The following is a 57,671-nucleotide window of genomic DNA, read 5'->3' on the forward strand; positions in this document are numbered from 1 at the left end:
GAGTCCCCTGAAGGGCCGTCGAAGACTACGACGTTGATAGGTTGGGTGTGTAAGCGCTGTGAGGCGTTGAGCTAACCAATACTAATTGCCCGTGAGGCTTGACCATATAACACCCAAGCAATCTGCCGACTCGAAAGAGCATCAGATTGCGGTGTGTGAAGACGCAATGAACCGAAAGTTCGACGTTCACAAAACACCGAAAGCTGTCACATACCCAATTTGCTGAACCGTCGAAAGACGCTTCGGTACCCGAATTTCTTGACGACCATAGAGCATTGGAACCACCTGATCCCATCCCGAACTCAGCAGTGAAACGATGCATCGCCGATGGTAGTGTGGGGTTTCCCCATGTGAGAGTAGGTCATCGTCAAGATTAAATTCCAAAACCCCAATTGCGAAAGCAGTTGGGGTTTTGTTTTTTGGCCTCCGTCCCCCTCGAACGCTGTTCCCTGTAGGAGCGAGCTCGCTCGCGAAGAACGCCAGGACACCGCGCGGCCCCAGGCAGCCAGCGTCAGCGTTGACGACCATCGTCGGAACGCCGCCCGGAGCATGCCGCTCCTACAGATGTTAAAGTCGTCCTTTGATTTTGCATTTCCAAGGACGCCTCTATGCCGGACGCAACACCTCTCAGTGCTGGATTCATGGTGGTTCACGGTAACCGCCTGGATGAATTGCGCAGCTTGGTGGTCAGTTGGATGCGCCGCTACCCGCTGGCTCCCCTGGAAAACGAAATCGCCCTGGTGCAGAGCAATGGCATTGCCCAGTGGCTCAAGCTGGCCTTGGCTGAAGACGCTGAAGAAGACGACATGGGAGGCTGCGGTATCGCTGCCGCCATTGACGTGCAGTTGCCCGGCAGCTTCATGTGGCAGCTCTATCGCATGGTCCTTGGTCGCGATGAAATTCCGGTCAAGTCCCTGCTCGATAAAGCCCCGCTGACCTGGCGCCTGATGCGCCTGCTGCCGCAGTTGGTCAATCAGCCGCACTTCGAGCCGCTGCAGCGTTTCCTGACCCATGACACCGATCTGCGCAAACGCTATCAATTGGCCGAGCGTCTGGCGGATCTGTTCGACCAATACCAGGTCTATCGGGCTGACTGGCTGGAAGACTGGGCGGACGGTCGTCATCAAACAAGAAACGCCAGGGGCGAAGCCAAACCCATGACCCCGGCCAATTGCTGGCAGGCAGAGTTATGGCGCGCACTTTTGCTGGATGTGGGAGAAGAAGGCATGGCGCAAAGTCGTGCCGGTGTCCATCAGCGATTTGTCGAGCGCATCAATAACCTCGAAACAGCTCCCAAGGGATTACCCTCACGAGTGATCGTTTTCGGGATTTCTTCGTTGCCTGCGCAAGCCCTGGAGGCACTGGCGGGACTGGCACGATTCAGCCAGGTCCTGCTGTGCGTACATAACCCGTGTCGTCACCATTGGGCGGACATCGTCGCCGATAAAGACCTGTTGCGGCATCAATACAAGCGTCAGGCCCGCAAAAGCGGCATGCCGGTAGTGATCGATCCGCAAACCCTGCACCAGCATGCTCATCCGCTGCTGGCCGCATGGGGCAAGCAGGGGCGGGACTACATCAATCTGCTCGACAGTTATGACGATCCCAACAGCTATCGTTCGGCATTTCGCGACGGGCGCATCGACCTGTTCAGTGATAGTCAGCCGCTGAACGTGCTCAACCAATTGCAGGATGACATCCTCGAGTTGCGTCCCCTCAACGAGACTCGGGAGCGTTGGCCCGCTATCGACCTGAAGAAGGACGAATCGATCCGTTTTCACATCGCCCATAGCGCCCAGCGAGAAGTCGAGATTCTCCACGATCAACTGCTCTCGCGTTTCAGCGCCGACCCGCACTTGCGGCCCCGGGACATCATCGTGATGGTCCCGGATATCGACAGTTACGCACCGCACATTCGTGCCGTGTTTGGTCAGCTTGACCGCCAGGATCCGCGCTTCATTCCGTTTACCCTGGCTGACCAGGGCCAGCGCGGCCGCGATCCATTGCTGATTGCTGTCGAGCACCTGCTCAAGCTGCCTGACAGCCGATTCCCCGTCAGTGAGATTCTCGATCTGCTGGACGTCCCGGCACTGCGTGCTCGCTTTGGTGTCGAGGAGCGCGACTTGCCGACGCTGCACCGCTGGATCGAAGGTGCCGGCATTCGCTGGGGCATGAACGCCGAGCAGCGTGCCGGGCTCGGGTTGCCCAATGAACTGGAGCAAAACAGCTGGCGTTTCGGCTTGCGCCGGATGTTGCTCGGTTATGCCGTTGGCAGCGCCGATGCTTATGCGGGTATCGAGCCCTACGACGAAATCGGGGGCCTGGACGCCGCGCTAATCGGCCCGCTGGTTGCGCTGCTGGACGCGCTGGAAGTGGCTCACCACGAACTCTCTCAGTCTGCATCGCCGGGGCAATGGGGCTTGCGCTTGCAGGCGTTGGTGCAGTTGTTCTTCCTTGCCAGTAACGAACACGATGACTACTTGCTGGCTCAGCTCGAAGAGCTGCGCGAGACCTGGCTCGATACCTGCGAGTCGGTCGGGTTGCAGGACGAGTTGCCGCTGACCGTCGTTCGTGAAGCCTGGCTTGCGGGTCTGGATCAGGGCCGTTTGTCCCAACGCTTTCTGGCCGGTGCGGTCAACTTCTGCACCTTGATGCCCATGCGCGCCATCCCGTTCAAACTGGTGTGCCTGTTGGGCATGAATGATGGCGATTATCCGCGCGCGCAACCGCCACTGGATTTCGATCTCATGGGCAGTGATTACCGTCCAGGTGACCGCTCCCGGCGCGAAGATGACCGCTACCTGCTACTGGAAGCCCTGCTGTCGGCACGGGACCAGCTCTACATCAGTTGGGTAGGCCGCAGCATCCGCGATAACAGCGAGAGGCCTGCGTCGGTGCTGATCGGCCAGTTACGCGACCACCTGGCCAGCGGTTGGCGATTGTCACAAAGCGACAATGACCTGCTCCAGGCCATGACCCGGGAACACCCGTTGCAACCTTTCAGTGCCCGCTACTTTCACGAAGGGGATGAGTCGTTCAGCTACGCCACCGAATGGCAGGTCCTTCATCAAGCGACAGAGCAACAGGCAAGCGCCGAAGTGCTCGAGGCTCACGTTCAGGACGAACCACTGAGTCTCGGTCAATTGCAGGATTTCCTGCGCAATCCGGTACGGCACTTTTTCAGCCAGCGCCTGAAGGTCTTCTTCGAGGCGGCTGAAGCGCCCTTGGCTGATGAAGAGCCTTTTGTCCTGGATGCATTGCAGCGTTACAGCCTCAGTGACCGTTTGCTCGAAGCGGCGCTGGCAGATCCTGGACATACCGGACAAGCACTGGAGGATCAGGCGAAACGCCTGCAAAACAGCGGATTGCTGCCCATGGCCGGATTCGGTGAGTGCCTGCAACGCGAGTTGATCGAGCCCTTGCCTGACCTGCTGCAACGCCACCAACAGCTCCTGGCGTTGTGGCCAACGCCGCTCAGCAGCGCGTTGCCCGTCGATCTTGAACTGCAAGGCCTGCACATTGAGGGCTGGCTCAGCGGCCTGCATCAGCGCGCCGATGGCGGATTGCTGTCGATCACTACGATCCCCAACAGTATTGGCTCGATCAAGTCACGCAAATGGCATCGACTGACACGCCCGTGGCTCACCCATCTGGTGGCTTGTGCCAGTGGCATGGCGCTGACCACCGCACTGGTGGCCAGCGACGATAGTCTGTTGCTCGAACCGATGGAGAAGTCCACAGCGCGCAAAACCTTGGGTGACCTGTTGATGGCCTGGCAGTCGGGTATGCGCCAGCCTCTGCCGATCGCGGTCAAGACAGCCTTTGCGTGGCTGGGGCAAACCGACCCGATCAAGGCCGACTCCGCTGCGCGCAAGGCCTATGAAGGGGATGGGCAGACGACAGACGGAGAGCGTCGCGAAAGCCCGGCACTCGCCCGCCAATTCGCCGATTACGATGCCTTGGTCGCCGATGAGACGTTCAGCGACTGGTGCGATGCACTTTATCGTCCGCTTTTCGAAGCGCCCTGGCGTTCACTGTCCAGCGAGGAGTCGCGCTGATGAGCACAAAGACACCTCTGGCCCTGGCATTCCCGCTGCGTGGCAGCCAACTGATCGAAGCCAGCGCCGGGACCGGCAAGACGTTCACCATTTCCGCGTTGTACCTGCGTCTGGTGCTTGGCAATGGCGGGGAGGACAGTGGCTTCGGACGTGAACTGTTGCCGCCGCAGATCCTCGTCGTGACCTTCACCGACGCCGCGACCAAAGAGCTGCGCGAACGCATTCGCACGCGGCTCGCCGAGGCCGCACGCTATTTCCGCGATGAAACACCTGCCCCTGACAGCCTGATTGCCGAGTTGCGCGATCAGTACTTGCCCGAGCAATGGCCAGGATGCGCAAACCGCCTGGATATCGCCGCCCAGTGGATGGACGAGGCGGCGGTGTCGACCATCCACAGTTGGTGCCAGCGCATGTTGCGCGAGCACGCCTTCGACAGCGGCAGCCTGTTTACCCAGACCCTGGAAACCGACCACAGCGACTTGCTGGGGGAAGTCCTGCGCGATTACTGGCGGCTGTTCTGTTACCCGATGCAAGGTGACGCCTTGAATTGGGTACGCAGCAATTGGGGCGGACCGGCGGCGCTGCTGCCGCGGATTCGTGCGCTGTTCGCCAGCGAGCGGGATGCCCTTGAAGGGAAAGAGCCCGCCGAAGTGATTTCGCAATGCTTGCAAGAGCGACGGGCTGCCCTGATCGAACTCAAGAAGCCTTGGCTGCAGTGGGCGGACGAGTTGCTTGCGATCTGTCACCAGGGCGTTGCCAGCAAGGCTGTCGACGGTCGCAAGATGCAGGCACGTTATTTCGAGCCCTGGTTCGAAAAGATCAAAGCCTGGGCCGAAGACGAATCCCTTGAGCAACTGGACATCGGCACCGGCTTCACGCGCCTGACCCCTGATGGCATGGCCGAAGCCTGGAAGGGCGAAGCACCTCGACATCCGGGGCTCGATGCGATGGCCGGCCTCAAGGCCTGTCTCGATGGGTTGCCAACACCCGATGCCGCCGTACTGCAACACGCCGCTCGCTGGGTCGGAGCACGATTCGAGGAAGAGAAGCGCCGCCGCGCGGAAATGGGCTTTGACGACATGTTGCTGCGCCTCGATGCGGCCTTGCAGTCCGATGGCGGCGAACGACTGGCAACCCTGATTCGTGAGCAGTTTCCGGTCGCCCTGATCGATGAGTTCCAGGACACCGACCCGGTGCAATACCGGATCTTCGAGAGCATCTACCGGATTGAAGAGAACAGCCCCGAGTGCGGACTGTTCCTGATTGGCGACCCGAAACAGGCGATCTACGCTTTTCGCGGTGCCGACATCCATACCTACCTGCGCGCCCGACAGGCCACCACCGGCCGCCTGCACACCCTGGGCACCAACTTTCGCTCGAGCCACGGCATGGTCAATGCGGTGAACCATGTGTTCGAGCGCGCCGAAGCCCGGGAGTCAGGGCGCGGCGCTTTCCTCTTCCGGGAGACGAATGGCGACAACCCGGTGCCGTTCACGCCGGTGGCTTCTCAGGGCCGCAAAGAAGTCTTGCGCATCAATGACCAGGCAATCCCGGCCTTGAACATCTGGCACTTGCCGGCCGAGCAACCGTTGTCCGGTGCGGTGTACCGGCAACACCTGGCGGCAGCCTGCGCCAGTGAAATCACGGCATTGCTCAATGGCGGACAGCAGGGGCAAGCGGGGTTCACCCAGGACGGCAAAGCCTTCAGGGGCCTGTTGCCGGCGGACATCGCCATCCTGGTCCGCGATGGCAAGGAGGCGCAGGCGGTTCGTGCGCAATTGGCCGCCCGGGGCGTGCGCAGTGTTTACCTGTCGGACAAGGACTCGGTGTTCGCCGCCCAGGAGGCGCATGACGTGCTGACCTGGCTCAAGGCCTGCGCCGAGCCGGATGTCGAGCGCCCGCTGCGAGCGGCGTTGGCCAGCATCACGTTGAACCTGTCGTTGACCGAGCTGGAGCGGCTGAATCAGGACGAATTGGCCTGGGAATCCCGGGTCATGCAGTTCCGTGGCTATCGCGAAGTCTGGCGCAAGCAGGGCGTACTGCCGATGCTGCGACGCTTGCTGCACGACTTCCGCTTGCCCCAGGCGCTGATCGCCCGCAATGACGGCGAGCGCGTGTTGACCAACCTTCTGCACCTTTTCGAACTGCTGCAACAAGCCGCCGCCGAACTCGATGGCGAGCAAGCCCTGATCCGGCATTTGTCCGAGCACCTGGCGTTGTCCGGGCAGGCTGGCGAAGAGCAGATCCTGCGTCTGGAAAGTGATGAGCAATTGGTCAAGGTCGTGACCATTCACAAATCCAAGGGCCTTGAATATCCCTTGGTGTTCCTGCCGTTCATTTGCTCGGCGAAACCGGTGGATGGCAGCCGCCTGCCGTTGCACTACCACGATGAATCAGGCAATGCCCAGGTCTCATTGAAACCGACGGCAGAATTGATAGCCCTGGCTGACGATGAGCGTCTGGCCGAGGATCTGCGCTTGCTCTATGTCGCCCTGACCCGGGCGCAACACGCTTGCTGGCTGGGAGTGGCCGACCTCAAGCGCGGCAACAACAATGGCTCGGTGCTGCATCTGTCGGCATTGGGTTATCTGCTGGGTGGCGGTGGGCCATTGGCCGAGTCCTCGGCGCTACAGCTTTGGTTGCGGGATCTGCAACAGGACTGCCCGGCGCTGGCCTATGCCGAGATGCCTGAAGCAACAGCAGAGCACTACCAGCCACCGCAAAACGACGCGGCGCTGCTGGTGCCACTGGTTCCGAAACGCAAGGCCAGTGAAAACTGGTGGATCGCTTCTTATAGCGCGTTGCGCATTGGCGACACCCTGAGCATCGGCACGGACGAAGCACCGGAGAGCCCGCAGGCGCAAAAACTGTTCGATGACGAACGCCTCGACCCGCAGGCCCCCAGAGACGTGGTGGCCGGTGGCGCCGATATCCATCGCTTCCCACGCGGCCCGAACCCCGGCACCTTCCTCCATGGCTTGCTCGAATGGGCGGGGGGCGAAGGTTTTGGTGCACCACCACAAGAGGTGATCGACGCCATTGCCCGTCGCTGCAATCGTCGAGGCTGGGAGGGCTGGATCAGCACCTTGAGCGACTGGCTGCAGCATCTGCTCAAGTCGCCGTTGCAACTGGGCGACGGTCAGGCACCGGTGGTATTCGACCAGTTGACGCAGTACCAGGTCGAGATGGAGTTCTGGTTCGCCAGCCATAAGGTCGATGTGCTCAAGCTCGATGCGCTGGTGTGCCAATACACCCATAACGGCGTGGCTCGGGTGGCCGCCGAACCGGTGTTGCTTAATGGCATGTTCAAGGGCTTCATCGACCTGACGTTCGAACATGACGGCCGCTATTACGTTGCCGACTACAAGTCCAACTGGCTCGGCGTCGATGATGCGGCCTACACCGCACAGGCCATGGAACAATCGATTCTCGACAACCGCTATGACCTGCAATACGTGTTGTACCTGTTGGCCCTGCACCGCCAGCTCAAGGCGCGGCTCGCCGATTACGACTACGACCGGCATGTCGGCGGAGCGTTGTACCTGTTTTTGCGCGGTACGCGTGCGGCCAGCCAGGGTGTATTTTTCGCCCGGCCGCCAAGAGAACTGATCGAGCGTCTGGACAGGCTGTTCCAGGGCAAGCCAGAACCCAAGGCCGAGCCCGCCTGGGAACAGGGAGTACTGTTATGAGTCGCACATTCGCCGATTTGTTGCCCACATCGCTGGCAGCCGAAAGCCTGGCCGAACTGGCGCCGCTGAGTCGTGCCGATGACTTGCTGCTGTTGCTCACGCGTTGGGTCGAGCGTGGCTGGTTGCGCGCGCTGGACAAAGCCTTTGTCGTGTTTCTGCATGAACTGGCGCCGGAGGATGATCCGTTGGTATTGCTGGCAGCCGCGCTGATCAGCCACCAATTGGGTCACGGGCATGTCTGTCTCGACCTGTTCGAGACACTGAAAGAACCGGACTTCGCCCTGTCATTACCCCCCGAAGGTGATGTGCAAGGCGGTGCGATGCTATTGCCCTCGCAATTGCTGGGATCATTGGACGGGGCTCATTGGTGCAAGGTACTGGCCGCGAGCAACCTGGTCGCGCTGGCCGCTGACAGCCGTGACAACGTGCGCGACCGGCCTTTGGTTCTATCGGGCAAGCGCTTGTACCTGCGCCGCTATTGGGCCTACGAGCGGCGGATCGACCTCTCGTTGCGTGAACGTCTGGCGGAACACGAATCCACGCCGAACGACTTGCTTCAGCGCCTCACCGGTCTGTTTGGGCCTGCCCGCTCCGGTGAAGTGATCGACTGGCAGAAGCTCGCCTGCGCCCTGGCGACCCGCAGCGCTTTCAGTATCGTCACAGGGGGGCCGGGAACCGGCAAGACCACCACCGTTGTGCGCTTGCTGGCGTTGCTCCAGGCACCAGCGGTCGAGGCCGGCACGCCCCTGCGCATTCGCCTCGCTGCACCGACCGGCAAGGCCGCGGCGCGTCTGACGGAATCCATCAGCCAGCAAGTCCGGACCTTGAAGGTCACTGAAGAAATACGGGAAAAGATCCCCTCCGACGTCACCACCGTTCACCGCCTGCTCGGCAGCCGGCCCGGGACTCGTCACTTCCGCCACCACGCGGGCAATCGCCTGCCGCTGGATGTGTTGGTGGTGGACGAGGCTTCGATGATCGACCTGGAAATGATGGCCAATCTGCTCGACGCCTTGCCGGCCCATGCGCGCCTTGTGCTGTTGGGGGATAAGGATCAACTGGCTTCGGTAGAGGCCGGTGCGGTATTGGGGGATCTGTGTCGCGACGCGGAGGCTGGCTGGTACAGCCCGCAGACACGCCAGTGGCTGGAAACCGTCAGTGGCGAAAACCTGCAGGCCAGCGGCTTGCAGGAAGACGTGCAGGGCACTCATCCATTGGCCCAACAGGTCGTGATGCTGCGCCATTCCCGGCGATTCGGTGAAGGCAGCGGCATTGGCCAACTGGCTCGCTGGGTCAACCAGCAGCAACCCGAAGAAGCCCGCAAGTTGTTGTCGGCACGAAGCCATGACGATGTGTATTGCCTGGCCCTCAAGGGCGAGCAGGATCGGGCCCTGGAGCGCTTGCTTCTCGACGGCCACGGTGAGGGCCCGCAGGGTTATCGGCATTACCTGAGCGTGCTGCGCAATCAGCGGCCGCCACTGGACAGCCCGCTGGAAGATTCGCGTTGGATTGATTGGGCTCGACAAGTGCTGCAGGCCTTCGACGCATTCCAATTGTTATGTGCCGTGCGCAAGGGGCCGTGGGGTGTCGAGGGTTTGAACCAGCGAGTGACGGACGCGTTGCTGAGGGCGCGCCTGATCGACAGTGACCAGCAGTGGTACGAAGGTCGCCCTGTGCTGATGACCCGCAACGATTACGGGTTGGGATTGATGAACGGCGATATCGGCATCGCCCTCAAGCTCCCGGAACAGGACGGACATGAAAATGGAAAGCAGGTTCTGCGTGTGGCATTCCCACGCAATGATGGCCAGGGTGGCGTGCGGTTTGTCCTGCCCAGTCGCCTGAACGATGTCGAAACCGTGTACGCCATGACCGTGCATAAATCCCAGGGCTCGGAGTTCGCGCATACCGCGTTGATTCTTCCCGATGCCTTGAATCCGGTACTCACCAAGGAACTGATCTACACCGGAATTACCCGGGCCAAGGACTGGTTCACCTTGATCGAGTCGCGTGCAGGCGTGTTTGAAGAAGCGGTGAAACGCCGGGTCAAACGCTTGAGCGGACTGATGCTGGAGCTAAAGGAAGGCCGCGAGCCGACAGGCTGAAAGGTCAGTCATCGGCAAACAGCATCTCCCGGCTTTCGCCCATCAACAGGCCGTGATTCTGCTCGGTGACCTGACGGATGTAATCCCACAACAGGGTGATCCGCTTGAGCTTGCGCAGGTCTTCGCGGCAGTACATCCAGAACTGTCGAGTGATATTGATTTCCTGTGGCAACACCGGCAGCAGGCGCGGGTCCTGAGTGGCGAGGAAGCACGGCAGGATCGCCAGTGAGCGTCCTTGCTGCGCCGCCACGAACTGCGCGATCACGCTGGTGCTGCGCAGGTTGGCGCTGGCGCCGGGTAATACGTTGGCCAGGTACAACAGCTCCGAGCTGAACGCCAGGTCGTCGACGTAACTGATAAACGAATGTTTCGCCAAGTCTGCCGGCCGGCGGATCGGCGGGTGGTTGTCCAGATAATCCTGGGTCGCGTACAGCTGCAATCGGTAGTCGCACAGTTTGCAGCAGACGTACGGGCCATGCTCCGGACGCTCCAGGGCGATGACGATGTCGGCCTCGCGCTTGGACAGGCTGATGAAATGCGGCAGCGGCAGGATATCCACCGAGATCGCCGGGTAGGTGTCGACGAAGTGGCTCAGTTGCGGCGTGATGAAAAAGCTCCCGAAGCCTTCGGTGCAGCCCATGCGCACATGACCGGACAGCGCCACGCCGGACCCGGAAACCTGCTCGCACGCCATGTGCAGGGTACTTTCGATCGACTCGGCATACCCCATCAACCGCTGGCCTTCGGCGGTCAGGACAAAGCCGTTGGTCCGGGATTTTTCGAACAGCAATGTGCCCAGTGCCGTTTCCAGGGAACTGATGCGCCGCGACACCGTGGTGTAGTCCACCGCCAGGCGCTTGGCCGCGGTGCTGGCCTTTCGGGTGCGGGCGACTTCAAGGAAAAACTTGAGGTCATCCCAGTTCAACGAGCCGAGGGAGGTGATGTTTTTTTGCATGTTGGACCGGTTTTTATGTACGTTCTTATTAGAAGTTTGCACATCTATACTCCAAAAACAGCCGGTTAACCAATTCGCGGCACACGCCTCATCTCAAGGCGACTTTCTCGCCTTGGCTCCCCTGATAACAACAAAGTCCAGGAGACCCACATGAACGCATCGCTTACGCCCAACGAAACCACCGTGCAGAAGGTCAAGCTGTTGATCGACGGCGAGTGGGTCGAGTCCAAATCCACCGAGTGGCACGACATCGTCAACCCGGCTACCCAGCAAGTGCTGGCCAAAGTGCCGTTTGCCACCGCTGAAGAAGTCGACGCCGCCATCAGCGCCGCCCATCGTGCCTTCCAGACCTGGAAACTGACCCCGATCGGTGCGCGCATGCGCATCATGCTCAAGCTCCAGGCGCTGATCCGCGAACACTCCAAGCGCATCGCCGCGGTCCTGAGCGCCGAGCAGGGCAAGACCATTGCCGACGCCGAAGGCGACATTTTCCGTGGCCTGGAAGTGGTCGAGCACGCTTGCTCCATCGGCAGCCTGCAAATGGGTGAGTTCGCTGAAAACGTCGCCGGTGGCGTCGACACCTACACCCTGCGCCAGCCAATCGGCGTGTGCGCCGGCATTACCCCGTTCAACTTCCCGGCGATGATTCCGCTGTGGATGTTCCCGATGGCCATCGCCTGCGGCAACACCTTCGTGCTCAAGCCGTCCGAACAGGACCCGATGTCGACCATGCTCCTGGTGGAACTTGCCATCGAGGCCGGCATTCCGGCCGGCGTGCTCAACGTCGTGCATGGCGGCAAGGACGTGGTGGACGGGCTCTGCACCCATAAACACATCAAGGCGGTTTCCTTCGTCGGTTCGACCGCCGTCGGTACTCACGTCTACGACCTGGCCGGCAAGCACGGCAAGCGTGTGCAATCGATGATGGGCGCCAAGAACCACGCCGTGGTGCTGCCGGACGCCAATCGCGAACAAGCGCTGAATGCGCTGGTGGGTGCCGGCTTCGGCGCTGCCGGTCAACGCTGCATGGCCACCTCGGTGGTGGTGCTGGTGGGCGCGGCCAAGCAGTGGTTGCCGGATCTCAAGGCGCTGGCGCAGAAGCTCAAGGTCAATGCCGGCAGCGAGCCGGGCACCGATGTGGGCCCGGTGATCTCGAAAAAGGCCAAGGCGCGGATTCTCGAGCTGATCGAGAGCGGCATCAAGGAAGGCGCGAAACTGGAGCTGGACGGTCGCGAGATCACGGTTCCCGGTTACGAGAAGGGCAACTTTGTCGGCCCGACCCTGTTCTCCGGCGTGACCACCGACATGCAGATCTACACCCAGGAAATCTTCGGCCCGGTGCTGGTGGTGCTGGAAGTCAACACGCTCGACGAGGCCATCGCGCTGGTCAACGCCAACCCGTTCGGCAACGGCACGGGCCTGTTCACCCAGAGCGGCGCGGCGGCGCGTAAATTCCAGAGCGAAATCGACGTCGGCCAGGTCGGCATCAACATCCCGATTCCGGTGCCGGTCCCGTTCTTCAGCTTCACCGGTTCGCGCGGTTCCAAGCTTGGCGACCTGGGTCCGTACGGCAAGCAAGTGGTGCAGTTCTACACTCAGACCAAGACCGTCACCAGTCGCTGGTTCGACGACGACAGCGTCAACGACGGTGTGAATACCACCATCAACCTGCGTTAAGGAGCCGGACATGAAAATCGCTTTTATCGGTCTGGGCAACATGGGCGCGCCGATGGCGCGCAACCTGATCAAGGCTGGCCATGCACTGCGTCTGGTGGACCTGAACAAAGCCGTGCTGGCGGAGCTGGAACAACTGGGCGGCAGCATCAGCGCATCGGCCCGTGAAGCGGCAGAGGGTGCCGAGCTGGTCATCACCATGCTGCCTGCCGCGGTGCATGTGCGCAGTGTGTGGCTGGGTGAAGACGGTGTGCTCGCCGGTATCGGTAAAGGTGTACCGGCCGTGGATTGCAGCACCATCGATCCGCAGACCGCGCGGGACGTAGCCGCCGCCGCTGCCAAACAGGGCGTGGCCATGGCCGATGCGCCGGTCTCTGGCGGCACCGGTGGTGCAGCCGCCGGGACGCTGACCTTCATGGTCGGCGCCACGCCTGAACTGTTCGCCACCCTGCAACCGGTGCTGGCGCAGATGGGCCGCAACATCGTCCATTGTGGTGAGGTCGGCACCGGGCAAATCGCTAAAATCTGCAACAACCTGCTGTTGGGGATTTCCATGGTCGGCGTCAGCGAAGCCATGGCGCTGGGCGATGCCCTGGGCATCGACACCAAGGTGCTGGCGGGCATCATCAACAGTTCCACCGGGCGTTGCTGGAGTTCGGAGATGTACAACCCATGGCCGGGCATCGTTGAAACGGCGCCAGCATCGCGCGGCTACACCGGTGGTTTCGGTGCCGAACTGATGCTCAAGGATCTGGGGCTGGCCACTGAAGCGGCGCGTCAGGCGCATCAGCCAGTGGTACTCGGCGCGGTGGCCCAGCAGTTGTATCAGGCGATGAGCTTGCGTGGGGAGGGTGGGCAGGACTTCTCGGCGATCATCAATGGTTATCGCAAACCGCAATAGAAGATCGGTGGGAAACCTGTGGGAGCGAGCTTGCTCGCGATAGCGGACGGTCAGTCACTTCATTGTTGAAGCTACTGCCGTCATCGCGAGCAAGCTCGCTCCCACAGGGTATGGCGTTTACCTATGGACTGTTGACCGGGAGATCACGTCGGGTGATCCCCCGGTTTTTTGTATCAGGCAAACACGAAATATTTGCGCACGGTTTCCACCACTTCCCAGGTGCCTTTCATTCCTGGCTCGATGACGAAAATGTCGCCGGCGCGCAGGTGGATCGGCGCCATGCCTTCCGGGGTGATGATGCAGTAGCCTTCCTGGAAGTGGCAGTACTCCCACTTCACGTATTCCACGTACCACTTGCCCGGCGTGCAGATCCAGGTGCCCATGATCTTGCTGCCGTCTTCGCTGGTGTAGGCGTTGAGGTTGACGGTGTGCGGGTCACCTTCGAGTTTTTCCCATTTGCAGGCGTCGAGCACGGGCAGCGGGTGGGTGTCGCGAAGAACGGTAATCGGTGCGGTCATGATGACTCCGGGCAGTGGGCTCAAGAACTGAAGTCGCACCCTATAGCGCTTGCCCAATCATCAGTTGTCTGTGCTCGACATTGAGCTGTCCAGAAACGCACGGCCCTCAAAGGCGGGTCAGCGGGCAGTCGCGCCTGGATTGTTCGAGGCTGTTCTCGAACTCGACCAATTGCGAGTGCTGTTGCGACAACGCCGCTATCCGCTCGGCGATTTCCTGTTTTTTGCTGGCGATGACCTGATGTGCCTGTTCCCATGGCAACTGCGGGCCCTGATGTCCGGCGAAGACCGACTGCAATTCCTTGAGCCTGAACCCGAGTTGCTGGGCACATTTGATGAACATCAGCAGATCGACGCTGTGCTGGTCATAGATGCGGTACTTGCCCTGACGGCGAGCGGCAGGCAGCAGGCCAATCGACTCGTAGTGACGGATGCTTTTGACAGTGGTGCCGGAACGTTGCGCGGCTTGGCCGATGTACATGGGAAGGTCCTTTTCTCCGAGGATAAAGCTCGGCGCATTATCGACCGGCTCAACCGCTGGCGATAGCTTCGGCTTGCCGCAACCAGGCCGCATGCCGGTCTGCGCTGGCGCCGAGAATGGGCCCGAAGGTGAGGGTTCGGGTTGGCTTGATGCCACAGAATTCCAGCGTGGTTTTGCGGACCTGATGCAAACCGGGCATGCGGTAGATCCATCGGTAGTACCAGGGTGGTGTATCCATGGTCACCAGCAGATGGGCGGTTCGACCGCGCAGGAGTTTGTCGGGAAAGGCTTTGCCCTGGCGATATTTGAAGGCAAAACCGGGCAAGAACACCCGGTCGAAAAAGCCCTTGAGCAAGGCCGGTACGCCACCCCACCAGATCGGATAAACCAGCGTCAGTTGTTCAGCCCAGAGGATATCGGCCTGGGCGTTACGCAAGTCGGCTTCCAGCGGCTGGACCTGCTGATAACCTTCTCGCAGCACCGGGTCAAAATCCATGCTGCCCAGAAACAACCGCCGCACCTCATGCCCGGCGCTCACTGCCGACTGAATGTAACGCTCGGCAAGGGTGGCGCAGAAGCTGTTGCTGGACGGATGCCCGAGGATCACCAGTATTCGTCTGCCCATCATCACTGTCCTTGAATATCAAACCTCAAGGATAAAGTCTGCCCTTCAGGGGAGAGTCAAGGCGTCCAGCAGTGCCTTGGCATAGCCGGGTAATGCGGCGAAGTCCCGGGCACAGAGCAACAGTTTGCGTTGGCCCCAGGGCTCTTGCAGGGCGAGGCTTTTGAAGGACAGTCCGCCTGACCCGCGTTCGACTGCGGCCAGCGGTACGATTGCCAGGCCCGCCCCACGGGTGACCATGCGCATCACGCCATCGAAGCCATCGGCGCGGATGCGAATCTGCATGCGCAGGCCGGCGTGCAGTGCCTGCTCTTCCAGGTACACCGCCAACGCGCTGTTAGCGTTCAGGCCGACGTAGTCGTGATGCAGCGTGTCGGTGAAGTTCACTGAGGTCGCATGCGCCAAGGGGTGTTCGCGGGGCATGATCAGCACCAGCGGATCATCGCGGAACGGTCGTGTCTGCAAGTCATCGGTGTCCACCGCGTCGGAAACGATGCCCAGGTCCGCCGCGCCCTGGCGCAAGGCATGGGTGATGCGGGTGCTGGGCAGTTCCTGCAGGTCGATGTCGAGGTTGGGATGGCTGCGCAGGAAGTCTGCGAGCAATTCTGGCAGGTACTCGGTGATCGCCGTGGTATTGCACAGCAGCCGCACCTGACCTTTGACGCCTTGGGCGTACTCGGCCAGTTCCTGTTGCAGGCGTTCGGCCTGTTGCAACAGAACCCGGGCATGTCGGGCCAGGGCATTGCCGGCCGGCGTCGGGCTGACCCCACGGCGATTGCGCAGTAGAAACCCGACACCCAGCGACGCCTCCATGGCGCGAATTCGCGCGCTGGCCGCTGCCAGGGATAGATGACTGCGTGCGGCGCCGGCGGTGATGTTGCCGGTGTCGAGGATGTTCAGGTACAGGCGCAGGTCGGTCAGGTCGAAGTGCATTACAACAATTCCAAGTTGAATGTTGTCTGGAAGGGCGCCTTCGCGGGCAAGCCCGCTCCTACAGTGGATCGCGCCACCTGTAGGAGCGGGCTTGCCCGCGAAGAGGCCAGTCGCTTCAGCGAAATACTCAGCCTCTGTCAAAGCAATAGGCAGCCTCAGTATATGGCAGATTTTCAATCACCCCTTGCGGGCTCACCATAGCCCCATGAATACACTCTCGGCGTTTTATCAAAATCTCGGCTTGGCCCTTTCACTGTTGGTTATCGGCACATTTGTACTGGCCGGCATGATCAAGGGTGTGATCGGCCTCGGCCTGCCGACCGTTGCCATGGGCCTGCTCGGCCTGGCTATGGCGCCGACGCAGGCAGCGGCGCTGTTGATCATTCCGGCGACACTCACCAACGTCTGGCAACTGGCGTTCGGCGGGCATTTGCCCGGGTTGATCAAACGACTGTGGCCGATGCTGCTGGCGATCTTCATCGGCACCGGGGCGGGCACGCTGTGGATCGGCATGAGCGGTGGTCACTGGGTGGTGCGGGGGCTGGGGGCGGCGTTGTTGTTTTATGCGCTGAGCGGTTTGTGCCTGCCGACTCTGCGCGTGGGGCGGCGCAGCGAACGCTGGCTCGGTCCATTGTGCGGCGTGCTGACCGGCGTCATCACTTCGGCCACCGGCGTGTTCGTGATACCCGCGGTGCCGTACCTGCAAGCACTGGGCTTGAACAAGGACGAGCTGGTGCAGGCGCTGGGCCTGTCGTTCACCGTCTCGACCCTGGCCCTGGCCGGAGGATTGCTATGGCGTGGCGCACTCGGCGGGGGCGAGTTGAGCGCATCGCTGCTGGCGCTGATCCCGGCCATGCTTGGCATGTGGCTGGGGCAATCGCTGCGCCAGCGGATCAGCGCCCTGTGGTTCAAGCGCGTGTTCTTCGTTGGTCTGGGTGTGCTCGGCGGCCATTTGCTGATCAGCGGCTAGCGGACGACGGGCTGATCATCTCGATGGCGCGGATCTCGAAGTCCCGCTCCAGGTATTCATCGCGCTGCTCAAGGAACTGCTTCATGTGCGGCAGGTTCGAGTGCACGTCGAGGTGGGCCCGGGATTGCCAGATCTCGTAGAAGATGAACAGGGTCGGGTCCTGTTTGTCGCGCAGCATGTGGTATTCGATGCAGCCAGGCTCGGCGCGGCTGGCTTGCACGTAGCCGCTGAAAAATGCTTCGAAGGCGTCGGATTTTTCCGGGCGGGTCTTGGCGTGCAGAATGAAGCCCTGGATTTCACTCATCTACATCTCTCCTCAAGTCAGAACTGGCCTCAGTCTAAGGCAACAATCTCCTGTTGATTCGTGCTTGTAGGTCAAATGAATTTTGCCAAATCGACGCTTATTCCGCGCGAGGCTGATCGGTACTCTGCCGCCATCCGATTCCCGACCCTCCCGAGATCTCTCATGAAAAAAGTCCTGTTGCTCAATGGCGGCAAAAAATTCGCGCACTCCGACGGCCGCTACAACACCACCCTGCATGAAGTCGCGTTGAGCGTGCTGGATCGCGGCGGCGTGGATGTCAAAACCACCTTCATCGACGAGGGCTACGACGTTGCCGAAGAAGTGGCCAAGTTCCTCTGGGCCGACGTGATCATCTACCAGATGCCCGGTTGGTGGATGGGCGCGCCGTGGACCGTGAAGAAGTACATCGACGAGGTCTTTACCGAAGGGCATGGCAGCCTCTATGCCAGCGACGGTCGCACTCGCTCCGACGCCTCGCAGAAATACGGCAGCGGCGGTCTGATTCACGGCAAGCAATACATGCTGTCGCTGACCTGGAACGCCCCGCAGCAAGCCTTCGACGACCCGAGCGATTTCTTCGAGGCCAAAGGTGTGGACGCGGTGTACTTCCCGTTTCACAAGGCCAACGAGTTCCTGGGCATGACCGGCTTGCCGACGTTCCTGTGCGTGGACGTGATGAAGCGTCCGAACATCGAAGGCGATGTGGCGCGCTATGAGCAGCATTTGGCTGAGGTGTTTGGCCTCAAGGCATGACTGTCAGCTACTATCGAAAGCCTGAGTCTGTGTACACACTCTTGTGGCGAGGGAGCTTGCTCCCGCTGGTGCGCGAAGCGGACCCAAAACCTGCCTGCGCGGTGGTTCAAGTTGTCCGCGTTAAACCATTTACGACGGCTTCGCCGCCGAGCGGGAGCAAGCTCCCTCGCCACAATGGTTCCTCTCAGCTCGGAAGAACCGGTCAGGACTATCGATAAGGGACACCCGTGAAAGCCAGATCCGATGAATTGCAGGTTTTCGTCTGCGTGATTGAATGCGGGTCGATTTCTGCGGCGGCCGAGCAGGTCGGGCAAACGCCTTCGGCGGTCAGTCGCACGCTGTCGCGGCTTGAGGCCAAGCTCGACACCACGCTGATCAATCGCACCACGCGGCGTATGGACCTGACCGAAGAGGGCAAGTATTTCTTCGAGCACGCCAAGCGCATTCTCGATCAGATGGACGAGCTCGAAGAGCGCCTGTCCTCACGCCAGCAAACGCCGTCCGGGCGTTTGCGGATCAATGCCGCATCGCCTTTCATGCTGCACGCCATCGTGCCCTACCTCGATGAATTCCGCAGGCTTTACCCCGACATCCAGCTCGAACTCAACAGCAATGACTTGATCATCGACCTGCTGGAACAGAGCACCGACATCGCGATCCGCATTGGCACCCTGAGCGACTCAACATTGCATGCCCGCTCCCTGGGTTGCAGCCCGCTGCACATCGTCGCCAGCCCGGCCTATCTGGAAAAGCACGGCACGCCGCAAGTCGTGGCTGATCTGGCCCACCATAGTTTACTGGGGTTCACCCAGAACGAAGGCCTCAACCAATGGCCGCTGCGTTATGTGCATGGCGATCGCTGGCCGATCCAGGCGTCGATCAGCGCCTCCAGCGGCGAGACCATCCGCCATCTCGCCCTGGATGGCCAGGGCATCGCCAGCCTGTCGGATTTCATGACCATCGAAGACATTCGTGCCGGACGCTTGAAAGTGTTGTTGGCCGAATTCAACAGCGGCTATCGCCAGCCGATCAACGCGGTGTACTACCGCAATTCGCAGTTGGCCCTGCGGATTCAATGCTTCCTGGACTTTATCCAGAGCAAGTTGGCCAATTATGCGAGCGTAGATTTCAAGGGCTGACTCGTGATTCCTGCGCAAAAGTGAATTGGGTCGGCAGGGATTTTTCCACCGGGATCGCTGCCGGATACTCCTTGCATCACTTATCCACGCAGGGAGTTTGTCCATGAACGTATTCGTCACCGGCGCTGCCGGTTTTATCGGTGGCTCCATCGCCACGGGCCTGGTGCGCAGCGCCGAACAAGCCGATGAATTGCGTGCACTGGGCATCACCCCGGTGATCGGCACCCTCGACGACTCCGCCCTGTTGGCCGATCAGGCGCTGGCTGCGGACGCGGTGATCAACGCGGCCAGCAGCGAGCATCGTTGGCGATGCCTCGGGCGGTCAATCCAGTGATGACATCTACTTCGAAGGCAACCTCCCGAAGCCGGCCGTCGACAAGGCAGCACGCGTGGCCATCGATAATCTGATCCTGGCAGCGGCCATGGATGGGGTGCGCGGCAAGCATGCGCGGGAGTTGCTGGGCTGGGTGCCGAAGCGCACGTCGGTGGTTGAGTGGATTCGCGACGAGATGGTGTGAGTTCGCTTTAGACCGCGTCATCGTTCATCGCGGGCAAGCCACGCTCCCACAGGTTTTGTGTTGTTCACGAAATTGGCGAACAACACAGTACCTGTGGGAGCGAGCTTGCTCGCGATGGCGATTTCAAAGTCCCTGCAACTGGCCGCGCCGCCTTCGATTCCGTAACATCCGTACACTCATTTCTCGTCTCTCCCTGTGTGCGGTTCCTCCATGAAAGCAAAACGTCTACGCGCCGATGTTCTGGCCGGACTTACCACGTCCTTCGCCCTGTTGCCCGAATGCATCGCCTTCGCGCTGGTGGCTCATCTCAATCCGCTGATGGGGCTTTATGGCGCATTCATCATCTGCACCCTGACCGCGCTGTTCGGCGGGCGCCCCGGCATGGTGTCCGGCGCGGCGGGCTCGATGGCGGTGGTGATCGTTGCACTGGTGGTGCAACACGGCGTGCAATATCTGCTGGCCACGGTGTTGCTGGGCGGACTGATCATGATTGCGTTCGGGCTGCTCAAGCTCGGCAAACTGGTGCGCATGGTGCCGTATCCGGTGATGCTCGGCTTCGTCAACGGCCTGGCGATCGTCATTGCCCTGGCGCAATTGGAGCACTTCAAGAACGGTGAGGCCTGGCTGAGCGGTACACCGCTGTACATGATGCTCGGGCTGGTTGCGGTGACCATGGCCGTTGTCTATGTGATGCCGCGCCTGACCCGTACCGTGCCGCCGGCGCTGGTGGCGATTCTCGGTGTGGGCCTGGCGGTGTATCTGCTTGGCCTGCCGACCCGCACCCTGGGCGACATGGCGCACATTGCCGGTGGCTTGCCGACGCTGGCGCTGCCGGACATCGCGTGGAATCTGGACACCCTGCGCATCATCGCGCCCTACGCGATCCTGATGGCGCTGGTCGGGTTGCTGGAAACCCTGTTGACCCTGAACCTCACCGACGAAATCACCGAGAGCCGTGGTTACCCGGATCGCGAGTGCGTGGCGCTGGGGGCGGCGAATCTGGTGTCCGGTGCATTCGGCGGCATGGGCGGCTGCGCGATGATCGGCCAGACCGTGATCAACCTCAGTTCCGGCGGGCGCGGGCGCTTGTCCGGGTTGGTGGCCGGGGTGTCGATCCTGCTGTTCATTCTGTTTCTGTCGCCGCTGATCGAGCGCATTCCATTGGCTGCGCTGGTCGGGGTGATGTTCGTGGTGTCGCAACAGACCTTCGCCTGGGCCTCGTTGCGGGTGCTGAACAAAGTGCCGCTCAATGACGTGCTGGTGATCATCGCGGTGACGGTGGTTACCGTTTTCACCGATCTGGCCATTGCGGTGCTCTGCGGCATCATCATTGCGGCGCTGAACTTTGCCTGGCAGCAGGCCCGTCAGCTGTATGCCGACAGCCACCTGGAGAACGACGGCAGCAAGTTGTACCGGGTGCATGGCACGCTGTTCTTCGCCTCGACCACACCGTTTCTCAATCAGTTCGATGCAGCCAATGACCCGGTGCAAGTGACGCTGGATTGCCAGCACCTGAGTTTTGTCGACTACTCCGCCATCGCCGCGCTGGGCACCTTGCGCGAGCGCTACGCCAAGGCCGGCAAGCATCTGCGGGTGCTGCATTTGTCCGAGCGTTGCAAGAAATTGCTCAAGCGCGCCAGGATGCAACACGACTGAGGGTAATAAACTCGTCCTCGACGAATAACGTGGCGGCGACGATCACTTGCCGCCGGGAGACTGGCATGCAGTACGACACGCTGATTCGCAACGCTCTGATCATCGATGGCAGCAACAGCCCCGGATACTCCGCCGACGTGGCCATTCTCAACGGGCGCATCGAGCGTATCGGCGACTTGCGCGATGCCCGTGCCAACGAGGAAATCGACGCGCAGGGCCATGTGCTGGCGCCGGGTTTCATCGACGTGCACACCCATGACGACACCGTGGTGATTCGTCAGCCGCAGATGCTGCCCAAGCTCAGCCAGGGCGTGACCACGGTAATCGTCGGCAACTGCGGGATCAGCGCTTCGCCGGTGAGTTTGCGTGGCGATCCGCCGGACCCGATGAACCTGCTCGGTACGGCCGCGGCGTTCGTTTATCCGACCTTCCACGACTACCGCGCGGCGGTCGAAGCGGCGAACACCACGCTGAACGTCGCCGCGCTGGTCGGCCATACGGCGCTGCGCAGCAATCATCTGGACGACCTGTTTCGCACTGCCACGGCGGATGAAATCAGCGCGATGCGCGAGCAACTGCGCGAAAGCCTTGAGGCCGGCGCGCTGGGCCTGTCCACCGGCCTCGCCTATGCCAGCGCGTTCTCGGCATCCACCGATGAAGTGATGCAACTGACCGAAGAGTTGACTGCGTTCGGGGCGGTCTACACCACCCATTTGCGCAGCGAATTCGAACCGGTGCTGGAGGCCATGGACGAGGCCTTCCAGATCGGTCGCCATGCGCAAAGCCCGGTGATCATTTCCCATCTCAAGTGTGCCGGTGTCGGCAATTGGGGGCGCAGTCCGCAACTGTTGGCGTCACTCGAACAGGCCGCGCAAACCCACCCGGTGGGCTGCGATTGCTATCCGTATGCGGCGAGCTCGTCGACCCTGGACCTCAAGCAAGTCACCGATGCCCACCGTATCACCATCACCTGGTCGACCCCGCACCCGGAAATGGGCGGCCGCGACCTGATGGACATCGCCGCCGAATGGCATGTGCCGTTGCTGGAGGCCGCTCGCCAACTGCAACCGGCCGGTGCGGTGTACTACGGGATGGATGAGGCGGATGTGCGCAGAATCCTCGCGCATCCACTGTCGATGGTCGGCTCCGACGGCTTGCCGGAAGACCCGTTCCCACACCCACGCTTGTGGGGCGCATTCCCCCGGGTGCTCGGACATTTCAGTCGCGATGTCGGATTGTTCCCGTTGCACACCGCCGTGCACAAAATGACCGGGCTATCGGCGGCGCGCTTCGGTTTGAAGGAACGCGGCGAAATCCGCGAAGGTCATTGGGCGGACCTGGTGTTGTTCGATCCGGCGACCATCCGCGATGTCGCCGATTTCAACGATCCGCAGCGGGCGGCGCAAGGCATCGAGGGCGTATGGGTCAACGGTGCGTTGAGTTACCGCGATGGCCAGGCCAACGGGCGCAGGGAAGGGCGGTTCCTGGCTCGGGAAGGGGATTTGCGTTCGGGGTTTCAGTGAGTTTCGAGGACTGCGCCAGCACTTGCGCGCCCTCTAGAACTCGACGACATCCAGGTTCCATCAGCAATCATCATTAACAATTGCGCAGGGGCTCAAGGGTAGTCGGGGGCTGCTGAAGGTCATACAGTTATTCCCTTGTGGTTATATTCCGCGGGTGGAATGTTTATATGAACATTGAAGACAGAGGGCTATGACAATGGCTAAAAAATTTTCTGATTTGGTAGCAGGTCGCTCCCCCGAGTCTCAAGCGCGTGTCGATGCCTTGGTAAAAAAAATGAGAGCGGAAATGCCATTGCACGAGTTGCGTCGGGCGCAAGCGTTGAGCCAGGAAAAACTGGCCAAAACACTCCACATCAACCAGGCGGCGATCTCGAAAATGGAACGGCGCACAGACATGTACATCAGCACCTTGCGCAACTACATCCGCGCGATGGGTGGGGAGTTGGAAATCATCGCCACCTTTCCTGAAGGCCAGGTAAAGATCGAAAACTTCGCCAAATAGGCAGCTCGACTGCCTGAAACGAGAGAAGCCCTTTATTCAAAGGGCTTGCTGGCAACTCGCTGACGTGTTCGACCTAGACCCTGAAGTGACTCACCATCATCTGCAACTGATTCCCCAGCCGCGCCAGTTCAACACTCGACGCAGCCGTTTCATCACTCGCAGCAGCAGTCTGTTCGGACACGTCGCGCACGTTGATGATGCTGCGGCTGATCTCTTCGGCCACGGCGCTTTGCTGTTCGGCAGCGGCGGCGATCTGCTGGTTCATCGACTGGATGTTGGACACCGTGCGGGTGATGTTCTCCAGTGACTCGCCGGCCTTGCGGGTCAGGGCCACGCTGCTGTCGGTGAGGGTGCGGCTGTTGTTCATCACCGCCGACACTTGTTGCGTGCCGTTCTGCAAGCCGGCCACCAGGCCTTCAATTTCCTCGGTGGATTTCTGCGTGCGCTGAGCCAGGCCGCGGACCTCGTCGGCCACCACCGCAAAACCACGACCGGCTTCACCGGCACGGGCCGCTTCGATGGCGGCATTGAGCGCCAGCAGGTTGGTCTGCTCGGCCACGGCCTTTATCACGTCCATGACGCTGCCGATCTTGTCGCTTTCCCGTTGCAGCACGCTCATGGCCTCGGTGGAACGTACCACTTCGCTGGCCAGACGCTCGATCTGGGCGATGGCTTCGTTGACCACTTTGTCACCTTCACGGGCTTCGCCATCCGCCGCCGCGGCGGCTTGCGAGGCTTGTTCGGCGTTGCGCGCGACTTCCTGCACGGTGGCGGTCATCTCGTGCATGGCGGTGGCGACCTGATCGGTCTCGACCTTCTGGCTGTTGACCCCGGCACTGGTCTGTTCGGTCACAGCCGACAGCTCTTCGGCGGCGCTGGCGATCTGGGTCACGCCGTCGCGGATGCCGCTGATCAAGTCGCACAACGTCACGCCCATGCGCGCAATGCCTTGCTGCAACACGCCGAGTTCATCGCGACGGCTGACCACCACGTTCCGGGACAGGTCACCGCTGGCGATGCGATCGACCACCGCCAGGGTTTCGCGCAGTGGGCGGGTGATCTGGCGAGTGATGACCACGGCGGCAATGATGCCCACCAGCAACGCCAGCAATGTGCTGATCAGTTGCAGGGTGCGTGCCTGGGCGCTTTCGGCGTCCCGGCGGTCGAGCTGGACCTGATACAACTGATCGCTCTGGGCCACGATGGCGGCACCCTGGTCGGTCATTTCCTTGCGCGCTTGCACCGCGTCATTGCTGGCGGCCTTGTAGGCCTGCAAGGCACCGCGATAGTTGCCCAGCGCCGTTTCCAGCTGACGCAGGGCGTCTTGCTGCGAATCGGCGAAATGCGCATTCAGCGGTTTCAGGCTGGCAATGGCGGCGTCCAGTTGACCGACGGCTTTTTGTTCGGTCTCGGCATCGGTGCTGGCGGTGTAGCCGCGCACTTCGTAGCGGGCTAGCAGGAATGCTTCCTTGGCCGCCGTAATGGCCTGGAACCGTTCGAAGCGCTGGTCGCTCAGCGGCATTTGTTGCACACGGGTATTGATGTCATTGATCAGCGTGTTGGCGGTTTCGGCATTGGCACTCATGGTGTCGCGCGCGCTGTTGCCGGCGCGATAGGCGCTGCGCATCTTGCCCAGGGACGTCTTGTAGGCGTCGATGACGGCGCCTTGCTCCCGGAGCAGCTTGAGGTTTTCCGGGCTCTTGAACTTCGCCAGCAGGGCTTGCTGCTGGGCCGAGAAGGCATCGAGGGTGGTCTGCACGCTCTGCGCGGCGGTTTCGTCGCCGTTGGTGAGCATGTATTGCAGGCGAACCACACGCAGCCTGGTCAGGCCGGCGTTGAGCTGGGTGATGTCGCTCATCCAGTTGCTACGGTCGATCAACCCGCCCAGGCTGGTCCAGCCGGTCAGGGCAAGGATGCAGGTCAGTGCCAGGACCAGGCCAAATCCCAGGCCCAGTTTCAGGTTCACGCTGATGTTGCCGAACCAGCTATTCATCAAATTCCTCCAGGAACGCAGTGCTTCTTTTTCGTCGGTTGGCTGGAAGATTGTTTTTTTTGGGGGCCGCCAAGCTGTGTAAGCAGGATGTATCGGCAGCATTTCCGGGAGCTGAAAGGTTTTTGTGCGGCGGATTCTGTAACAAGGTTTTTGCAGCGTTTTAAGCTTTTTTTCACATGTCTTTCACCTGCAGGCAACGCACGTTTCATTAACTTCCCGTGATCTAATGAGGTGATACGTGCCGGCGAGGCGGCTTGATGTGGAATTAAGACTGAGTCTTTTCGGGATAAAACGCTCGATCGATCTGACCCGCTTCGCCCGCTATCGCAACGCGGCGGTGGTGCTGGCCTCGGCACTGCTGGTCATCCCGCTGACCGTGTTTTTGCTGCGCCCGGCCACCGCGCCGGACCTGGCTCACGGCAATGTGGCCGGAGCGCAGGCTTTGATGAAGGGATGGGCCAACGGCGACATGATCGTGCTGGTGCGCCACGTCGAGCGTTGCGATCACTCCTCGGCGCCTTGCCTGGTCGGCAACGATGGCATTACCGAGCGCTCTCGCAGTGTTGCCCAGAGCCTCGGGGCACAATTCAAACACCTTGGCCTGGACAACGCCGATATCTACAATAGCCCGATCCTGCGCACGGCACAGACCGCCAACTTCATGTTCAACAAGGTTGGCACAGGGGAAGACTGGCTGATCATTTGCAAGGGCACCATGCTGCGCGACGCGCTTGCGCATAAAGTGGCCGGGCGTAACCTGGTTCTGGTGACCCACAGCGAGTGCATGGAGCAAATGGAAAAAGACCTCAAGTTACCGCCTTCGACCCTGGGTTATGGCGCTTCACTGTTTATTTCCGCCGAAACCCCGCAGACTCCGCGCTTGCTTGGTTTCATCGACGCTTCCGACTGGAGCTCGGTGAGCACTCATTGAGTTGTTCCCTCCTCTTTTTGAATCAGGATTCACAATGTTGACCGCTTCTCGCTACCGCTTTTACTGGGTGAACTTCGGTATTCCGCTGGCCTGCGCGGTCGCGGTGTTTCTGATGTTCGACATGACCAGCATCGACATCGCCTTCAACAATTACTTTTTTGATCCGGTAACGCAGACGTACCCGTTGGACCATGTCCATCTGTTCGAAAAAATCACCCATAAATGGGCGCGGATCATTCCCAACTGGACCGGTGAAATTGCAATCATCGGTGCCTTGCTGTCGTTTCTCTGGCCACGCCTGAAGGCCGAAAAACACTCGAAAATCATCGCATTCCTGGAAAAAATCAAAGTCGCACCGGTGCTGCGCTTTGCCACCCGGCACCGTCGCGACTTTCTCTACGTGGTGTTCGCGTTTTCCATCAGCACCGGGGTCATTCACTACCTCAAGGGCCACACCAGCGTGTATTGCCCGATCGAGACGACTCAATACGGCGGCAAAATGGAGCACGTTGAGTGGTATGAAAACTTCGACTTGCTGAAAGTCGCCGGTGAGGGGCGCTGCTGGCCAGGCGGACATGCATCGGGCGGTTTCACCATGCTGGCCTTGTACTTCGTGGCTCGCCGTTATCGCTGGCGCTATTCCAAAGCGATCATGTACGGCTCGCTGACCCTCGGTTTCATCTACGGCACAACGCGGGTATTGCAAGGGTGGCACTACATGTCCCACACCTTCTGGGCCGGGATCTTCGTGTGGCTGGCGTGCTTGCTGACGGCGCTGGCGTTCTACGGGCGAGCGAGGCTGGAACAGCCGGTGCTCTCCAAAGCGCAACAACCTGTGGCGGCGACTCAGACTCAACCAGTGAATTGAGTTGGCGTTGAACTGAAAAACCCGCACCTCGAAAGGGTTGCGGGTTTTTTGTTGCCCGAGGAAACCTGTAGGAGCTGGCTTGTCGGGTCGCCGCATCGCAGCGAAGGTCGTTAACGATAACGCGTGTGAACCGGATAAACGCGGCGTACTTGAGTCCATCGTCGGCAAGCCGGCTCCTACAGGTATTGCGTTATCGGTGTTTCCCGGAATTGCGTGAAGAACCAAAAAAAAGCCCGCGGGAGGGCGGGCAAACCATAGTTTCTTGAATGAGCGAGTGCAATGTACAGGCAGTAAACGGAACCGTGGAGTGAAGAAAAATTCATCTCGCTCAAAGCCCCGTACCAGAGCTTGCGACACTGCTACGGCAAATGATCCGCGGCAAAGTCCGCTTCCGGCCGGGCACGCAAACGGCCCTTGCGGCAGGCTTGCTGGAACCGCTGGAAATCGCGCTCGTTCTGCTCGGTTAACCCAGCGACTAATCTGTCTGTCAGGCATCGACTCGATGCCATCACCCGGAAACAGGGAGGCCCGTGTTTTCATTGCTGATTTCGCTGCTGCTGGCGTTCCTCATCGGCTGGGTCTCTCAGCGAATGGGCATGTGCCTGGTCAATGCCATCGGGCTGTTGCTCAAGCGCCGGCCGACCCTGTTCGTGTCACTGGTCAGCTGTGGTTTGTTCGGTCTGTTGCTGGCACCGTTCTACGCCTTGTCTGGCGTCAGTCAGCCGCTGTTCATCCCTGACGTCGGCTATCTGTCACTGGTCGGTGGCGGGCTGCTGTTCGGCCTCGCCTCGGTGCTCAACGACGGATGCAGCGTCGGCACCCTCACCAAACTCGCCAGCGGCAACCTCAACAAGGTCTTCACCATCTTCGGCTGGGTGCTGGGCATCGTACTGTGGCATCACCTGAACATGCTGCCCGAACACCGGGCGCTGCAAATGCCGATGATCACCAGCCGTCATTACTGGCTGGTCATTGGCATCGTGCTGCTGATTTTGCTGTTCCTGATCCGGGTTCACGGCGACAAACACCTGGTGCTGTCGAGCCTGCTGCTGGGTGCCCTGACCAGTGCCCTCTACACCTTCGAACCGCTGTGGACGCCCAGCGTGTTTTTCTACGATCTCTCGCAACTGATCCGGGGCTCCGGCGACACATCATTGACTACCCCGCGTGTGACGGTGTTCGCCATGCTGATGCTGGGCATGCTCTGTTACACGTTGCATCGCCGTACGTTCAACTATCAGCGGTTTGCAGCGACGACAGCGGCCAGGCATTTGCTCGCGGGCGTGTTGATGGGGACCGGTGCATCGATGATGCTCGGCGGAAATGACTCGCAGATTTTGTTGGTGTTTCCGACGCTGACCTGGGTGGGAGCGGTGCCGTTGGTGTCGATTGTGTTGGGGATATTGGTGGGGGTTGGGGTTAGGCGTCTGCGTGCTTGATGAGCGCGGCTCTGGAGTTGGACGACCTGAGAGTGTCAGATTTTTTGTGTGCGGCCCGGTAATGGCCTGCCGTCAGGCAGGCCTTCATTTCACGCCTCAACTTCGTCGAGTGGCGCGATGTTGTCCAGTGCCCGGTTCACCAGCAATTGCGCCAGCACGGCCAGTTGCTGGATCGCCAGGGCGATGTTGCGACGCGAACTCTCAAGCTCGCAGGCAAGGTCCGTGCTCATGACGTTGAGCGAGGCGAGGGTTTCGCTGGCGTGGGTGAGCAGGGACGGTGTGTCGATGTTGGGGCGGATCGTGAAGACGTCGCTGACCGGGTCTAGGTGATTGGGATTGCGCAGGCGGGCGCTGATGGCGGGCTCAGTGGCTTTGGAGAGTTGGGAAAAGTCGGGTGCTTCCGTAGTCGAGTCGGGTGGATTTGGGGCTGTTTTTTTCATGATGGAGGTCCTGGTCTATTCATAGGAGCTGCCCCGGTTTTCAGTCTGTCAAAACTGGTCGCTGATCTGCAGCGACCTCTAAAGGCTATCTGTGAGGTGCAGCGTCCGCCAGTTCATGAAAGGCGACGCGTTTTGCGGGAAATGTCCTAGGACGTGAGGAAGACATCGAGATAAGTAACCGCTTGGATGCGGGGTCAAAACGATTCGCAGTAATGTCCGGTATGCAATACATTCGATCACCAATGTCACGGTAACCGAACATGGATCAATCTCTTCTGCTATCCCGCCTAGGGCACCAAATACGTGAAAAGCGTAAGAGTCTCGGACTGACGCAAACAAGAGTTGCCGAGCTTTCCGGGTTGCCGCGACAGAAAGTTATTGCCGTGGAAAAGGGGACACCCACCGTTGCGATGGTCGCGTATGCCCGAGTTTTGTGCGCTTTGGATTGTGAGCTTTCTGTGATTCGGGCAGCACTGCCAACGCTTGAAGAACTAGATGAATTGTTCGAGTGAAACGACGGCTTTTTGCGTAAGCACAACAGCTTACAAGTCCGCCAATTTCACCGTGTGCTTGAAATGATGCTCCCAAAGCCTGACCCCCAACCCACCCGTCCGGTCCAGTGAAGACCCCATCGTCAAATCCGTGATCAACGTCGGCTGCAAACCCGCATCAAACAGCGCAAACCCCGCCGCCAGGCAGCAGGTTTCGGTCTGCAGGCCGCACACCAGCACGCGCTCGACGTTGAGGCTTTTCAGGTAGTCGATGGTTTCCGGAGTGGGCGCGTAGCCGTGTTTGATAAAAATGCGGTCGGCCGGGATCAGGCTGTCATCGTCCGGCGCGGGGTGCCATCCGAGCTGTTTTTCGAAGGGGGTTATGGATTCGTCATGGCGCTCGACCGTGGCGACACTGGGCAGGGTGCCGATCAGCTTCTGGATACCGTCGATCAGCCATTGCGGCGGGGCGAAGCCGGGTTGTACGTCGATGATCAGGAGGGCTTGGCGCATGGGCTTTTCCGAGGAGGTGGCAGTTTTAGGGACGACTGTGCGCATAGCGGCATCGCGCGACTGCCCATGTAACCCTATCGTCAGATTTTACCTGCCACAAAGTGCTTTTGTGAGTTGTGAGCGTACGATGTTATTCACGTTTTCGCGGAATGCCTGGGGGGAGCGAACGAAGCGACTGAGCGATATGGCTTTGGAGAAAAATCATGATTCGCAAGCACTATTTGAAAGCCCTGGCGACGCTTCTCATCGCCACTGGCGTGCAGTGGGTGACGCTACCCGCCTACGCGACCGAGCAGGGTCAACAACGGCGTGAAGCTCGCGATACCAGGCAGGAAGGTCGCTCCACTGCCCGGCAAACCAAGGATGATTGTAGAAAGGGCAATGACAAGAGCAATGCAGACTGTCGCCAGGACAAGCGCAGCACCAAGCAGGATACCCGTCGTACGGCCCGGGACATCAAGTACTGATCGTTGGCGTGAGCCCAATTTTCGCCTGCCAATAGGTCAATCGTTCCACGTGTCGGTCAAGCGGTTCGGGATTTCGAGGGAGAGTGGATATGGCGGCTGGAGTTCGGGATCAAGATTAATCCACAACAGCCTATGGGACTCCAGATACAGCGAAGCCCGCACTGGGCGGGCTTCGTTGGTGTCTCAATTGGTCGGCCGGGGTCCTTTGCGTCCAGTGCTTGGGGTGATGATCTTAACGACGAGCCAGGAGCATCAGCTTGGGCTGGTCAGACAGATCATTACCGGTAAGGGCCGTCCGCCGGTGGTTCAGGCAATCAGGCGGATAGCCGTAGTAGGGGCCGCATCATTTCGTTTTAGCGAATGTTAGCAGGCGACCGTTGATGTGAATCAGACCCCGGTGAGAGTCAAACGTTTTCCAGGTAGCGCACAGCGTCCAATTCAATCATCACCGGCAGCTTGGTGGTGGCGAGTTCCCGCAACAGGCCGCGCAAGTCTTGGGCATTGTCGACGCGGTGATGGGCGACATGAAAACTGCGCGCCATGGCGGCGAAGTCTGGAGGCAAGATGTCGACACCCAGTGGCTCGATTTCTCGCGCTTGCATGTAATCGCGAATCTCGCCGTAACACTGGTTATTCCAAAGCACCATGATCACTCCTGCGCCGGCCTCGTGAGCGGCGATCAGCTCGGCACAAGAGAACTGCATTCCGCCGTCGCCCACCAGTGCGACCACCGGGCGCTCGGGCTTGGCCAGTTTGGCGCCGATCGCCGCTGGAAGGCCGTAGCCGAGCGTGCCGTAGCCAGTACCTGCATTGAACCAGCTGTTGGCGGACGATGCCCGGTAACCCACCGCGCCCTGATACACAGGTTGGGTCGAATCACCTACGATCAGCGGGTTCCCCAGACTGTCGCGCAGCAGGTCGAGCAAGCCTTGCAAGCCCTGCTGCCTGGCATTCCAGCTGTCGCGTTCAATCTGGTTGACGCGCTGCACACTGTCCTGCGCCCAACTGCCGGACATGGCCTGCGGATTGACCTGTTCAAGCAGCGCCAGCAAGCCTTCACGGGCGTCGCCCACCAGACCGACATGGGCCCGCTGCACGCCCATGACTTGCATTGGGTCGATGTCCAGGCGAATCAGCGGGGCCTTGAATTTCAACGGCCCCAGGCCGAAAAAGTCATAGTCGGTTTCACCCAGCTCCGTGCCGACAGCAAGGATCACATCAGCTTCGTCGAACAGCGAGCGGCCATGTTGCGATGACTGCACGCCGTCCAAGAGCAGTGGGTGATCCATCGGCAACAGGCCTCGCGCATTGGTGGTCAGTGCGACCGGAGCCTGCAAGCGCTCGGCCAGTTGCTGCAATACCTGAGCGCACTCCCGAGCACCACCTCCTGCCAGGATTAACGGCCGTCGCGCTTCGTTCAGCAGCTTGAGTGCCGCCGCCAGCGACGCCGGTGCCGGAGCCGGGGCGCCCGGCAGGCTACGGGGCATCAGGTTGAGGTCGACGGCGGGCATCTCCAGCACATCCAGCGGGATTTCCAGATGCACCGGACGCGGGCGCGCGCATTTGAAAATGGCGAAGGCCCGGGCCAGCACTTCCGGCAGTTGCCCGGGCGATTGCAGGGTGTGGCTGAACGCGCAGACGCCGGCGACCATCGCCCGCTGGTCCGCCAGTTCATGCAGATGTCCATGACCCAGGCGCAATTGCTCCCGGCGGTTGGTAGTAGAAATCACCAGCATCGGCACCGAGTCGGCGTAGGCCTGACCCATGGCGGTCAGTATGTTGGTCATGCCTGGCCCGGTGATGATGAAACAAACGCCGGGCTTGCCACTTGCCCGGGCGTACCCGTCAGCCATGAAACCAGCGCCTTGCTCGTGGCGCGGACTGATATGGCGCAGGCGGCTGCCATGCAGGCCACGATACAGTTCGACGGTATGCACCCCCGGGATGCCGAAGACCGTGTCTACGCCATAACCTTCCAGCAGGCGAACCAGCGACTGGGCACAGGTGGTCATTGCTCATTCCTCTTTTAATTATTCTGAGTTGATAAGCAGAAACATAGGGCGATTGGCGGGGGCTAACAATCGAAAAAAATCGGGTATATCCGCAAAAAAAATTCACGGATGGCGGTGGCGCTAAAGCCCGCCCCCCAACTGCAACTTCACCCACTCCCCAAACGCCTGTACCACCGGCCGGTCGACCTTCTGATGATCAGCTACCAGGTAATACCCGCGATTGGACTCGATCTCGGTTTCGAACGGCCGCACCAGCCAACCCTTGGCCAGCGCCTCGCCGCTGATCAGATTGTCGCCCATGGCAATGCCTTGGCTGGCAATGCACGCCGACTGAACGAAATGCGCGTCGGCAAACACAATGCCGCGCTGCACGTCGACATTTGGCTCCCCAGTGGCGGCGAGCCACACCCGCCAGTCGGAGTAGTCGATCATGTGCAGCAACGGCGCACCCGCCAGGTCTTTCGGAGTCTTCAGGCCACCCAGGGTGTTGGCCAGCCTCGGGCTGCACACCGGAAAATAGCGCAGAGAGACGATTTTCTGCACGTGTTGGTTCGGCCAGTCGCCCATTCCATATGCGATAAACAGATCGGCGTGCTGGTCGCTCGTGTCATACGGGGTCCGCGGTGAAATCAAATGCAAATCCACCAGCGGATACAACAACTGAAAGTCAGCGATATGCGTACACAGCCAGTAGGTGGCGAACCCCGCCGGGCTGCTGATGCACAAACGCCCACTGACCTGTTGGCCGTCAAACCGCTGGCCGGCCTCGAGGATATTGGCCAGCAGCAGGTGGATGTCTCGGGCATAGCGCTCGCCCTGCCAAGTGATGCGAATACTGCGCCCGGTGCGCTCTGTTAAGGCAAAGCCCAATATCTGTTCCAGGCTTTTTATCTGGTGACTGATGGCGCTGGGGGTCAGGTTCAGCTCTTTGGCAGCGTCAGATACGCTGCCCAGCCGAGCCACCGCATCCAGGGCCCGCAATGCGGTCATCGAGGGGTAGCGCATAGGTGTTTACCGGCGGGTATTTTTGCGCACCATAGCTTTAATCAGTCGCCAGATATAGTCATGAGCCCCCCACGTTTGCGGTAGGACTGTTGAATTAAATTTCAAGATAGGGCGAAAAATGCGCGATTGACCCAAAAGTGCCAGTAGCTATTCTCGGCTCCTGTCACGGCCCCCCGAAACGCCGCTCACTTTACAAAAACAAGAGGGATCACCCTTGCAAGCGCAGCCCAACTCCATCACCCCTGTGGTCGCCATCGATGCTCTGCACAAACGCTACGCCGCGCACCATGTTCTCAAGGGGATCTCCTTGCGTGCCAACGAAGGTGAAGTGGTGTCGCTGATCGGCGCCAGCGGCTCGGGCAAGAGCACCCTGCTGCGCTGCATCAACCTGTTGGAAATTCCGTGTAGCGGCAGCTTGCGTATCAATGGCGAGGAAGTACGCCTGAAGCAGGATCGTGCCGGCAACCCGCAGGTCGCTGACCCTGACCAGGTGGCCCGTCTGCGCACCCAATTGAGCATGGTGTTTCAGAGTTTCAATCTGTGGCCGCACCGAACGGTGCTGGAAAACGTGATCGAAGCGCCGGTGTATGTGCTTGGCGAAGACCGCAAAGACGCCATCGCTCACGGCGAACATCTGCTGGAAAAAGTTGGTCTGGCCGATAAACGCGATGCTTTCCCCGCTTTTCTCTCGGGCGGCCAACAGCAGCGCGTTGCCATCGCCCGTGCTCTGGCCATGCGGCCTCGAGTGTTGTTGATGGATGAACCGACCTCGGCCCTTGACCCTGAACGGGTGAGTGAGGTGTTGAAGGTAATCCAGGGCATCGCCGAGGAGGGCCGCACCATGATCCTCGTCACACACGAAATGGCCTTCGCTCGCGATGTGTCGAGCAAGGTCATGTTCCTGCACCAAGGCTTGGTAGAGGAAGAAGGGACTGCGCAACAGGTATTCCAGAATCCTCATAGCGAGCGCTGCCGCCAGTTTGTCATGGCCCAAGACAATCGAGTTTGATCTCCCCAAAAAACTGCCCCGAACAACAACTCAAATAGGGTAATCCCATGCAAAAGCTGATCAAGACCCTCGCCGCAGGCTGCCTGTTCTCGATACTCGCCAACCACGCCACGGCTGCCGAAAAAATTGTCTTCGGCATCGCCCTGGAACCCTATCCGCCGTTTTCCGAGAAAGCCGGCAACGGCGCCTGGAGCGGTTTTGAACCGGACCTGATCCAGGCTCTATGCCAGCGGCTGCAAGCCCAATGCCCGCTCAAGGAAGTGTCCTGGGACGGACTGATCCCGGCCCTGCAGTCGAGCCAGATTGACGTGATTCTCAACTCCCTGAGCATCACGGAAGAACGGCAAAAGGTCATCGACTTCACCGCTCCGTACTATCAGACCCCGGCCATGTGGGTCGCCGACAAGAGCATGGAGCTGGTCACTACACCCGAAGGCCTCAAGGGCAAGTTGATCGGTGTGCAAGGCTCGACCTCCAACGCCACCTACCTCAAGGTCTATTACTCCAAGGGATCGACCTTGCGCTACTACAACACTCAGGACGACATGACCGCCGACCTGCAAAGCGGGCGGATTGACGTGATGCTGGCCGATGCCCTGACAATCGAGCCGCTGATCAAGTCCGCAGCCGGCAGCGGTCTGGCCGACAAAGGTCTGGCGCCGAAAGACCCGCTGTTCGGTTCAGGCATCGGTGCCGCGGTGCGCAAGGGTGACGATAACCTCAGGCAGCAACTCAACACTGCGCTGGCGGCGATGAAGGCCGACGGCACTTACGACAAAATCCGCAGCCGCTATTTCAGCGTCGATATTTCCGCGCAGTAAACGTCCAACGGAAAGCCTCATGATTTCTTTGTCCGAACTCACCCAGCTGTTCGTCGCCAACGGCTGGCTCAACGCCTTGCTCCAGGGATCGGTGGTGACCTTACAGATCTCCGCCGGGGCTTTTGTGCTGGGCCTGGGCATCGGCCTTCTGGTGGCCCTGATCAAACTCAAGGGCCCACGCTGGATGGTGCGTCTGGCCAACTTCTACACCACGCTGTACCGCGCGGTCCCGGAGTTGCTGCTTATTCTCCTGCTGTATTACGCCGGCACCGACCTGCTGAACATGGCAATGGCCGCGATGGGGCGCGATAGCGTGACAGTCAACGGCTTTATCGCCGCTGTGCTGGTGCTGGGCATCGTCCAGGGCGCCTATTCGGCGGAGATCATTCGCGGCGCGATCCAGGCGATTCCCGTCGGGCAACTGGAAGCGGCGCGGGCCTTTGGTATTGAGCGCTGGCTGCTGGTGCGGCGGGTGTTGCTGCCAACCATGTTGCCGTTTGCCATGGCCGGCCTGTCGAACCTGTGGCTGGTGCTCGTCAAGGACAGTGCGTTGATCAGCATCGTCGGCTACAGCGAATTGCTCTCGGTGGGCAAGCAGGCCGCCGGTTCCACCAAGCACTACCTGGTGTTCTACCTGGCCGTGGCAGCGATGTATTTCATCATCACGCTGGTTTCCAACGGCGCCTTTCGGGTGCTCGAGCGACGAATCAACCGCTGGATGCCACAGCACTAAGGAGCGCAGCCGATGGATTTTTCATGGATCAACAGTTTTGCTGACGAGTTGCTGCACGGCCTGGGCATCACCTTGAAATTACTCGCCCTGTCCGGTGTCTTCGGCTTTCTATTGGCGGTACTGGTGGCGCTGGGACGGTTGTCGTCCAACCCGTTGATCAGCGCACCGTTGCGCGCCTACACCGCGGTGTTTCGCGGCACGCCGCTGCTGGTGCAGATCTACATCCTGTACTACGGCGTGGGCAGTGTGTTCGCTAGCTACCCGCTGATTCGCGGCAGCTTTTTATGGCCGTATTTGCGTGAAGGCTTCTGGTACGTGACCTTGGCGCTGATTTTATGTGTCGGCGCCTACGTCGGCGAAGTGCTGCGCGGTGCATTGCGGGCAGTGCCCCGTGGTGAGCTGGAAGCGGCCCGCGCCTTTGGTATGAAACGCCTGATGGTGTTGCGTCGGGTCTGGCTGCCGCGGGCCCTGGAACTGGTAAAGCCGACCCTGGTGGGCGAGACGGTGTTGCTGCTCAAGGCGACCGCGCTGGCGTCCACCGTGGCAGTGACCGACCTGTTGGGCGCCGCCAATCTGGTGCGCGCACAGACCCTGCGCGTGTATGAGCCGCTGCTAGCGGTGGCGCTGATCTACATCGTGTTGGCTTTCCTGATCGAACACGGCTTCTCGCGCTGGGGCAACGTCCCGCAGCGCCGGGCTTGAATCAATTTTTGGCTTTAGGAGTACAAAGATGCGTTATTCCCCGTTTGTCGAACGCATTAGCGGCGAGTCCGTCAGCGCCTGGGATATTCACTACGCGGCCGTCGAGGCCCGGGGCCGTGGCGAGGACGTGATTGTGCTCAGCGTGGGCGATCCGGACTTCGCTACCGACAGCGTGATTTGCGAAGCCGCTGTAGACGCCCTGCGCGCCGGCGACACCCACTACACCCACGTGCTCGGCCGTCCGGCCCTACGCGAAGCAATCGCCGCCAAGCAAAGCCGGCTACAAGGCATTGCGGTGCACGCCGATAACGTCGCCCTGGTGGCCGGAGCGCAGAACGGTTTGTTCGCCGCCTCGCTGTGCCTGTTCAGCCATGGTGATGAAGTGCTGGTGCCGGAGCCAATGTACCTGACCTACGAGGCCTGCATCCACGCCTCCGGTGCGCGCATCACTACCATCGAGCAACCGGCGGCCAACGGCTTTCGCTTGACCCGCGCCGCGCTGGAAGGGGCGATCACCGACAAGACCCGTGGCATTGCCCTGGCCACACCGTGCAACCCCACCGGCAACGTGTACAGCCGCGAGGAGCTGGAAATGGTCGCCGACGTGGCGCGCCAATACGACTTGTGGGTGATCTCCGATGAAGTCTACGGGCAGATTACCTACGACCATGAGCACCTGAGCATCGCCTCGCTACCGGGCATGGCCGAGCGCACCGTGGTGCTCAACAGCCTGTCGAAAACACACGCTATGACCGGCTGGCGTGTGGGCTGGATGGTGGGGCCGAAAACCCTGGTCGGCCATCTGGATAACCTGCTGCTGTGCATGCTTTACGGCCTGCCGGGGTTTATCCAGGAAGCTGCGATCAAGGCTTTGGAAGTCGACGATGCGGTGGTCAGCGATGCGCGGGCGGTGTATCGCCGGCGTCGTGACCTGGTGGTAAAAGGCTTGAGCGCGATCACCGACCTGGACTGCCGCGTGCCTCAGGCAGGGATGTTCATGCTGGTGGATGTACGCCGCACCGGGCTGACCAGTATGGATTTCGCCTGGCAGCTGTTCCACGCCACCGGCGTCTCGGTGCTCGATGCTCAGGCCTTTGGCGCCAGCGCCGAGGGCTTTGTGCGAATTTCCTTTACCGTCGCCGATGACACACTCAAGGACGCCTGCCAGCGCATTGCCGGGTTTGTTGAAGGTCTGCGGGCCAATCGCTGATTCAAGAGGTTTATCCCGTGACTGTTTCCGACCAATTCAATTCCACCCACTCCGCTGTCAGCCCTCACGCCGACCTGGTACTGCACAACGGTCGCCTCTATACCCTCGACCCGGCCCAGCCATGGGCCGAGGCCGTGGCCATTCGCGACGGGCGCCTGATCGCCGTGGGCAACGTCTCCGAGTTGCAGGGCCTGATCGGCCCGCACACCCGCCAGCACGACCTGCAAGGCGCGTTCTGCATGCCCGGCCTGCACGACATGCACACCCACCCCGACCTCGCGCTGACCCCTCGCTACAGCGATGACCTGGACGTGGGCATCGAAGACCCGACCCCGGAGCAACTGGCCGCGTCGATCCACGCCTACGCTGACAACCACCCGGGCAACGGTTGGATCTATGGCCAGTACTGGGTGCGCTACACCTTCCGCGAAGCAGGGTTGACACCCGGCCGCGACTGGCTCGACAGCATCATGCCGGACCGTCCGGTAGCCCTGTTGGACCGCATGTGGGGCACCATGATGGTCAACTCCAAAGCCCTGGAATTGGCCGGCATCGACCGCCAGACCTCTGATCCGCGCAATGGCTATATGGAGCGCGACGAACTTACCGGCGAGCCCACAGGACTGCTGATCGACGGTGCCTACGCACTGATCCACGCGGCCATGCCACCAACCCCGGTCGAGGTGTTGCGCCGTGCCTATCGTGATGGCGTGCATTTCCAAAGCTCCCGTGGTGTGACGGCGACCAAGTACGTACATGTCTGCGAGCGGCGCCTGGAAGCGCTCAAGGAACTGGACAACGCCGGCGAACTGACCTTGCGGGTAGAAGCCGCCATCAGTTGGCAGGACGATATTTTCCCGGTACGCCGGCGCTGGGAATTGCTCGGCGGGGAGCGGCACTACTACCGCAGCGCCCGTCTGAATGCCAATGCGGTGAAGTTCCACTTCGACGGCACCGTGGAGCCCAAGTCCTCGTACCTGATGACCCCGTGGGAAGCCAACTCCACCTGGCGTGGCAAGCTCAACCTGACCCCGGAACACATCACCGACATGGTGGTGGACATGGATCGTCGCGGCCTGCGGGTGATCGCCCACTGCACAGGCGACGGCGCGTCCGATGTGTTCCTCGATGCAGTCGCCGAAGCGCGGCGGATCAACGGTGACAGCGGCATTCGTCACCAGTGTGCCCACAGCACCTTGCTGCACCCGGGCAACCTCAAGCGCTTCAAGGCACTGAACGTGATCGCGGAATTTTCCCCGGCTGCCTGGTACCCGACACCGTTCGCCAGTGGCGCCCGAAGTGGTTACGGCAAAGAACGTCTGAGGCGCATCTACGATTTCAAAGGCGTGCTGGCCGAAGGCGGCCTGGCGGTGATGGGCACCGACTGGCCGGTGGCGTCGATCGACCCGTGGCTGGCCCTGGAAACCATGGTCACCCGACAGAACCCGTGGAACCAGGAACCGGAGTGCTTCGGCGAGCCGATCACCCTGGAACAGGCGCTGCAGGTGGCGACACTCAACGGCGCCCATGCCATGGGTCTGGAACACTCCACCGGCAGCCTGCAAGTGGGCAAGTCCGCCGACCTGATCGTGCTCGACCGCGATCTGTTTGCCGCCCCTGCGCGTAATTACATCCACCAGACCCAGGTGCAACTGACATTTGTCGAAGGGCGTCCGGTGTACGACCGCCTCGGCACATTTGCCGACACCTCGCTGCAAGCGGTGTGGCAAGGCTTGCCTCCGGTGATCGAATGAACGCCGCGAGCATAGCGGTAACGGTGGCCGCCGGATTCCTCGGGGCCGGCAAGACAACCCTGCTCAACCGCATGGTCCGGCAGTCGCAGTACGGGCGCATGGCGGTAATCGTGAATGATTTTGGCGAGCTGAACATCGATGCCGTGATCATTGCCGAGGTCACCGACCAGGTGGTCAGCCTGCAGAATGGTTGCATCTGCTGCACCGTGCAGGAAGACCTGTTGGCGCAACTGGTGAGCCTGACGCAAATGCGCCCACGCCTGGACCGGATAATCATCGAATGCAGCGGGGTTTCCGATCCGCAACGCATCGTGCAAACCCTGGGTTATCCACAGCTCAAGGCACAGTTGCACCTGGACACGGTGATCACCCTGGTAGACGCCACCGGTTACCGGGCGCTCGAGGGGGAGTTTGCGCGGCTGTCTCGCGCCCAGGTGGCCTGTGCAGACCTGGTGCTGTTGAATAAGTCCGACCTGGTCAACGCGGCCGAATTGGCAGCTCTGCGCGCCGAGATCGGTGGGCAGGCGCGGGTGCTGAGCACGGTGCAAGCGATGGTGCCGGACGCCCTGCTGCTGGGCGAGCGCGGCGAACGTAACGGCTTGAGCCCGGTATTGCCGCGCCATGACCAGCTGTTTGAAAGCTGGGTGTGGAAAAGTCGTCAACCGCTGCCCGCCAAGGCGTTGCGCGACTGGTTGGCGCAACTACCCAGGGACCTGTTCCGGCTCAAGGGCCTGGTGCATTTGCAAGGCAACGACCGACCCTTCTGGTTGCAACATGTGGGCAGTCGCAGCCAGTTCACCATGACCAATGGGCAAGCACCGGAACTCGCTGTGCAACTGGTGTTTATCGCCCGGCGCGGGAGTGGCTTGCGCGAAGGTCTGGAGGCTCAGTTGAACGCCATGCAAGGCGTTCTTCAGGGAGTACAAACATGACTGCTGTTCACTACATCGGTGGACGCTGGGTAGCAGGCGAAGGTGTCGACTGCATCACCGTCTACGATCCAGCATTGGGGCAACCCTTTGCCGAGCTGGCTGCAGCAAGTGTCGCGCAAGTCGATCAGGCCATCGCCGCCGCACGCCAGGCGTTTCCCGGATGGCGCAACCTCAGTGCGGCGCAACGAGCAGGATACTTGAAAGGTTTTGCCGAGCAGCTTGAAGCGCGTCGCGAAACACTGATCGCTCTGCAAATGCAAAACAATGGCAAACCCCATCGTGAAGCTGTTGTGGATATCGATGACGCCGTCGCTACATTCCGGTATTACGCAGCCCTGGCTGAAAAACTGGACGGCCAGCAGAATCGTGATGTGTTGTTATCGGCACCTGATTTCAGTGCCCACACGCGGTTTGAACCGGTGGGCGTGGTCGGCTTGATCGTGCCGTGGAACTTCCCGTTGGTAACCAGTGCCTGGAAGCTTGCGCCGGCACTGGCCGCCGGTTGTACTGTGGTGCTCAAACCATCAGAAATCACCCCGTTGATCGAACAGGCCTACGGCCATATCGCGGACGCTCTGGGCCTGCCTGTTGGCGTTTTGAATATTGTTGGCGGTAAAGCCGAAGTCGGCGCAGCACTCAACAATCATCCGGGCATCGACAAGCTGTCATTTACTGGCAGCAACGCGGTTGGTGTTCAGGTAATGCGTAGCTCGGCCGCCCATTGTCGGCCTGTCACCCTGGAGCTGGGAGGCAAGTCTGCCATCCTCGTGTTTGACGATTGCGACCTGGACCAGGCCGCTGAATGGATCGTCGCCGGTATCTGCTGGAACGCCGGGCAAATGTGTTCAGCGACCTCGCGATTGCTGGTACAGGACAGCATCGCCGATGCGTTGGTCCAACGCTTGAAGAGCGCCTTCGAAAAACTAAGGGTCGGCAATCCGTTAAACGGCGAAGTCGATATGGGACCAATCACCAGCCAGGCGCAGTGGTCCAAAGTATCGGAGTATTTCGACATCGCCCGCGACGAAGGATTGCAGTGTGTGACCGGAGGCGACGTGCAGCGTGGTCCCGGCTGGTTCGTCAATCCAACGATTTATGCGGACGTGCCCGTTGTCAGTCGCCTGTGGACCGAAGAGATTTTTGGCCCAGTGTTGTGTACCCATCGCTTTTCCAGGGAGGAAGACGCTTTGGCCCTGGCCAACGACAGTCGCTTCGGTCTGGTTGCCACCGTCATCAGCGCCGACCTGGTCCGCGCTGAGCGCGTCGCCCAGGCCCTGGAGGCCGGCCATGTCTGGATCAACTCTATTCAGACGGTGTTCGTCGAAACGTCCTGGGGTGGCACCAAGGGCAGCGGCATAGGTCGTGAACTGGGACCGTGGGGATTGGCTGGGTATCAGTCGGTCAAACACATCACGCGTTGTGTTGGTTGACTGAGCTGCGGGAGGTGCTTGATAAGCAAATTATTGAGCCGGGGTAATTTGAATCCGTTTAGTAAATTGTTGATTTATAACATTAATATCTAATTTTATTTTTAGTTGGAATACCAATTGGAATACTGCACTCCAGTTGACCACCCGTTTGCATTCGATCTGACCAGCACGTTTCGTAACCATGATTGGCAGTGAACTACCCATAGCTGCCGGTTGCGACAGGCAGAAATCGGCCGATTGTGTTGAAAAAGTCGGCGTCGGTTTTCGGGTCAGAAAAGAACGCGTCTGAGATTGAAATCTGCATTACACGCAGAAGCATCAGGGCTCGGATTTTACGTAGCAGCGTACAAAAATGACGTTTTCACCACTCAATGCACTGCCCATTTGGCCGGGGCGCCTTTTTCAACAGAATCGGCCAGAAGCGGACACCCAAAAGCCTCCGACTTTCCCCTAGCGATTCAGATTTTTCTAGCTACGCTTGCCAGCAAGGGAATGGCGTAGGTGCGTCCGCTCCTTAATTATCAGGCAAGGGAGCCAACATCTATGGATAGCATTCAGGGCGTTTATCCATCAGCCACCGTTCTGGTGGTCGACGACACCCCCGACAACCTGATGTTGATCGCCGAGTTACTCAAGGACAGATATCGGGTCAAGGCAGCCAATAGCGGTGAGAAAGCGTTGCGTGTTCTCCAGGGCGACCCACTTCCCGACCTGATCCTGCTGGACATCATGATGCCGGGCCTGTCCGGCTACGACGTTGCCGAGCAGCTCAAAGTTGACACCCGCACTCGCCATATTCCGATCATCTTCCTTACCTCCATGACTGCCACCGAGGACGAGATTCGTGGCCTGAGCCTGGGCGCTGCGGACTACATCACCAAACCGATCATCCCCCCGGTGCTCATGGCCAGGGTCGAGACCCAGATCAAGGTCAAGGCCGCTGCGGATTTCCTGCGCGACAAGAACGAGTTTCTGGAGCAGGAGGTGCAGCGCCGTACCCGCGAGGTGACCGCCATTCAGGACGTCACCATCCATGCCATGGCATCGCTGGCTGAAACCCGCGACAACGAAACCGGCAACCACATTCGCCGTACCCAGCACTACATCGAACTGCTGGCCGAACTGCTGCGCGAGCATCCACGCTTCCGCCACTTCCTCGACGAGGAAACCATCAAGCTGCTGTTCAAGTCAGCACCGCTGCACGATATCGGCAAGATCGGCATTCCCGATCGCATCCTGCTCAAGCCGGGACGCCTCACCCCGCAAGAGTTCGAGATCATGAAGACCCACACGACATTGGGGCGCGATGCCATCCAGCATGCCGAGGATCAGTTGGGGATAGGCGTCGACTTCCTTCATCTGGCCAAGGAAATCGCCTACAGCCACCAGGAAAAATGGGATGGCAGTGGCTATCCGCAAGGGTTGGCCACCGACGACATCCCCATCAGCGCCCGTTTGATGGCCGTGGCAGATGTCTACGATGCGCTGATCAGCCGCCGCGTGTACAAGCCCGGTATGCCCCATGTGCAGGCGGTGGAGATTATCCGCGAAGGCCGCGGTTCGCATTTCGACCCGGACATCTGCGACGCCTTTCTGGCCAATGCCGAGCGGTTCCGGGAAATTGCCGAGCGGTTCGCCGACAGCGACCAGGACATGGCCAGGCAGTTGGCCTCATTTGAGCAGATCGCTGGGCAGCCCTGAGCCCTTTGCATCATTCGGCACACCAAGCTAAACGAGGCGGTATATGAACAGACTGTTCGAGCTGCTCGAGCGCCTGTCCCTGCGCAGTAAATTGATCATCGGCTTCGCCGCGTTACTGGTATTGATCCTGATGCTGGGCGTGCAAAGCCTGCGCACCCAGTATTCGCTCAGGTACGAAATGCAGCAGTTGTACCAGCAGGATCTGGTCGGTATCCAGCATGTGCAGGAGGTTCGGGTGCAGCTGCCGCATCTGTTGTTGGCACTGCAACGCGCGGTCGCTACCAGCAACGCGGACATCCGCATCAGCGCCAGGGCCCAGATGGACGTCGCCCAGAAGCGTCTGCACGAGGCCCTGGAGCAGGTTCGTCCAACGCTGCGGCGACAGAGCAGCTTGACCAGCTTGTTGGAGTTCGAGGTGGTATTGCAGCGCCTGCAAAAAAACGGCGATGAAGCGTTGGAGCTGGCCGGCAAGGGCTCCCTCGGGCAAGCCCTGACGCTGCTCAACAGTAACGAATTTCTCGCGCTGGAGGAGGAAAGCGACGGTCTGCTCATCCAGATAGAGAAAAACAAGGAAGCCGACATCCACGATACGGCGAAGAATCTGGCCGAGTATGCGCAGCGCAGCAGCACGATCACTTATGTGTTGTTGCTGGGCGGTTCGACGTTGGCCTTGCTGTTGACCTGGCTGGTCAGCCACTCCATCCGTGTGCCGCTGAACCGCGTACGCGCGGCGGTTGACGAGCTGGCATCCGGCAAGTTGGACGGTCAGATCCCTCACACCGACCTTCGCAACGAAACCGGCGACCTGGCGCGCGCCATCGCCACGCTGCAACTGGAGGCTTGTCAACTTGAGCGCCAGCGCTGGGTCAAAGCCCACGCCTCGCTCCTGCAAGTGGATCTGCAACAGGCCGAGACGCCGCAGCAGTTGGCCCAGGCTTTTCTTTGTCGCATCGCGCCACAGTTGGGCATGTACCAGGGGGCGCTGTACGTTCTCTATGAAGGCGCGCCACGCCTGCAATTGCTGGGTGGTTATGCAGTGGACAGTGAGCACCCACTGCGCGCGGAGCTCGAGCTCGGTGAAGGGCTACTTGGCCAGTGTGCACTGGACCGCCAACCCCGCCAGCTCAAGGATCTGCCTGAGCAGTTCTGGCGTGTGCGCACACAGTTGGGTGAAGCCCCCGCCAGCCATCTGCTGGTTCAGCCTGTGCTGCGTGGCGAGCGTCTGCTCGGGGTTATGGAAATGGCCGGCTTTCGCCCATTGGAAGAGAACGAGACGTTGCTGCTGCAGGAAGTGCTACCAAGGCTGGCCGGAGCCATGGCCATTATGGAACGCAGCGAGGCGGCCCAGGCGCTGCTGCAGGAAACTCGCCGTCAGGCTGACGAGATGGGAGCCCAAACCTTGCAACTGGAACACCAGGCCAGGGAGCTGGAGGCCCAGCAGGCGGCACTGCGCGCCACCGAGGCGTGGTACCGCGGCATTATCGAGGCGGCACCGGACGGCATGCTGGTGCTGGGTGCCGACGGACACATCCTGATGACCAATCCGCAAATGGACACTCTGTTTGGCTATGAGCACGGCGAACTGATCGGTGCCAGCATTGAGCGTCTGGTGCCGCAGGCTGCCCGCGATCGGCATGCTAGGTTACGTGACGGGTTCATTGCCAGCGGCGGAACCCGGCAGATGGGCGGCGATTTGAATGACCTGCACGGCGTGCGCAAGGACGGCAGCCTGTTCTCCGTGGAAATTGGCCTGTCCCGTCTGCCCCGCTTGGAGGGACGTGGCGTCTGCGTTTGTGCCTCGGTGCGCGACGTGAGTGAGCGCAGGGCGATGGAGGTCAAGCTACGTACTGCCAGCGATCGTCTGAATCTGGCGCAAGAGGCCGGTGACATCGGTCTATTCGACGTTGACCTGGTCAGCGGTAAAAACTATTGGACGCCACAGCTCGAAGCACTGTTCGGGCTTGAGCCTGGCGGATTCGGTGGCACTCTGGAGCACTGGAAGGCGTTGGTGCATCCCGATGACGTGGCGCGTATCACTAGTACGTTCGAAAGCGCAGTTCAAAGTGGCGATGATCGCGTCGAGTTCGACTTCCGCATCGTGCGGCAAAACGATGGGCTGGTGCGCACGTTCAAATCGCTCAACCGATTCTCACGCACGCCTGATGGCAAGCCATTGCGTGCAACCGGCATCAACATCGACGTGACTGCCCTGGCAGAGGCCAGGTCGGCGGCCGAGGACGCGACCCAGGCCAAGAGCGAGTTCCTCGCCAACATGAGCCATGAGATCCGCACGCCAATGAACGCCATCATCGGCATGAGCCACTTGGCGCTGCGTACCGAACTGGATAATCGCCAACGCAACTACATTGAAAAAGTGTACCGCTCGGCGGAGAGCCTGCTGGGGATCATTAACGACATCCTCGACTTCTCCAAGATCGAGGCCGGCAGGATGAACCTCGAACAAATCCCCTTCCACCTGGAGGACGTACTCGACAGCTTCGCTGCCATGATCGGCCTTAAGACCGAGGACAAGGGCCTGGAGTTGTTGTTCCAGACCCAGCCTGAGTTACCCACCGCACTGCTCGGAGACCCCTTGCGCCTGGGTCAAGTGCTGATCAACCTGGGCAACAACGCTGCCAAATTCACCGAGCGCGGCGAGATTGTGGTCGGCGTGGAAGAAGTTGGCACACACGAGGAGCGCGTGCAGCTGCACTTCTGGATACGCGACACTGGCATCGGCATGACCGTCGAGCAGTGTTCGCGCATGTTTCAGTCGTTTAGTCAGGCCGACAGCTCGACCACGCGCAAGTACGGTGGCACCGGGCTGGGCTTGTCCATCTCGAAGAAGTTGGTGGAGCTGATGGACGGCCACATTTGGGTTGAGAGCGAGCCGGGGGTCGGCTCCACGTTCCATTTCCAGGTACGCATTGGCGTGCAGCAAGGCGTTCAGCCGCGTCGCATGTTCAAGGCCGACGAACTGCTGGGTATGCGGGTGCTAGTGGTGGACGACAACGCTAGTGCTCGTGAAATCCTCTCGGGCATGGCGCGCAGCTTCGGCCTGGAGGTGGATGTCGCGGAGAATGGTAGCCTGGCGCTGCACATTCTGGCCGATGCCGAGCATAAGGTGCTGCCCTACGATCTAGTGCTGATGGACTGGCGGATGCCCGGCATGGATGGCATCGAAACCGTGAGTAGAATGCATTCCGCCAGCCTGATGCATACGCCGTCGGTCATCATGGTCACCGCCTTTGGCCGCGAAGAGGCACGCGAGGAAGCCGAGCGCCAGGGCATCCAGTTGCCGGTGGTGCTGACCAAGCCAGTAACACCGTCCTCTTTGCTCGAAGCCATCGGTATGGTGCTGGGTAAAGGCCCGCAGGGCGATACTCGGGCCGGCGAACGCTCCCAACAGAATGCCAGCACCGTAGCCAGCCTGAATGGAGCCCGGCTGTTGCTGGTAGAAGACAACGAGCTGAATCAGGAACTAGCCTGCGAGCTGCTGGAGAGTGTCGGAATACAGCTGCGACTGGCCAGGCACGGCCAAGAGGCCCTGGACATCCTGACCGAGGACGGCAACTTCGACGGCGTGCTGATGGATTGCCAAATGCCGGTGATGGACGGCTACACCGCCACCCAGCGGATTCGCCAACAGCCGCGCTTTAATGCTTTGCCGGTGATCGCCATGACCGCCAACGCCATGGACGGTGATCGCGAGCGAGCCCTGAGCAGTGGCATGAACGACCATGTATCCAAGCCACTCAATGTCGATGACATGTTCGCCACACTGGCAAAATGGATCAGGCCACAGGCCGCTCCAGCATCGCCAAATGTAGGCCTGTCAGATGGGCTGCCGGATCGTCTTGAGGGCATTGATATGGTTGCCGGCCTAGCGACCTGCATGGGCCGGCGAGAACTCTATCTGCGCCTGCTCTGCAAGTTTCGCGACACTCAGACAGGTTTTGCCGAGCAATTCCAGGCCGCACTGGCCGACTCGGATGTTAGCGCGGCCGGACGTGTGGCCCACAGCCTGCGCGGCACGGCCGGCAACATCGGTGCCAGGGCCGTGGCGCAGGCCGCCGCTGTGCTGGAGCTGGCCTGCCAGAACGGCGAGCCCGCTATGGTGGTGCAAGAGCTGGCGACAAAGGTCGAGCGTTGCCTGCTGCCGACCTTGGCCGCCCTGGCTGACCTGAGCGCAAACGCCCCGGCATCGATGGGGAAGGGCTTGCAGGATGGCTCGGAGTTGAGCGAGCAGTTGAACAGGCTCAAAGGTCTGTTGGCCGAAAGCGACACGGCAGCCATGGACGCGCTTACCGAGCTGCGCAATCTGTCACTCGATCGGGCCTTGGCCAAGCATCTGGTTCTGGTCGCGGAACAGATAGAGTTGTTCGACTTTGATCGTGCCCTGGAACTGTTGCAGGACTGGTGAGTTTTGCCAGGAGAAGAGCTATTGACCTCTTCTGGCAACTGGAGTCCGACTGGGCGGTTTTGGTCGTCGATGACCGCTTCTGGCCGATTGTTTCCTGTCACAAGGGGCCGCAATCGACCCAATATAGCTGACGGTGGCGACAGGCAGAAATCGGCCGAGGCTGTGTAAAAACGTTTTCGATCTGCGGAGGCAGATGAAAATAGCCTAAAAATCGCGCCCCTACGCAAATTTCAGGTCTACTTACCAAACGGTTGGCGCCAGATTTCACGTAGCAACGCTGACTTCAAAGTGACGAATGCGTTTTTACACGGCCCGGGCCAAAAGCGGACGCTCCCGAGTACCTACATAATAAGGGGTGATTTATTGCTCTAAATGGCACAGTCTTTCAGACACGAGTCACCGGCTTTTCGATTGCCGAGGTCAGTGGTCATAGCTCTCCCTCATCCGAGGCGATACAACCTTTGCTATATCGCTAACACCACCGTGCCCGTCGCTTGGTGCGCTACCATTTCAGAGCGAAGCTCACCAATCAAATTTTCAATGGCTCGGCTGGACGTCAGTTGGCTGGTCGTGACTGTAGTGGCCAGGAGATCGACTCGGCCAGAGGTAGAATCGAACACCTTGATCATCAGTGATCCGTCCGGATTGACTGAGCAGGTGCACGAGAGTGGCTGGAATCCACATTCAATAGTGTGACGAAGCTCAAGCGTAGAGATCATGACTCACGTCCACTGGGACAGGAGAATGGAATCTAACTTAGTAATAATAGCTAATGATATTCAATGTGGGGGGCTGACATCTCTCCGCGATGACCGCTAGGGGCCGGATAGCGACGGTCTAGCACGACAAGGCCAATGGCTGTCACCCACGCTTTGACTATTCGAGCGTATTGCCTGGTGGAAAGATGGTCTGAGGCGTGCAACCGGCTCGGGAACAAGAAGTCCTCGCTGCGAGGACGCGCCTGATGCATCCAAGCCTCCAGAACCGTTCGGGTTTGCTCAGTGATTTCAAATTGCACTGGATGCTGAGTTTTCTGCTGCATCACGATGGCCCGTGACGACACATGCTCCCCATGGGCGATGTCTCGGACTCGCAACTTGGTTAAGTCACAGGCACGCAACTACTATCGATGGCCAAGTTGAAGAGCGCCAAATCACGCGTGTTCTCGGCAAGCTGAAGTCTTACGCGAATAGCCCAGATATCTCTGACTCGAAGCGGAGCTTTCTGCCCGACGAGCTTTCCCTTGTTCCAAGGCTGATGGCGGTTTCTAGCAATCGTGTTCATGGCACATCCTCCATGTTGAGGGGAGGACAAGGGTGGATCAGTCACAATGGCTGGTAGTCGCTATCTGACCCATTGTTGCCGGTCAGGGTAATGAGCTGAGAAGGGAGGACGTAGCGTTCTCTCGATCGGCTGCCTGCTAAACATCCCATCCCCGTTCCGTGCGAGATTTCGCGCTCCATCATCGTGCGCACCGGCGAGGAAGAATTGCTGCACTTTTACTTCATATGCTTTATGCCGAAAGTGCATATTTAACTCCGGTGCAGCCACTTTTTATGGTCTATACCCATTTAGCAAAGTTCTAGATCAAGGTGCAGAGTTGGGTAGTGTTAGTTATTTGCCCCCTCATATCTACTGGTTCAATTAACTATCAGGAGACCCTTTCAATGAACATGTTGAAAATCGCGGCCAGCGATGCGGTTCAAGGTTGTTTTCGTACTAACCGTGAAATCGTCCTGCTCGACCAGACTGACTTTACCGATGTCGCGGTCGCCGTACTCTCGAAAGATGATTTGGCAGCAGGGGCGCTGGATGCGATCAAGCGTACCGGCTTCGACATCCCCATTTTCCTGGTGGCCTCTCAGGGCCGCAGCAATCGTTCCCTGGAGGTCTACAAACAACTGCAGGATGTGATTTTGCAGGTCAATGGTGTGTTCGACCTGTCCAGCAATAATGCCGAGTACTACGGCAATCAACTGGAAACAGCGGCCAAAGCCTACGAAGAAAGCCTGTTGCCGCCGTTCTTCGATGCGCTCAAACACTACACCGAAGCCGCCAACGCGACCTTCGCCTGCCCCGGTCACCAGGGCGGCCAGTTCTTTCGCAAGCATCCAGCCGGCCGGCAGTTTTTCGACTTCTTTGGCGAGACGCTGTTTCGCGCCGACATGTGCAACGCCGACGTCAAGCTCGGCGACCTGCTGATCCACGAAGGCCCGGCGCTGCTGGCGCAGAAACACGCCGCGCAAGTGTTCAACGCCGACAAGACCTACTTCGTGCTCAACGGCACCTCGGCCTCGAACAAGGTGGTGACCAACGCCCTGTTGACCCCGGGCGATCTGGTGCTGTTCGACCGCAACAACCACAAGTCCAATCACCAGGGTGCCTTGCTGCAGGCCGGTGCCACGCCGGTCTACCTGGAAACCGCGCGCAACCCTTATGGCTTCATCGGGGGCATCGACGCCCACTGTTTCGAAGAGGACTACCTGCGCCAGCTGATCGCCGAAGTCGCCCCGGACAAGGCGCAATTGCCACGGCCGTTTCGCCTGGCGATCATTCAACTGGGCACCTATGACGGTACCATCTACAACGCCCGGCAAGTGGTCGACCGCATCGGCAAGCTGTGTGACTACATCCTGTTCGACTCGGCGTGGGTCGGTTACGAACAGTTCATTGCGATGATGAAGGATTGCTCGCCGATGTTGCTCGATCTGGACGAGAACGACCCGGGCATCTTCGTCACGCAATCGGTGCACAAACAGCAGGCCGGTTTCTCCCAGACCTCGCAAATCCACAAGAAGGACAGCCACATCAAGGGTCAGCCGCGCTACTGCAATCACGCACGGCTCAACAACGCCTTCATGGCCCAGGCCTCAACGAGTCCGTTCTACCCGCTGTTCGCCTCGCTGGATGTCAACGCCCGCATCCACTCAGGCCGCAGCGGCCTGCGCCTGTGGGAAGACTGCGTGAAGTTCGGTATCGAAGCGCGCAAGTTGATCCTCGAAGCCTGCACCCTGGTCCGCCCGTTCGTGCCGGATACCATTGAAGGGCGTGCGTGGGAGGACTATCCAACGGAAGAAATCGCCAGCGACATCCGTTTCTTTGAGTTCCATCCCAAGGATCGCTGGCATGCCTTTCCCGGTTATGCCGACAAGCAGTACTTCATCGATCCCTGCAAACTGCTGTTCACCACGCCGGGCATCGACCCGGTGGACGGCAGCTACACCGAGTTTGGCATTCACGCCGGCATCCTGGCCAACTTCCTGCGCCAGAACGGCATCGTCCCGGAAAAATGCGACCTCAACTCCATCCTGTTCCTGCTCACGCCGGCCGAAGACTGGGCAAAGATGAGTCACCTGGCGGCACAGATCGCCCGTTTCGAACGCTTCGTTCAGGACGACGCGCCGATGAGCCGGGTGCTGCCGGCCATCTACGCGCAGCACCAGGAACGCTACCGCGACTACACCATCCGCCAGCTCTGCCAGGAAATGCACGATCTGTACCGCAGCCACAATGTGCAGCAATTGCAGAAGGACATGTTCCGCAAGGCACACTTTCCAAAAAAGGCCATGAACCCGCAGCAAGCGCAAATCGAGTACATCCGTGGCAACGTCGAACTGGTGGCGCTGGCGGAGGCTGACGGGCGCATTGCCGCCGAGGGTGCGTTGCCTTACCCGCCGGGCGTCTTGTGCGTCGTACCCGGGGAGATCTGGGGTGGCGCGGTGCTCAAGTACTTCCTGGCGCTGGAGGAGGGCATCAACCGCTTGCCCGGCTTCACGCCGGAACTGCAAGGGGTGTATCTGCAGCAGGAAGGCGGTCGAACCCGGGCTTACGGTTACGTGCTCAAGGCCTGATGCGCCCCCTCATTATTGCTCAAGGAGATACGCATGAGTCACTCGCAAACCCGCTTGCCTATCGATTTGGCGCAGCGCTTCCCCGTGCTGATCGTGGCCAACACCCAGGAGCATAACGACAGCATCATTTTGCGCAGCGTCCAGGCGATTGCGGCCGCCCTGCATGAACATGAGTTGGAAGTGGAGCTGGTCGGGTCGCTGCAAGAGGCCGAAATCGCCGTATGCGCCAACTCGGCCTACTGCTGCGCGATCATCGGCTGGGGTCTGTGCGAAAACGACCAGGACCAGGCGCTGCAGTTGATCCAGCTGATCCGTCGGCGCACCGCACAGCTGCCGATCATGCTCGGTATGAGCCGGGCGCATCAGAGTCGGGTACCGCTGGCGTTCGTGGAGAACATCGACGGCTTTATCTGGCAGCCCGAAGACAGCCCTGAGTTCATCGCTGGGCGTATCGAAGCCGCCGCCCGCCGTTACCTGGACAGCATCCTGCCGCCGTTTTTCGGCGCGCTGGTGAACTTCGCCGGCACTCATGAATACTCCTGGCACACCCCGGGCCACACCGGCGGTACCGCCTTCATGAAGACCGCGGTGGGGCGCGCGTTTCTCGACTTCTACGGTGAGCAGATGCTGCGCTCGGACCTGAGCGTTTCGGTCGGTGAGCTGGGCTCGCTTAACGACCATTCCGGCCCGATTGATGAAGCGGAAAAATATGCCGCGCGGGTGTTTGGCGCTGACTTCACCTTCTTTTCCGTGGGTGGTAGCTCCGCGAGCAACGAGATCGTTCTGCATTCGGCGGTGACTGATGGCGACGCGGTGCTGGTAGACCGCAACTGCCACAAGTCGCTGAACTATGCCTTGAACATGTCCGGCGCGGTGCCGCTGTACTTGCGTCCACGACGCAATGCGCGCGGCCTGATCGGCCCGGTACCGCGTAGCGAGCTGACGCCTGCCGCCGTTGCGCAGAAACTCGCCGAGAGCCCATTGGCGACCAACAAGACGGCGAAACCGGTGCTGGCTGTGCTGACCAATTCGACCTATGACGGCCTGTGCTACAACGTGCAGACCACCACCCGCGAGCTGAGTCAGAGCGTCGATCGCATCCACTACGACGAAGCCTGGTACGCCTACGCCCGCTTCAATCCCTTGTACGAGGGTCGCTACGGCATGCACCGCGGCGAGCGGCATGCCGATGACGCCACGGTGACCGTCACTCACTCCACCCACAAACTGTTGGCGGCGCTGTCCCAGGCTTCGATGATCCATATTCGCTCGGGCAAGGTGCCGGTCAAGCCAGCCCTGTTCAACGAAGCTTTCATGATGCACACCTCGACCTCACCGCAATACAGCATCATCGCGTCGACCGATGTCTCGGCGAAGATGATGAACGATGCTGGTGGCTACCTCACCGATGAATCCATCGGCGAAGCCATTGCCTTTCGCCAAGCTATGGTGCGCCTGAACAATGAAATGCAGCAGCGCAACGCCAAGGACTGGTGGTTCGGCGTCTGGCAACCGGACCAGGTCGACGGCGTGCCTTTTGCTGACGTCGATCCGAAAGTGCTGCACCACGGCGACGCATGGGTGCTCAGACCTACGGCCACCTGGCACGGTTTTGGCGACTTGGGCAGCGATTACTGCATGCTCGACCCGATCAAGGTCACGGTGCTCACCCCGGGGCAAACTCTCGAAGGGCAGATGGAGAACAGCGGCATCCCGGCGCCGCTGGTGTCGTCCTTCCTCTCCTGCCGCGGCATCGTGGTGGAGAAAACCGAACCTTACTCGATCCTGCTGCTGTTCAGCCTGGGCGTGACCAAGGGCAAATGGGGTTCGCTGGTGGCTGGCCTGATGGAGTTCAAGAAACATTACGATGGCAACTCGCCCCTCGAACAGGTGATGCCCGACCTGGTCGACAGTCATAGCGACCGCTATAGCGGCATGGGCCTCAAGGACCTGGCCGAAGAGATGCACCAGGACATGCTGGCCACGAAGATGCTGCACAACATGGATGCAGCCTACACCTTGCTGCCCGACCCAGTGTCCTCGCCAAGGGCCACCTTTGCCAACCTGGTTAAAGGTGAAATCGAACAGATTGCTGTACGCGACATGGTCAATCGCACCGTTGCCGTGCAGATCGTCCCCTATCCACCGGGCATTCCGCTGATGATGCCAGGTGAAAAAGCAGGCAATGACAAGAAAGCCATCGTCGACTACCTGTTGGCAATGGAGACCTTTGACGGCCGCTTCCCCGGTTTCGAGCACGACAACCATGGCGTCGAGATCGAACGTGACAGCCAAGGGCACCCAATCTACAAGGTTTATGTGGTCAAGCAGTAAGCATTAGCCCCTGTCCGGCCGCGTGCTGCACGTCGCCAGGCCCAGGTTCAAAACTCTGCAAAAGGCAAGGAGTTTGCGATGGCTGATTCAAGCAAGAAAATGGGCCTGATGGGGCTCACGACGCTGGTAACGGTCAATATGATGGGCTCGGGCATCATCATGCTGCCCACCAACATGGCGCAACTGGGTGCCGTCTCTTTGTTGTCGTGGATTTTCACGGCGATTGGTTCGATGGCCATCGCCTACTGCTTTGCCCAGTGCGGCGTCTTCTGCTCACGCTCCGGTGGCTTGTCCGCCTACACCGAAGAGGCCCATGCAAAGTCGGGTTTTTTCCTCTGCTCGTACCTGTACTTCCTGTCCCTGGCCATCGCCAACGTGGCCGTGGCCATTTCGGCGGTGGGCTACATGACGGCCTTCGTGCCCTGGCTGGGCACGGGGGCGATTCCACTGTGCGTCGGCACGATCGCACTGATCTGGCTGACCACCTTCGCCAACTTCGGTGGACCGGGCATCACCGGCAAGATCGGCGCCTTCACGGTGTGGGGCGTGATCATTCCGGTAGCCGGCCTGAGCATCATCGGCTGGTTCTGGTTCAAGCCCGATGTGCTGGCCGCCGCCTGGAACCCGAACAGCCTGGCGATCTCCGAAGCCATCAGCAAGGCGATTCCCCTGACCCTGTGGGCCTTCCTGGGCATGGAGTCGGCGGCCCAGGCCACCGATGCCGTGGAAGACCCCAAGCGCAACGTGCCGTTGGCCTGCCTGTTCGGTACCCTGGGTGCCGCCGTGGTCTATGTGCTGTCGACCACCGTCATCCAGGGCATCATTCCCAACGCTGAGCTGGCCAAATCCTCCGCACCCTTTGCGCTGGTCTACGCCACGATTTTCAGCCCGATGGTGGGCAACATCGTAATGGCCCTGGCGGTCATGGCCTGTGTCGGCTCGCTGCTGGGCTGGCAATTTACCTTGGCGCAAACCGCGAAGATGACGGCTGACCAGAACCTGTTCCTCAAGCTGTTCAGCAAGGTCAACGCCATGAATGCACCCGTCGTCGGCATGATTGTCTGTGGCGTGCTGCAGACCCTCATGGCCCTGTCGACCATCTCGCCCGACGCCGCCGCCCAGTTCAGCAAGCTGGTGAGCTTGGCGGCGGTCACCAACCTGATCCCCTACATCACTGCGCTGACCGGCCTGCTGGTGATCATGCACAAGGCCGGGGTCTCGTCAGCGATTCACACCCGTAACGTGGTGGTCTTGCTGATTGCAGTCACGTACTCCTTGTACGCCCTGTATGCCTGCGGCAAGGATGCAGTGATGGGCGGCACCCTGGTGCTCGCTTTCGGCTACCTGCTCTATGGATTCCTCGCCAAGCGCTTCACCGACGCGCCAGCGGCCAGCCAGGCCCGGGCCGCAAACCCTTAGGCGTGGCCAACAGGACTGCACAGACATCTGCATACGGGGAAACCGGACATGAACGTACCATTTGCCACAATCACCAGACTGCTGCTTGCCTTCGCACTCTCGACGCTACCGCTAGTGGCCGGCGCCAACACCCTTGAACGCGTGCGCAGCAGCCACACCTTTACCTTGGGCTACTTGCCTGACCTGGCCCCTTTCAGCAAGCAGGAAGGCGACAAGGCCAGCGGTTACGCCATCGACCTGTGCCTGAAAGTCGCCGACAAGCTCAAGAGCGAGCTGGGTCTGCCCGACCTGCAAGTGCGCTACCAGCCCGTCAAGATTTCGGACGAGGTCAACGCCGTGAGCCAGGGTAAAGTCGATCTCCTCTGCACGCCGACACCGCCCACCCTGGAGCGGCGCAAGATGATCAGTTACTCCATACCGATCTACACCGCCGGCCTCTCGGTCGTGGTGCGCAACGATGCTCGCGAACCGCTGCTCAATGTGCTCAATGGCAAGGTCGCCAATACCGGCCCGACCTGGCGTGCCAGCATCAACAACGGTTTGGCCAACCAAACCTACGCGACCCTGGAGGGGGGCGTGACCGAAGACTGGATTCGCGAGCAGATGCGCCAGCTCAACGTGATCGCTTCGCTGGTGACCGTGGCTAACAATGACGAGGGCGTCAAGTTGGTCGCCGAGGGCAAGGCCGATGCCTTCTTCTCCGAACGCATGCTGCTGCGCAACGAAGTCACCAAGGAGGGCGCGGCCAAGAACCTGATGCTCCTGGACCGCATCTTCGAGTACTCGCCGGTGGCGATGATCGTGGAGCGCAATGACGAAGACTTCCGCTTGCTGGTCGATATGGCCCTGAGTGAAGCCTATTACTCGGGCTTCATAGAAAAGGCCTACGACCAGTACTTGGGCGGGACCAACGCTACCGTGAGAAAACTGTTTAGGGTGTACGCATTGCCCTAGTGGCATTGTTAGCGACAGGCCGCCTGCGGGCGGCCTTATTCCCATGGTGCTAAGCAAGCCTCCAACCGCTGGCTTTGGTTGGGCACGGTCGATCATCGTGTACTTTATATGTGCAGCGCCCGGATCAACGGAATCAATCTATGTTTCGGTATTCATGGCAGTGGCGCCTTGAATGCATAGGAGCGAGTCCCCTCCCACACAAGCGTTTACGTGGAAAGCGCAGTGTGACTGCTTTTGGCCGATACTGTTGAAAAAGTCGGGCGAGATTTTTAAGGCAGAAAAGTACGCGTCGGAGATTGAAATCCTGAATATCCGCCAGAGCCTTTCAGACTGAGATTTCACGCAGAAGCGTGCTGAAGAGGCGCTTTCACTGACCCATCCTACGGCATTTGGAGAAAACCGACTTTTTCAACAGAATCGGCCGATAGCTGACTGTCGCGAAGGGCTGCTATCGACTGTGGCTTCACCGGTCGATGCAACACACTAGATTCTTTGTAAGCAGGATACGTGCTGCACGCTAAGGTGGCTAAAATACAGTGTTGGGTTATCCCAGACGCTCAGGGGTGACCGCGTCGCCTGACTTTATATTCAACTGCCCCCGCACATTTTCGAACATCGCGTCGTAATGCTTATGGATCGAACCGATGTTGCTATGGGTTTTCGGGATGCCGTACTTCTCGGCAATTTTGGTGACGTTGCTGGCGAAGTTGTAGGCCATGTCCTTGGGCAGGAAGAACGACTCGCTCATGTCCTTGTTCTGAATGCTGCCGTGCATCTTGAACAGCATCCCTTTGCCTTCCTTGGGGTCCTGGCTGACTTCATAATCGAGGTAGATGTTGTAGCTGACGTCATCCTTGTTCAGCGCGTGTCGCTCGATGTGCAGGTGACCCGGCTCGAACGTTGCCATTGTTGACTCTCCTTCAAAAGGTCTTGAATCAGGG

Annotated in this window: 44 protein-coding genes, 2 rRNA genes and 3 pseudogenes; 33 read left to right on the forward strand and 16 right to left on the reverse strand. The window is 60.1% G+C overall.

Features of this window, described 5'->3' with window-relative positions; genetic code table 11:
* The 5 genes from KGA81_RS12260 to recD form a co-directional block, all read left to right on the forward strand.
* Window positions 1-106, forward strand: a 23S ribosomal RNA gene (locus KGA81_RS12260); the annotation flags it as partial.
* Window positions 107-257: 151 nt separating this feature from the next.
* Window positions 258-373, forward strand: a 5S ribosomal RNA gene (gene rrf / locus KGA81_RS12265).
* Between the two features lie 235 nt (window positions 374-608).
* Complete coding sequence (gene recC, locus KGA81_RS12270) at window positions 609-4,058, forward strand: exodeoxyribonuclease V subunit gamma (protein ID WP_223546072.1); 3,450 nt, start codon at window positions 609-611, stop codon at window positions 4,056-4,058.
* Window positions 4,058-7,747, forward strand: coding sequence for an exodeoxyribonuclease V subunit beta (recB, locus tag KGA81_RS12275; protein WP_223546074.1), 3,690 nt, complete (start codon window positions 4,058-4,060; stop codon window positions 7,745-7,747). Before recC ends, recB begins: the two co-directional genes overlap by 1 nt.
* Window positions 7,744-9,852, forward strand: a complete 2,109-nt coding sequence (recD, locus tag KGA81_RS12280) for an exodeoxyribonuclease V subunit alpha (protein WP_223546076.1) — start codon at window positions 7,744-7,746, stop codon at window positions 9,850-9,852. The genes recB and recD overlap by 4 nt, the downstream gene beginning before the upstream one ends.
* Before the next feature lie 4 nt (window positions 9,853-9,856).
* On the opposite strand, the gene KGA81_RS12285 is transcribed toward recD, so the two are convergent.
* Window positions 9,857-10,807, reverse strand: a complete 951-nt coding sequence (locus tag KGA81_RS12285; RefSeq protein ID WP_223546481.1) for a LysR family transcriptional regulator — start codon at window positions 10,805-10,807, stop codon at window positions 9,857-9,859.
* 150 nt (window positions 10,808-10,957) lie between these two features.
* Here KGA81_RS12285 and KGA81_RS12290 point away from each other — a divergent pair, with 150 nt between their 5' ends.
* Together KGA81_RS12290 and mmsB are read left to right on the forward strand one after the other, a co-directional pair.
* Window positions 10,958-12,484, forward strand: a complete 1,527-nt coding sequence (locus tag KGA81_RS12290) for a CoA-acylating methylmalonate-semialdehyde dehydrogenase (protein ID WP_223546078.1) — start codon at window positions 10,958-10,960, stop codon at window positions 12,482-12,484.
* A 10-nt stretch (window positions 12,485-12,494) separates the two neighbouring features.
* Window positions 12,495-13,382 (forward strand): 3-hydroxyisobutyrate dehydrogenase, encoded by an 888-nt coding sequence (gene mmsB, locus KGA81_RS12295; protein WP_057716518.1) that lies wholly within the window; start codon window positions 12,495-12,497, stop codon window positions 13,380-13,382.
* 173 nt (window positions 13,383-13,555) lie between these two features.
* On the opposite strand, the gene KGA81_RS12300 is transcribed toward mmsB, so the two are convergent.
* From KGA81_RS12300 to KGA81_RS12315, 4 genes are all read right to left on the reverse strand, one after another.
* Complete coding sequence (locus tag KGA81_RS12300; RefSeq protein WP_007900627.1) at window positions 13,556-13,900, reverse strand: cupin domain-containing protein; 345 nt, start codon at window positions 13,898-13,900, stop codon at window positions 13,556-13,558.
* A 106-nt stretch (window positions 13,901-14,006) separates the two neighbouring features.
* Window positions 14,007-14,378 carry a MerR family transcriptional regulator gene (locus KGA81_RS12305; protein ID WP_223546080.1) on the reverse strand — a complete coding sequence of 124 codons (372 nt, stop codon included), beginning with the start codon at window positions 14,376-14,378 and terminating at the stop codon, window positions 14,007-14,009.
* 49 nt (window positions 14,379-14,427) lie between these two features.
* Window positions 14,428-15,006, reverse strand: coding sequence for an NAD(P)H-dependent oxidoreductase (locus tag KGA81_RS12310; RefSeq protein ID WP_223546082.1), 579 nt, complete (start codon window positions 15,004-15,006; stop codon window positions 14,428-14,430).
* 42 nt (window positions 15,007-15,048) lie between these two features.
* On the reverse strand, window positions 15,049-15,933 hold the full coding sequence (locus tag KGA81_RS12315; RefSeq protein WP_223546084.1) for a LysR family transcriptional regulator: 885 nt from the start codon (window positions 15,931-15,933) through the stop codon (window positions 15,049-15,051).
* 205 nt (window positions 15,934-16,138) lie between these two features.
* Here KGA81_RS12315 and KGA81_RS12320 point away from each other — a divergent pair, with 205 nt between their 5' ends.
* The gene (locus KGA81_RS12320) at window positions 16,139-16,903 is read left to right on the forward strand and encodes a sulfite exporter TauE/SafE family protein (protein ID WP_223546086.1); all 765 of its coding nucleotides are present in this window, start codon (window positions 16,139-16,141) and stop codon (window positions 16,901-16,903) included.
* Here KGA81_RS12320 and KGA81_RS12325 read toward each other — a convergent pair.
* Window positions 16,893-17,207: a putative quinol monooxygenase gene (locus KGA81_RS12325; RefSeq protein ID WP_095942477.1), complete on the reverse strand. Its 315-nt coding sequence runs from the start codon at window positions 17,205-17,207 to the stop codon at window positions 16,893-16,895. The genes KGA81_RS12320 and KGA81_RS12325 overlap by 11 nt on opposite strands.
* A gap of 162 nt (window positions 17,208-17,369) precedes the next feature.
* Here KGA81_RS12325 and KGA81_RS12330 point away from each other — a divergent pair, with 162 nt between their 5' ends.
* The 6 genes and pseudogenes from KGA81_RS12330 (at window position 17,370) to KGA81_RS12355 (ending at window position 23,298) form a co-directional block, all read left to right on the forward strand.
* Window positions 17,370-17,960: an NAD(P)H-dependent oxidoreductase gene (locus tag KGA81_RS12330; RefSeq protein WP_223546094.1), complete on the forward strand. Its 591-nt coding sequence runs from the start codon at window positions 17,370-17,372 to the stop codon at window positions 17,958-17,960.
* Between the two features lie 227 nt (window positions 17,961-18,187).
* Complete coding sequence (locus KGA81_RS12335) at window positions 18,188-19,099, forward strand: LysR substrate-binding domain-containing protein (protein WP_223546096.1); 912 nt, start codon at window positions 18,188-18,190, stop codon at window positions 19,097-19,099.
* Between the two features lie 103 nt (window positions 19,100-19,202).
* Window positions 19,203-19,617, forward strand: a pseudogene (locus KGA81_RS12340) (hypothetical protein).
* Between the two features lie 210 nt (window positions 19,618-19,827).
* A complete protein-coding gene (locus tag KGA81_RS12345) occupies window positions 19,828-21,273 on the forward strand; it encodes a SulP family inorganic anion transporter (RefSeq protein ID WP_223546098.1) in 1,446 nt (481 codons plus the stop codon).
* Between the two features lie 65 nt (window positions 21,274-21,338).
* On the forward strand, window positions 21,339-22,796 hold the full coding sequence (locus tag KGA81_RS12350; RefSeq protein WP_223546100.1) for a D-aminoacylase: 1,458 nt from the start codon (window positions 21,339-21,341) through the stop codon (window positions 22,794-22,796).
* Window positions 22,797-22,992: 196 nt separating this feature from the next.
* Window positions 22,993-23,298, forward strand: coding sequence for an XRE family transcriptional regulator (locus KGA81_RS12355; protein ID WP_223546102.1), 306 nt, complete (start codon window positions 22,993-22,995; stop codon window positions 23,296-23,298).
* A gap of 73 nt (window positions 23,299-23,371) precedes the next feature.
* Here KGA81_RS12355 and KGA81_RS30200 read toward each other — a convergent pair whose 3' ends face one another.
* The 3 genes and pseudogenes from KGA81_RS30200 to KGA81_RS12365 form a co-directional block, all read right to left on the reverse strand.
* Window positions 23,372-24,235, reverse strand: coding sequence for a methyl-accepting chemotaxis protein (locus tag KGA81_RS30200; RefSeq protein WP_411736553.1), 864 nt, complete (start codon window positions 24,233-24,235; stop codon window positions 23,372-23,374).
* Between the two features lie 6 nt (window positions 24,236-24,241).
* A pseudogene (locus KGA81_RS30205) lies at window positions 24,242-25,291 on the reverse strand (methyl-accepting chemotaxis protein); the annotation flags it as partial.
* Complete coding sequence (locus KGA81_RS12365; protein ID WP_223546106.1) at window positions 25,291-25,500, reverse strand: hypothetical protein; 210 nt, start codon at window positions 25,498-25,500, stop codon at window positions 25,291-25,293. The pseudogene KGA81_RS30205 and the gene KGA81_RS12365, both read right to left, overlap by 1 nt.
* Window positions 25,501-25,550: 50 nt before the next feature.
* Between KGA81_RS12365 and KGA81_RS12370 the strand changes: the two genes are divergently transcribed.
* The 3 genes from KGA81_RS12370 to KGA81_RS12380 all read left to right on the forward strand — a co-directional run bounded on the left by KGA81_RS12370 (window position 25,551) and on the right by KGA81_RS12380 (window position 28,529).
* A complete protein-coding gene (locus KGA81_RS12370) occupies window positions 25,551-26,222 on the forward strand; it encodes a histidine phosphatase family protein (RefSeq protein WP_223546108.1) in 672 nt (223 codons plus the stop codon).
* Window positions 26,223-26,256: 34 nt separating this feature from the next.
* Window positions 26,257-27,090 (forward strand): phosphatase PAP2 family protein, encoded by an 834-nt coding sequence (locus KGA81_RS12375; RefSeq protein ID WP_223546110.1) that lies wholly within the window; start codon window positions 26,257-26,259, stop codon window positions 27,088-27,090.
* Between the two features lie 530 nt (window positions 27,091-27,620).
* A complete protein-coding gene (locus KGA81_RS12380) occupies window positions 27,621-28,529 on the forward strand; it encodes a YeeE/YedE thiosulfate transporter family protein (protein ID WP_223546112.1) in 909 nt (302 codons plus the stop codon).
* An 89-nt stretch (window positions 28,530-28,618) separates the two neighbouring features.
* Here KGA81_RS12380 and KGA81_RS12385 read toward each other — a convergent pair whose 3' ends face one another.
* Window positions 28,619-28,969: a DUF6124 family protein gene (locus KGA81_RS12385; protein WP_223546114.1), complete on the reverse strand. Its 351-nt coding sequence runs from the start codon at window positions 28,967-28,969 to the stop codon at window positions 28,619-28,621.
* Between the two features lie 260 nt (window positions 28,970-29,229).
* On the opposite strand from KGA81_RS12385, the gene KGA81_RS12390 reads away from it, so the two are divergent.
* A complete protein-coding gene (locus KGA81_RS12390) occupies window positions 29,230-29,481 on the forward strand; it encodes a helix-turn-helix domain-containing protein (protein WP_223546116.1) in 252 nt (83 codons plus the stop codon).
* Between the two features lie 30 nt (window positions 29,482-29,511).
* Here KGA81_RS12390 and KGA81_RS12395 read toward each other — a convergent pair whose 3' ends face one another.
* Entirely contained in the window at window positions 29,512-29,973 is a 462-nt protein-coding gene (locus KGA81_RS12395; RefSeq protein ID WP_223546118.1) for an isochorismatase family protein, read from the reverse strand.
* Between the two features lie 203 nt (window positions 29,974-30,176).
* Between KGA81_RS12395 and KGA81_RS12400 the strand changes: the two genes are divergently transcribed.
* Window positions 30,177-30,440, forward strand: a complete 264-nt coding sequence (locus tag KGA81_RS12400) for a hypothetical protein (protein WP_223458483.1) — start codon at window positions 30,177-30,179, stop codon at window positions 30,438-30,440.
* A gap of 404 nt (window positions 30,441-30,844) precedes the next feature.
* Here the strand turns inward: KGA81_RS12400 and KGA81_RS12405 are convergent, their stop codons facing one another.
* Complete coding sequence (locus tag KGA81_RS12405) at window positions 30,845-32,452, reverse strand: 5-guanidino-2-oxopentanoate decarboxylase (protein ID WP_223546120.1); 1,608 nt, start codon at window positions 32,450-32,452, stop codon at window positions 30,845-30,847.
* Between the two features lie 120 nt (window positions 32,453-32,572).
* Window positions 32,573-33,457: a LysR substrate-binding domain-containing protein gene (locus KGA81_RS12410; protein ID WP_223546123.1), complete on the reverse strand. Its 885-nt coding sequence runs from the start codon at window positions 33,455-33,457 to the stop codon at window positions 32,573-32,575.
* A gap of 214 nt (window positions 33,458-33,671) precedes the next feature.
* On the opposite strand from KGA81_RS12410, the gene KGA81_RS12415 reads away from it, so the two are divergent.
* From KGA81_RS12415 to KGA81_RS12460, 10 genes are all read left to right on the forward strand, one after another.
* Window positions 33,672-34,466 (forward strand): ABC transporter ATP-binding protein, encoded by a 795-nt coding sequence (locus KGA81_RS12415; protein ID WP_411736552.1) that lies wholly within the window; start codon window positions 33,672-33,674, stop codon window positions 34,464-34,466.
* Window positions 34,467-34,513: 47 nt separating this feature from the next.
* Complete coding sequence (locus KGA81_RS12420; protein WP_223546125.1) at window positions 34,514-35,287, forward strand: transporter substrate-binding domain-containing protein; 774 nt, start codon at window positions 34,514-34,516, stop codon at window positions 35,285-35,287.
* A 19-nt stretch (window positions 35,288-35,306) separates the two neighbouring features.
* Window positions 35,307-36,020, forward strand: coding sequence for an ABC transporter permease (locus KGA81_RS12425; protein WP_223546126.1), 714 nt, complete (start codon window positions 35,307-35,309; stop codon window positions 36,018-36,020).
* A gap of 12 nt (window positions 36,021-36,032) precedes the next feature.
* Window positions 36,033-36,722: an ABC transporter permease gene (locus KGA81_RS12430; protein WP_223546128.1), complete on the forward strand. Its 690-nt coding sequence runs from the start codon at window positions 36,033-36,035 to the stop codon at window positions 36,720-36,722.
* Window positions 36,723-36,750: 28 nt separating this feature from the next.
* Window positions 36,751-37,932, forward strand: a complete 1,182-nt coding sequence (locus tag KGA81_RS12435) for a pyridoxal phosphate-dependent aminotransferase (RefSeq protein WP_223546130.1) — start codon at window positions 36,751-36,753, stop codon at window positions 37,930-37,932.
* Between the two features lie 17 nt (window positions 37,933-37,949).
* On the forward strand, window positions 37,950-39,686 hold the full coding sequence (locus KGA81_RS12440) for an amidohydrolase (protein WP_223546132.1): 1,737 nt from the start codon (window positions 37,950-37,952) through the stop codon (window positions 39,684-39,686).
* Window positions 39,683-40,618, forward strand: coding sequence for a CobW family GTP-binding protein (locus KGA81_RS12445; protein ID WP_223546134.1), 936 nt, complete (start codon window positions 39,683-39,685; stop codon window positions 40,616-40,618). Before KGA81_RS12440 ends, KGA81_RS12445 begins: the two co-directional genes overlap by 4 nt.
* Window positions 40,615-42,048, forward strand: coding sequence for an aldehyde dehydrogenase family protein (locus KGA81_RS12450; protein ID WP_223546136.1), 1,434 nt, complete (start codon window positions 40,615-40,617; stop codon window positions 42,046-42,048). Before KGA81_RS12445 ends, KGA81_RS12450 begins: the two co-directional genes overlap by 4 nt.
* A gap of 543 nt (window positions 42,049-42,591) precedes the next feature.
* Window positions 42,592-43,749, forward strand: a complete 1,158-nt coding sequence (locus KGA81_RS12455; protein ID WP_223546138.1) for an HD-GYP domain-containing protein — start codon at window positions 42,592-42,594, stop codon at window positions 43,747-43,749.
* Between the two features lie 43 nt (window positions 43,750-43,792).
* Window positions 43,793-48,172, forward strand: coding sequence for a response regulator (locus KGA81_RS12460; protein WP_223546140.1), 4,380 nt, complete (start codon window positions 43,793-43,795; stop codon window positions 48,170-48,172).
* 464 nt (window positions 48,173-48,636) lie between these two features.
* Here KGA81_RS12460 and KGA81_RS12465 read toward each other — a convergent pair whose 3' ends face one another.
* Entirely contained in the window at window positions 48,637-48,891 is a 255-nt protein-coding gene (locus KGA81_RS12465; RefSeq protein WP_223546142.1) for a DUF1652 domain-containing protein, read from the reverse strand.
* Window positions 48,892-49,019: 128 nt separating this feature from the next.
* Window positions 49,020-49,456 (reverse strand): annotated as a pseudogene (locus tag KGA81_RS12470) (tyrosine-type recombinase/integrase); the annotation flags it as partial.
* Between the two features lie 383 nt (window positions 49,457-49,839).
* Between KGA81_RS12470 and speF the strand changes: the two are divergent.
* The 4 genes from speF (at window position 49,840) to KGA81_RS12490 (ending at window position 56,730) form a co-directional block, all read left to right on the forward strand.
* A complete protein-coding gene (gene speF, locus KGA81_RS12475) occupies window positions 49,840-52,023 on the forward strand; it encodes an ornithine decarboxylase SpeF (protein ID WP_223546144.1) in 2,184 nt (727 codons plus the stop codon).
* A 33-nt stretch (window positions 52,024-52,056) separates the two neighbouring features.
* Window positions 52,057-54,357 (forward strand): Orn/Lys/Arg decarboxylase N-terminal domain-containing protein, encoded by a 2,301-nt coding sequence (locus KGA81_RS12480; RefSeq protein ID WP_223546146.1) that lies wholly within the window; start codon window positions 52,057-52,059, stop codon window positions 54,355-54,357.
* A 78-nt stretch (window positions 54,358-54,435) separates the two neighbouring features.
* Window positions 54,436-55,776, forward strand: a complete 1,341-nt coding sequence (potE, locus tag KGA81_RS12485) for a putrescine-ornithine antiporter (RefSeq protein WP_223546148.1) — start codon at window positions 54,436-54,438, stop codon at window positions 55,774-55,776.
* 48 nt (window positions 55,777-55,824) lie between these two features.
* Window positions 55,825-56,730 (forward strand): amino acid ABC transporter substrate-binding protein, encoded by a 906-nt coding sequence (locus KGA81_RS12490; protein ID WP_223546150.1) that lies wholly within the window; start codon window positions 55,825-55,827, stop codon window positions 56,728-56,730.
* Window positions 56,731-57,274: 544 nt separating this feature from the next.
* Here KGA81_RS12490 and KGA81_RS12495 read toward each other — a convergent pair.
* Window positions 57,275-57,637 carry a DUF5064 family protein gene (locus KGA81_RS12495; protein WP_223546152.1) on the reverse strand — a complete coding sequence of 121 codons (363 nt, stop codon included), beginning with the start codon at window positions 57,635-57,637 and terminating at the stop codon, window positions 57,275-57,277.
* Window positions 57,638-57,671 lie beyond the last annotated feature (34 nt).

The sequence above is a fragment of the Pseudomonas sp. A-B-19 genome, assembly GCF_019947515.1.
GTDB lineage: Bacteria > Pseudomonadota > Gammaproteobacteria > Pseudomonadales > Pseudomonadaceae > Aquipseudomonas.

What these genes read in the sequence shown, in the direction of transcription:
- KGA81_RS12365 (WP_223546106.1), bottom strand. Translation starts at nt 25,500, where the DNA reads ATGAAACGTGCGTTGCCTGCAGGTGAAAGACATGTGAAAAAAAGCTTA.
- KGA81_RS12445 (WP_223546134.1), top strand. Translation starts at nt 39,683, where the DNA reads ATGAACGCCGCGAGCATAGCGGTAACGGTGGCCGCCGGATTCCTCGGG.
- KGA81_RS12450 (WP_223546136.1), top strand. Translation starts at nt 40,615, where the DNA reads ATGACTGCTGTTCACTACATCGGTGGACGCTGGGTAGCAGGCGAAGGT.
- KGA81_RS12315 (WP_223546084.1), bottom strand. Translation starts at nt 15,933, where the DNA reads ATGCACTTCGACCTGACCGACCTGCGCCTGTACCTGAACATCCTCGAC.
- potE (WP_223546148.1), top strand. Translation starts at nt 54,436, where the DNA reads ATGGCTGATTCAAGCAAGAAAATGGGCCTGATGGGGCTCACGACGCTG.
- KGA81_RS12350 (WP_223546100.1), top strand. Translation starts at nt 21,339, where the DNA reads ATGCAGTACGACACGCTGATTCGCAACGCTCTGATCATCGATGGCAGC.
- KGA81_RS12490 (WP_223546150.1), top strand. Translation starts at nt 55,825, where the DNA reads ATGAACGTACCATTTGCCACAATCACCAGACTGCTGCTTGCCTTCGCA.
- recC (WP_223546072.1), top strand. Translation starts at nt 609, where the DNA reads ATGCCGGACGCAACACCTCTCAGTGCTGGATTCATGGTGGTTCACGGT.
- KGA81_RS12330 (WP_223546094.1), top strand. Translation starts at nt 17,370, where the DNA reads ATGAAAAAAGTCCTGTTGCTCAATGGCGGCAAAAAATTCGCGCACTCC.
- KGA81_RS12420 (WP_223546125.1), top strand. Translation starts at nt 34,514, where the DNA reads ATGCAAAAGCTGATCAAGACCCTCGCCGCAGGCTGCCTGTTCTCGATA.
- KGA81_RS12325 (WP_095942477.1), bottom strand. Translation starts at nt 17,207, where the DNA reads ATGAGTGAAATCCAGGGCTTCATTCTGCACGCCAAGACCCGCCCGGAA.
- KGA81_RS12305 (WP_223546080.1), bottom strand. Translation starts at nt 14,378, where the DNA reads ATGTACATCGGCCAAGCCGCGCAACGTTCCGGCACCACTGTCAAAAGC.
- KGA81_RS12400 (WP_223458483.1), top strand. Translation starts at nt 30,177, where the DNA reads ATGATTCGCAAGCACTATTTGAAAGCCCTGGCGACGCTTCTCATCGCC.
- KGA81_RS12345 (WP_223546098.1), top strand. Translation starts at nt 19,828, where the DNA reads ATGAAAGCAAAACGTCTACGCGCCGATGTTCTGGCCGGACTTACCACG.
- KGA81_RS12405 (WP_223546120.1), bottom strand. Translation starts at nt 32,452, where the DNA reads ATGACCACCTGTGCCCAGTCGCTGGTTCGCCTGCTGGAAGGTTATGGC.
- KGA81_RS12375 (WP_223546110.1), top strand. Translation starts at nt 26,257, where the DNA reads ATGTTGACCGCTTCTCGCTACCGCTTTTACTGGGTGAACTTCGGTATT.
- KGA81_RS12425 (WP_223546126.1), top strand. Translation starts at nt 35,307, where the DNA reads ATGATTTCTTTGTCCGAACTCACCCAGCTGTTCGTCGCCAACGGCTGG.
- KGA81_RS12320 (WP_223546086.1), top strand. Translation starts at nt 16,139, where the DNA reads ATGAATACACTCTCGGCGTTTTATCAAAATCTCGGCTTGGCCCTTTCA.
- KGA81_RS12455 (WP_223546138.1), top strand. Translation starts at nt 42,592, where the DNA reads ATGGATAGCATTCAGGGCGTTTATCCATCAGCCACCGTTCTGGTGGTC.
- KGA81_RS12465 (WP_223546142.1), bottom strand. Translation starts at nt 48,891, where the DNA reads ATGATCTCTACGCTTGAGCTTCGTCACACTATTGAATGTGGATTCCAG.
- recD (WP_223546076.1), top strand. Translation starts at nt 7,744, where the DNA reads ATGAGTCGCACATTCGCCGATTTGTTGCCCACATCGCTGGCAGCCGAA.
- KGA81_RS12390 (WP_223546116.1), top strand. Translation starts at nt 29,230, where the DNA reads ATGGATCAATCTCTTCTGCTATCCCGCCTAGGGCACCAAATACGTGAA.
- KGA81_RS12460 (WP_223546140.1), top strand. Translation starts at nt 43,793, where the DNA reads ATGAACAGACTGTTCGAGCTGCTCGAGCGCCTGTCCCTGCGCAGTAAA.
- mmsB (WP_057716518.1), top strand. Translation starts at nt 12,495, where the DNA reads ATGAAAATCGCTTTTATCGGTCTGGGCAACATGGGCGCGCCGATGGCG.
- KGA81_RS12310 (WP_223546082.1), bottom strand. Translation starts at nt 15,006, where the DNA reads ATGATGGGCAGACGAATACTGGTGATCCTCGGGCATCCGTCCAGCAAC.
- recB (WP_223546074.1), top strand. Translation starts at nt 4,058, where the DNA reads ATGAGCACAAAGACACCTCTGGCCCTGGCATTCCCGCTGCGTGGCAGC.
- KGA81_RS12290 (WP_223546078.1), top strand. Translation starts at nt 10,958, where the DNA reads ATGAACGCATCGCTTACGCCCAACGAAACCACCGTGCAGAAGGTCAAG.
- KGA81_RS30200 (WP_411736553.1), bottom strand. Translation starts at nt 24,235, where the DNA reads ATGGGCGTGACGTTGTGCGACTTGATCAGCGGCATCCGCGACGGCGTG.
- KGA81_RS12355 (WP_223546102.1), top strand. Translation starts at nt 22,993, where the DNA reads ATGGCTAAAAAATTTTCTGATTTGGTAGCAGGTCGCTCCCCCGAGTCT.
- KGA81_RS12430 (WP_223546128.1), top strand. Translation starts at nt 36,033, where the DNA reads ATGGATTTTTCATGGATCAACAGTTTTGCTGACGAGTTGCTGCACGGC.
- KGA81_RS12385 (WP_223546114.1), bottom strand. Translation starts at nt 28,969, where the DNA reads ATGAAAAAAACAGCCCCAAATCCACCCGACTCGACTACGGAAGCACCC.
- KGA81_RS12395 (WP_223546118.1), bottom strand. Translation starts at nt 29,973, where the DNA reads ATGCGCCAAGCCCTCCTGATCATCGACGTACAACCCGGCTTCGCCCCG.
- KGA81_RS12480 (WP_223546146.1), top strand. Translation starts at nt 52,057, where the DNA reads ATGAGTCACTCGCAAACCCGCTTGCCTATCGATTTGGCGCAGCGCTTC.
- KGA81_RS12410 (WP_223546123.1), bottom strand. Translation starts at nt 33,457, where the DNA reads ATGCGCTACCCCTCGATGACCGCATTGCGGGCCCTGGATGCGGTGGCT.
- KGA81_RS12300 (WP_007900627.1), bottom strand. Translation starts at nt 13,900, where the DNA reads ATGACCGCACCGATTACCGTTCTTCGCGACACCCACCCGCTGCCCGTG.
- KGA81_RS12495 (WP_223546152.1), bottom strand. Translation starts at nt 57,637, where the DNA reads ATGGCAACGTTCGAGCCGGGTCACCTGCACATCGAGCGACACGCGCTG.
- speF (WP_223546144.1), top strand. Translation starts at nt 49,840, where the DNA reads ATGAACATGTTGAAAATCGCGGCCAGCGATGCGGTTCAAGGTTGTTTT.
- KGA81_RS12435 (WP_223546130.1), top strand. Translation starts at nt 36,751, where the DNA reads ATGCGTTATTCCCCGTTTGTCGAACGCATTAGCGGCGAGTCCGTCAGC.
- KGA81_RS12285 (WP_223546481.1), bottom strand. Translation starts at nt 10,807, where the DNA reads ATGCAAAAAAACATCACCTCCCTCGGCTCGTTGAACTGGGATGACCTC.